The organism is Luteibacter sp. Sphag1AF (assembly GCF_014192715.1).
Classification (GTDB): domain Bacteria; phylum Pseudomonadota; class Gammaproteobacteria; order Xanthomonadales; family Rhodanobacteraceae; genus Luteibacter.
The window spans coordinates 230,686-288,356 of sequence record NZ_JACHYH010000005.1 but is presented as its reverse complement, the minus strand read 5'-3'; the positions used below and the strand labels follow the sequence as shown (position 1 = coordinate 288,356).

Here is a 57,671-nt window from a genome sequence, read left to right as displayed (position 1 = left end):
GATGCGCATGTCGCGCACCGCATCCATTTTCATCAGCGACTCGCCGGTAACCAGAGCGAGCCGGGGAAGCCATTGCGCGGTGCGGTCAAGAATGCGCGCGGTGTATTCCAGGCGCTGGCCGGGAAGCACGCGCTCGGCCAGTCGGGCCTGTCCGCGCCAGTTGGCGCGCGCCAGCCGTCGTGCAGCGATTTCTGCGCCAAACGGGCGCGTGATCAGCGTCCACACCAGCGCGAACACCAGGCCGAGGATCATGGCGAGGCTGGAGTTGGCGAAGTCATCGAAGTTGGGCGCGGCGTTGTTGCGGAATGCGATGTCGCTGATGGTCTGCGAGGTGAGCAGCAGCACGCCCATGTTCAGATGAGGCCGGCCGGTGAATGCGCCCACGACCAGCAACGGAATGGCCATAGACGCTGCCACGCCGGCAAAGCTGGTGATATGCGGCAGGATGCAGAACAGATAGATGCCGGCCGTGAGGATGCTCAGCGTCTCCCAGATCAGGAAGCGACCGACCTGCGCGGCGGGATTATCCGAGGCGGCAAAGAAGGCCGTGGACACGGCGACCATCACCACGCCGCTCGCACCACCTGGCCAGCTGGTAGCCAGCCATACCCAGCCCGCGACCACCACGGCCATGGCCGGTGACAGCGCGGCAATCAGCATCATGCCGTGATCGTAGTAACGCGCGTGATGACCGAGCGCATGCGCGCGATACGACAGTGGCGGGGCTACCGGTTCGCTGGCATTGAATGCGTCGTGCAGCACGAGGCAGTCTTGCCAGAGGTCGATCAGGTCCCCCAGGCGATCCAGCGCGTTGGTGATGAGCGCATGGTCCAGCAGCGGAAGAGTGACCGCGTCGCGTGCATCCTGCACTTTCGTGCGCAGGAGGGCGGCGGTGTGGCTGTCTGCGGTGGTGCCTTCACGCATCCATGCAAGGGTGTTTTCCAGCGCATCCCTCAGGCCGTCGCCGCGCGGCACACGGCGGCTGTCGATGGCGGCCAGCGCGTCGGACAGCGCAGCCACCTGCGGAATCAGCATGGTCATGCGCACGCGGATTTGCCGCGCCTCGTCTTCCTGGCCGCGCCGGGCGGAGTCGTACGAAAGCTGGGTGATGAGCGCGTCCAGCGACACCACATCGCTGAGCAGGCGGGCGCGTAAGGCCGGAGGCGCACGGTGAGTAGGGTCGGCGAGTCGGGTGGTGGTCCAGTTTGCGGCATCTCGCAGCACGGCTTCCACGCGCGCATGGAATAAGGGCGACACGCGGCTGGGAAACAGCAGGGCGCTGACGACGCTCGCGCATACGATGCCCAGCAGGATTTCTTCGCTTCGCGCGAGCGCGATGTCGAAGATGGAGCCGGGAGCGAGGATGGCCGGTATCGCGACGAGCGGCGTGGTGTAGGACGCCAGCAGAAAACAGTAGGCACTGGGCCGGTTGTTGCGCAGCGACAGGTACAGCGAAAGGGTGGCCCAGCAGCCAATCGCGAACACGAGCATCAGCGGGGATTCGGCGAAGGTCGGCACGAGCACCACTGCCATTGCCGCACCGATCAGTGTGCCCAGTGCCCGGTACACGGCTTTGGAGCGGGTGGCACCGGACAACGGGTGCGACACGATGTAGACGGTAGCGAATGACCAGTACGGATTGGGTAGTTGCAACACCAGCGCCAGGTAGAACGCCAGCATCGCGGCAATAAAGGCTTTTCCGGAGTACAGCCACTCCGAAGCACTGGGCGCGCCCATCGGGACGAATTCCTTGCGAACTTACGGTTGCGAGATGGGGATGGCCGGAAACGGAACAGGCAGCGCGTCGATCAGTGCCTGGTGCACACGCAGGGCGGCGGCGATGTCTTCGGCACTGATGCCGGCGAAGACTTCGTGGCGCAGGGCGGTAAGCCGCACTTCAAGTTCCGCTGCCAGCGCGCGACCGGTGTCGGTGAGCCAGAGGGTTTTTGCACGACGGTCACAGGGGTCGTTCTCACGTCGAACCAGCCCCTGCTCATCGAGCTTGTCGAGGGTTCTGACCAGCGATGGGCCGACCACGCCGAGTTGCTCGGCAAGGGTGACCTGATGAATGCCGCCGCCGGAGCGCCCGATGAGAATCACGGGCACCACACAGGCCGAACTGACCCCGCAGTCCCCGAGGCGCGTATCGAGCAGCCGCTGCCAGCGCCGACTGGTCGATGGAAGCAGCGTCGTGAAACGCGTCTGTAGCAGGGTGAGGGGGTCCATTCGCATAGGCTAGCACCCTATTAGTTGCCGTGACAATTAGGCGGATGCTATGTATTTATTCTTCGTGCACGAACGTGTCGCCCACCCCCTGAGGTAGTGAGCCTGCTTGCGATTCGGGCAAGGCGTTACGCCCTTGAATTCAACGACGAACCGCCAGCACGCCATCGAGCGCCAGTTCGGCGCGAAAGCCAGCTTTCTCCAGTCTCGCGGCCACTTCACGTGGCACATCACGTCCGCTGGTCAGTTTGTTGGGCGAGCCGGTGTAGTGGAACATCTTGCCGCCGCGGCGCAGGACGCGCGCCAGATGGTTGTAGAACACCTGGGAATAGAGTTCGCCCGCGATGCCGAAGCGCGGTGGATCGTGGAGCAGGGCGTCGATGGAGGCGTCGGCCACCCGGGCCATGGCCTCGGACACATCGCCGTGAGTGAGGCTCAGGCGGCCGCCATACTCCGGAGCATCCGGGTCCGGTGACCACGGGTTGAGGGTGCGCAGCCAGAGAACGTCTTCGTTTTTCTCGAACGAGCGAATCTGGCCGACGCCCGCTTCCAGGCAGCACGCCGCGAAGTAGCCGAGGCCACCGCAGGTGTCGAGCACCACCTTGCCGCGCGGTTCGATCAGGGCGACTTTCCGGCGGGCATCGTCCACGGGTGACTCTTTCGAGGTGGGCAGCATCTTGATGCCGTCGATCTCGAAGGTTGGCGCGCCCCACTGTGTGGGCACGAGCTTGATGAGCGAGCCTGAAAACCGCGACACGGGCTCGAAGTCGCTGCCATCGAAGTAGTAGATCGTCCGGTCCCTGATGCGCGACGGATACGGGAAATCGTCGCCATTCCACGACCAGTGGTCTGCACCGAGCGCGGCGGTGCCGCTGCTGCGATCAAGGTCTGCGGACCCCGTCCATTCGGTGGCGCCGCCATCACGTGCAGCAAGCAATGCCTGGGCGGTGGGGGCGGTGAGAAGGGGGCCGGTGTAGTGGGGCACGTGCGCACTCGAAAGGACGATTAACCGGCCATGGTAAGGGAAAGCGGCCCGGCGATCCCGGGGCCGCCCGTCAACTGGCGTGTGAAGGAGGGACGACGTCGCGCACCAGCCGGCCCTGGAGCATGCCGGCGCGCTCCAGCGGCAGGTACGCCAGCGCTGCCAGATGGGAATGGATGCGTTTGAGATCGCGAAGGATACGCAGATACACGTCGCCGCCACCGCCCCCATCGCGACGTTCGCGCAGCGCGCGGATATGCCTCTCGGACGCTTCGTTTTCCAGTCGCCACAGCACTTCCTTCCGTGCGACCAGATTCTGCGCCGCACGCAGGTCTCCACGCAGGAACACGGTGAGGCCGAGTCGCAGGCTTTCCATTACCTGCGCATGCATGGCGGCCAGGTCAATGATGTCTTCAGCGGAGAAGTCCTGCCCGCGCGCCGCTTTCTTGGCCGCAAATTCCATGAGGTTGTTGGCGGTGATATCGCCGATGTGTTCGATGTTGATGACGAACGCATGGATTTCCTGGCTGCGCTCGCCGTCTTCTTCGTTCAGTGCCTCGCTGCCCAGGTCCGCAAGATACGCGCGGATAGCCAGGCCGAGGCGATCCAGCCACGGGTCCATCTGGCCGATGGCGGTGGCGCGGGCGCGGTCATCCTTGCCGAAAACCTCGACCAGTCCCTTGAGCATGCTTTCGACCATGTCGGCCATGCGCATGGCTTCGCGGGCGGCATTGGCCAGGGCAACGTTGGCCGAATCGAGCGCGACCTCGTCCAGGTACAGCGGCACCCCCGGATCGTTCGGCTGCGGCGGCTCGGGCAGCAGGCGTACCAGCAGCCGGGCGAGGCTTTCCACGGGAAGAATGAAGAGCGCCGCCAGGCCCAGGTTGAATGCCGTGTGGAAGTTCACGGCGATGCGCGCGGGCGATGCACCCAGGGGAGCCAGCCAGTCAGCCAGCGGATGAAGGATGGGCAGGCACAGCACGCATCCGGTCGCCCGCACGATGAGGTTTCCCATCGGCAACCGACGCGCGGTGGGACGTTGCGCATCCAGAAGGGCGGGAATGGTGCCGCCAAGATTGGCGCCCAGCACGAGGGCCAGCGCACCGGGTGCATCGACCATGCCGGCGCTGGCGAAAGACACGATCAGCAGGACGATGGCAACGCTGGAATGACACAGCCAGGTGAGCACGGCGGCGACCAGCATCGCCAGCACGGGCTCGCTGGCCAGCGCCTGCAACACCGAGCGCAGCACCTGCGCGTTTTCCATCGGCGCCAGAGATGTCACCAGCAGGTGCAGCGACAGCAGCATGAGGCCCAGCCCGATGGCGACACGGCCCACGTTTTCCAGGCGCGCATCGTCACTGCGCCTGTGGACGACAAAACCGAGAAGGATGAGGACAGGCGCGATGAGGGAAATGTCGAACGACATGACCTGCACGATCAGCGACGTACCCACGTTCGCGCCCAGCATCACGGCCAGGCCCGGCGCGAGGCCCAGCGCGCCATCGGCTGCGAAGGAGGTGGCCATCAGGCCGGTGGCGGTACTGCTCTGCAACAGTGCAGTCAGGCACAGGCCGAACGCGAAGGCGGTGGGTCGAAACCCAAGGTATCGGCCCAGCCAGCGGCGCACCGCGCTGCCGTATCCGCGCAGCACACCACTGGTGACCATGTGGGTTCCCCAAAGCAAAAGGGCCACATAGCCTGCGATGTCCAGAAGAACGAAGGTTCCATTCATGTCACGCTCCTGCCATCCACAGATTCGTCTGACGCGGTCGCCCATGCGGGACCGCGCACGAAAAGTTCAGCGCGCCGACGGGCGCACCTCATCAGTGCAGGGAGCACGGACTGGGAGGACGGCATCCTCCGCCATGCAGGTGTGCAAGGCGGTTTGAATCAAAACAGAAGGTGAGCTTCATGGCCCAGTCCTCGCAACGGTGCATGCGGCAGCCGGGAAGAAAGGCGTGGGATGCGCCCGTCGTGGCGCATTGTCTTGCCCGGTTCGGAAGGTGTCAATCAGCAGCGTCACGCGGCAACAGCGTGGGTACAGGCAGCGCGTGGCTCAGCCGCGATGGCGCTGCCAGTCGGGGTCCAGCACCGGCGATGGAGCAGTCACCACGCCATCGACCATGGTCACCACATCGTCCACAAGTTCCTGCAATGCTCCGGGCTTGTGCGTGATGATGAGCATCGTCCGGCCGTCGGCTTGCGCCGCAAGCGACGCATAAAGAGCCCGGGACGTATGTGCATCCAGCCCTTCGGTCGGCTCGTCCAGCAGCAGGATGGGCGCGGAGCTCAGCAACGCGCGGGCTATCGCGATGCGACGGCCTTCACCGCCGGAAACGCCCACGCCGTTCTCGCCGATCCATGTGTTGAGACCGCGGGGCAGCGCCTGCAGATAGTCGCCAAGCTGGGCGTGATGCAGTGCCTCGATCAGCCGATCGTCGTTTGCGTCGGGACAGGCCAGCAGCAAGTTGTCGCGCAGGCTGCCGTCGAACAGATACGGCTTCTGCTCCACCACGGCAAAGTACGTGCGCGCCACGTCGCCGGGTAGCGCATCCAGCGGCACGCCGCCCAGGTTGATACGACCCTGCCACGGAGCAAACCGGCATAACGCTGCGACGAGGCTGCTCTTGCCCGCGCCGGATGCCCCGACAAGCGCCACGCGCCGTCCGTAAGGAATGGACAGATTCACGCCCTTGAGCGCCCAGTGCGCTTCGCCGTAGTTCAGCCACACCTCGCGCAGATGCAGGTCGGGATGCGCTTGCGGAATGGGTACATCCGGTGTGTCCGGTGGATCGCTGACGACCGGTGTGCGATCAGCCAGTTCAAACACGCGCAACGCGGCAGCACGCACGGCGCCCAGTCGGGCCCACGCAGAAGGCAGCGGTGCCACGGCGTCGAAACCGGCCACGCCCAGCAACACCAGCATGGTCAGTTCCGCAGGCTGAAGGCGGTGCTGATGGACGGCGAGCATGCCAATGGCCAGGGCTGATGCGGCGGCCAGTGGTACCAGCAGGGCAAGCGCTGCGTCGGCCAGTGCCTGAAGACGCTGCACGCGACGCAGCGCCGACTGGCGCAGCTTCAGCGTTTCGGCGAGACGACGGGCATGTTCGTCTTCAACGCCGAACAGGGCCAGCTCCGCGCGTCCACGCAGACCATCGGCAATCTGCCAGCGCATGGCTTCGGCCCATTCGTCGGCCGTTGCGGCAGGCAGGCTTCCACGCCGGGCGGCCCACCAGGGAAGCACCACCCCGGCCAGCAGGTAGAGTGCGGCCAGTACGAGTGCCAGCGGCACCGAATAGCACCCTGTGAGCACAACCACGCCACCGGAGGTCAGCAGCGCCACCGCCGCCGGCGTCAGGACGCCTAGATACGCGTGCTCCAGCGTGTCGATGTCGGCGCGTATGCGGGAATACACTTGCGCACTGCCCAGTTTGCCCAGCGCGCCGGGCGCCAGCGGAATCACCCGGGCAAACAGCCATACGCGCAGCCGGGCAAGGATGGACAGTGTGGCGTCGTGGGTAATCAGTCGCTCGGCATAGCGGCCGCCCGTGCGCACGATGGCAAACAGCCGGATAAGTGCAGCCGGTGTGTAGTAGTTGATGGCCAGGCCGCCGACGCCCGCCAGCGCCATGCTGGTGATGAAATGGCCAGACAGGGCGAGCAGGGCGATACCTGCCACCGTACTCAGAAGCGCAGCGCCCGCGCCAGCGAGCATGCGCAGGCGATCATCGCGAAGCAGCGAGAAGAGGCGCTTCCACGGGCTGCGATTCATGCGCTGCGATCCGCAGCCACAAGGGAGGAGAAAAAGCCGGCCTGAGTACGCAGGTGAGCTGCCACGCCGTACTCCACGATGCGGCCGTGAGACATCACGGCAACCATTTCGTCGTCGGCTATGGCGTCCAGTCGATGCGCCACGCGGATGACGGTGCGTCCCGTGGCGAAGGTCTCAAGCGCCTCGTCGATGGAACGGGCCGTGGCGGCGTCCAGATGCTGAGTCGGTTCGTCCAGCAGCAGGACTGGCGCGTTGCGCAACCATGCGCGCGCCAGTGCCAGGCGCTGAAACTGGCCGCCGGAGAGGCCGGTGCCGTGTTCGCCAAGGAGCGTTGCCATGCCATCGGGCAAGCCCGCAATCACAGTTTCCAGCGACGCAAACTGGATGGCTCGGCGCAGCGAAAGTTCGTCGGCATCCGGTCGGGCGATCATCAGGTTGTCCCGTACGCTACCGTGAAATACGTAAGGCCGCTGCGATACCCACGAAATGCGGTCACGCCATGCGCTCATGTCCAGGTCGGCCATGTCGATGCCATCAATAAGCACGCGGCCACGCTGCGGCGATACGAATCCCATCAGCAGATTGAGAAGCGTGCTTTTCCCACTGCCGCTTTCACCCACGAGGGTAAGGCGACTGCCGGCAGGTATGTGCAGGGAAACGTGATCGAGCACATCGCGTCCGGCGTCGTGGGCGAAGGTCACCTCGTCGAAGAGGATGGCCGGTGCCTGACGACCGGGAACGTGCGTGCCTGTGTGCGGCTGGATGAGGTTGTCGTCGCCGGAACCGCCCAGCACCTCCAGCACGCCTTCTGCGGCGGCTACCGCTTCCATGCGCTGATGACGCTGCGTGCCCAGAGCGCGCAGAGGTGCAAAAAATTCGGGCGCCAGCAACAGCACGAACATACCCGGCTCGAAGGCCAGTTTGCCGCCCAGCAGACGGAAGCCGATCAGCACGGCGATCACCGCAATGCTGACGGTGGCGAAAAATTCCAGCACCAGTGCCGAGAGAAACGCGATGCGAAGCACGCCCATGGTGTCGCGCCGGTAGGCATCACCCGTGGCGGCAAGCACTTGCTGCTCGCGTTCAGCCGCGCCATAAAGCCTCAGTGTGGTGAGGCCCGATAGCGCATCCATGAAGCGTGCACCCAGACGGCGCAGGCGCATCCAGCGCCGCTCGCTCGCGGCTGCGGCGGCCTTGCCTGCCAGAATCATGAAGACGGGAAGCAGAGGCGTGCACCCCAGAAGCACCAGTGCCGACCACGGCTCGGCGGTCAGGATGCACACCAGAACCACGGCGGGAATGATCAGCGACAGATACATCTGCGGCAGATAACCGGAGTAGTAGGGCGCGAGCGCATCCACGCCATCCACCAGTCGGGTGACCACATCGCCGCTGGCCTGTTGCGCGGCCCATTTGGGACCGCGTGCCTTGAGGCTGGCGTCCAGTTCGTGGTGCACCTGCTCCACGATCCGCGCCCCCGCGTCGAATTGCACAGCCCGCTGCACCACGACCAGCCACGCCCGCAACGCCCCGGTCACCACCAGCGCCACGAGTTCCGGCCACAGCGTGGCCAAAGCGCGATCCGCAAAGATGGCCTGCGCCAGCACGTGGGCAATCAGCCACGCGCCGGCGCATACCAGAAGGGCATGCGCCGTGCCTGCTGCGATGCCCCGGGTGAGCAGGCTTCGCAGCGGGCGTGCACGGGCACGTAGCCAGGAGGGCGCGTTGGTCGACATGACGTGTGCCCGGACCCTCAGTTGTTTTTCAGTCGTTCGGCGCGCTCGTCCTGGGCATCCAGGAGCGCGCCGCCTGCTGCGGCAATCAGCACGATCATCGCTGTGCCGATCAGCCAGGCGAAGTACCACGCCCCCGAATCGCCAAGCATGATCGCCATGACGATCACCAGAGCCGCAATCATCATGAAGATGATGAACTGGAAAAAGGTTTTCATCGTGACTCCTTAGTAGGCGTGTTCGTCAGCGGCGATGTGTTCCGGATGCACCTTGCCGCGCATCACGTAGAAGGCCCAGCTGGTGTACCAGACCACCAGCGGCACGAACACGACAGTGAAGCCCAGCATCCAGCCAAGCGTCACAGAGCTGGAACTGGCATTCCAGATGGTAAGGCTCTGCGACGGCTGGCTGATCGAGGGCAGCATGAAGGGAAACAATGCAGCGCCCACGGTGCCGATGACGCCGGTCCATGCGAGTGCGCCCAGCCACCAGGCAAGATGCGAGCGGCGTGCGCTGCTGGCCACAAAGCTCAGAAGCATGCCCGCGAAGCCGAGGGCAGGCACCAGCCAGAGGAGCGGATGCGCATTGAAGTTCGCCAGCCATGCGCCGTCGTGCAGCGAGACCTGCTGAAGCAGCGGCGTCTGCGGGACACCGGCTCCCGGCGAACGGTCAAGAACAAAGCCCTGCATGTTGCGAATCCAGAAGCCGCCGATGGCGAACAGGATCACCGATATCAGTGCACTGGCCCGGGCCAGACCGCGGCCGCGTTCGTACATCACGCCTTCGGCACCGTTCATCACGGTGATGGCGCCCATCATCACGGCCATGCACAGCGACAGCACGCCGCACAGTACCGCAAACGGGTTGAGCAGGCTGAGGAACGAGCCGGTATACGTCGAGGTGATGGTCCAGTCGAAATGGAATGGCACGCCGCGGAACAGGTTGCCGATGGCCGCACCGAAAATCACCATGGGCAGCACGCCGCTGGCCACCAGCGTCCAGTCCCATGCGCTGCGCCACGTGGGCGAGGGCATCTTGCTGCGATATTCAAAGCCCAGCGGGCGCAGGATCATGCTCCACAGAAGCAGGAGCATCACCACGTAGAAGCCCGAGAAGGCGGTGGCGTAGATCAGCGGGAAGGCAGCGAACACGGCACCGCCGCCGAGGATGAACCACACCTGGTTACCTTCCCAGTGAGGGCCCACGATGTTGAGCGCGACGCGGCGCTCCAGGTCGGTGCGGCCCACGTAGCGCAGGATGGCACCGACGCCCATGTCCATGCCCATCATCACGGCGAGCGCGAGCAGCAGCACTCCCAGAAGTCCCCACCATACACATTGCAGGATGGCATACATTTCCATGACTCAGGCCTCGGTAAAGCTGGTGGGAAGTTCGGCGGGACGCTTGCTTGCGTGCCTTACGGCGTCATGCGGCGCATGGTCTTCGTCCGGTCCCTTGCGGATGGCGCGAACCATCAGATACATCTCGATCACGATGAAGATGGTGTAGAGCGTCACGAAGCCGATCAGCGAGAACACCATGTAGCCAACGCTGTGCGTCGAGGCAGACATCCAGGTGGGCAGCATGCCGTAGACCGTCCAGGGCTGGCGGCCCACCTCGGCCACCAGCCAGCCGGCTTCACAGGCAAGGAACGGCACGGGAATCATCCACACCGCCACGCGCAGGAACCAGCGTTGATGCTGCACGTTGTTCTTCATCGTGTAGATGAGGCCAAGGACGAAGAAGGCGAGCATCGCCAGGCCCATCACCACCATCACGCGGAACGACCAGAACATGGGAGCCACCTGCGGAATCGCATCCTGCGACGCCTTCGTGATCTGCGCTTCGGTGGCCGTCGTTACGTCGTCGGCATAGCGCTTGACCAGAAAACCGTAGCCCAGGTCCTTCTCGTGCTCGCGGAACTGAGCCAGGGCCGCCGCGTTGCCCGGATCGCCGGACAACGTGCGCAAGGCATCCACGGCCGGAATGCCGCCGCGAATGCGTTCAGCAGCCTGTTGTTCCAGCGTGTCGATGCCGGGCACCGTACCGGTGAGCGAGTGGGTGACCAGCAGCGACAGTGCGTAAGGAATCTGTACCGCGCCGTGATTGGTGCGATCGGTCTGCGACGGGAAGGCCATCAGGTTGAATGGCATGGGAGCTGACTCGGTCTTCCACAGGCCTTCCATGGCGGCCAGCTTGGTCGGCTGCGCCTGCGCGCCCACGAAACCCAGCGCATCGCCGAGGGTGATGACACCCGCAGTGGCCAGCACACCGAACAGCATGGCCATGCGGAACGAGCGGCGGGCCAGTTCCATGTGCCGGTTTTTCAGCATGTACCAGGCGCTGACGCCAGCGACGAACACGGCAGCGGTCACGTAGCCGGCAATGCTGGTGTGCACGAACTTCGCCTGAGCATCGTGGCTGAAGATCAGTGCGGCAAAGTCGGTCAGCTCCATGCGCATGGTGGTGGGGTTGAACGTGGCGCCGACCGGGTCCTGCATGAAGCTGTTGGCGACCAGAATCCACAGCGCCGACAGGTTCGAGCCCAGCGCCACCAGGAAGGTCACCGCCAGATGCTGGCCCGGGCGCAGGCGATCCCAGCCAAACACCATCAGGCCGATGAAGGTCGATTCGAGGAAGAACGCCATCAGGCCTTCGATGGCCAGCGGGGCACCGAAGATGTCGCCCACGAAGCTGGAATAGAACGACCAGTTGGTGCCGAACTCGAACTCCATGGTGAGGCCGGTGGCCACGCCAAGCGCGAAGTTGATGAGGAACAGCTTGCTCCAGAACTGGGTGATCTTCTTGTAGATCTCCTTGCCCGTGATGACGTACACGGTCTCCATGGCGGCCAGCATGAAGGTGAGGCCCAGCGTCATCGGGATGAACAGGAAGTGATAAAGCGCGGTCGCGGCGAATTGCAGACGTGATAAGTCGACAACCGAGATGTCGTGCATGGCGATAGCGTCCTTGGAGCTTGGCTCGTGTGACAGGTGACGTGACCCCGGGGTGAGCATCACGCAAAGCAGAAATGGCGTCCCCGTTCGGGCCGTCACGTGGCAGCCGGGCGGTTATCCCGCGCGTCTGGGTACGTGGCATGAATTATTTTTGATGGACCGTTTTAGAAATTGACTACGGTCAATAAGTGGCGATCGGACCCGCCTGGCGCGGCGGTTCGCCACATGTCAGGGCGCCTGCAATGGAATTGTCTAACACGCAGTCCATCACCTAACATGCCCGGCATGTCATCGTCCGCTCCCTCGCTGCTTGCCCGCATCCGTCGCCTTCGTGGCGCGTGGATGCTTTGCATGGCGGCGCTGGTGATCAAGATCGTGGCCGGCACGTGTTGCCTGCTTGACGGTCCTGCCGTGGTCTCTCTCGCGGATGCGCGGGGCAGCACAGCCGTGATGCAGGCCGTTGACGACGTGGGCGCAGAAGCAGACGCCTGTGTGCTGGGCGAAGCGGGTGGCTGCCACTGCGCGTGTGCCCATGCGGTGTCGATGCCTTCCACCGCTCCTGTGTTGAATGCACTGTTGACCTTGCCCCAGGTGGATCGCGGCATGCCCGCAGCGCCTGCGTTGCATCCCACCGGTTCGCAATTCCGCCCTCCCATCGCCTGAAACCTCTCGTGTCCGATGCCTGACCGCGTCCTGCGGCGGCATTGATCGTTGCTGGTTTTCAGGAGATTTTCTTCATGTTTTCATGGCGTATTGCGCCGTGGAGTGTTGCGTGCGCGCTCTTTGCCGCCGCGGCCTCTGCATCCACCGATCACGGCGATATCCCGCTGTCGATGGCCTCACCTCCCGCGCTGCGACAGGCGATTGTCGAGCTATGGGCTGGCAGTCCTGATGTGCAGGCGGCCGGCGCGGAGCTTCGCGCGGCGCAGGCCAGCGCCAGCGCGGCGGCCCAGCCCCTGTACAACCCGTCACTGCAACTGGAGGGCGAGAACGCGGACGTCAATCGGCGTACCGTGGGCGCCAGTCTTTCGCTGGATCTCTCAGGCAAGCGCCGGGCACGCATGGCGGAAGCCGATGCGAGCGTGCGTTCCCGCGAAGCCGCCTATGCACTGGCCCGCCGCGATGTGGCGGCCGCATGGCTGAAGGCGTGGTCAGCGGCCACGCTCGCTCGTCAGCAGACCGAACTCGGTCGTCGCAGGCTTGCGCTGATGCGCCAGTTCGACGAACTGGCCGCACAGCGCCTGCGGGTGGGAGATATCAGCAGTCCCGAGCGCGACCTGGGCGCGCTGGCACTGAGCGAAGCACAGATGCAGCAGGCCACGCTCGAGGGTGAAGAGGCCAGCGCGCTGTCCGCACTGGCCGCCATGGGTGCACAGACCAGCAAGGGATTGCCTGATCTTCCGCGTTCTTTGCCACCCGAATCGGGCACATGGCGTGCGCTGGCGCGCGATGAGCGTCCGGAGTTGATTCAGGCCCGGGCCGAAGGGGATCGGGCCGATGCCGCCGTCATCACGGCACAGCGCGCACGCCGTCCCGACCCGACCATCAGCCTGACGGGTGGTCGCGTGCAGAGCGGCAATCGTACTGACCGCGTGGTGGGAGTCAGCCTTTCCATTCCCTTGCCGGTGTTCAACAGCGGCCGTTACGAGGTGGTGGCGGCGCAGGCGCAGGCCGATGCGGTCAATGCGGCACGCCTCGCTACGGCGCTTCGCGCGGATGCGGGCGTGACCCGGGCGATGGCCACTTACGGCGCGCTGCGGAACGCATTGGATGCGTTCCGACAGAGCCGTGCCAACGCGCTGGATGAGCGCACCGCCACGCTGGGCCGTCTATGGGAAGCCGGGGAAATCAGTACCGCGGACTATCTGGTCCAGCTGAAGCAAAGCCTGGATACATCGCTGGCGGGCGTCGCCCTGGAAAACCAGACCTGGCAGGCGTGGTTCGACTACCTGGTGGCCGCCGGCCGCCTTAACGACTGGATTGACGGCACAACGAAGGACAGCAACCCATGATCAGGCATTCCTTGCGCAAGACCCTTCTGTGCGCGGCGCTGAGCCTGCTGCTCAGCCCGGTGGCGGCGACGGAGGTGGGCAGCCCCCTGACCCTGGACGCCGCCGCCATCGCCACGGCTGGCATCACGGTCGACACGCTGCGCTACCGGGCCGTCACCGATGAGATCAAGGCGCCCGGTGAAGTCCGGGTCGATGCGTATTCCACGGTACTGGTATCGCCACGCGTGGCTTCGCAGGTCGTGGCGCGCAAAGCCAAACTCGGCGACATCGTTCAGGCCGGCGCGCCACTGGTGGTGCTGTCCAGCGTGGAGGTTGCTGAAACGCAGGGACAACTGATCGTGGCCAGCCAGGATTGGCAGCGCGTGGCCGCACTCGGTCCACAGGCGGTATCGGCGCGCCGCTATGGCGAGGCGCAGGTCCAGCGCGATCAGGCGATGGCAAAACTCAAGGCATACGGCTTGTCCGATGGCCAGATTGCCCGACTGGTGAAGCGCGGATCCGCAGCGGCCGATGGCAGCTTCGAGCTGCTTGCGCCGCACGCAGGCCGCGTGACCACCGACGCTTTCCTGGTCGGCGAGCGCGTGGAACCCGGCCGCACGCTGTTCACGCTGGTGGCCGAATCATCGGTGTGGGTGGAAGCCCGGGTGTCGCCCGAGGGGGCAACGCGCATCCGGGAAGGCGATGCGGTGACTGTCGTCGCGCACGGCAGCGAGCTGAAGGGCAAGGTGATCCAGCGTTCGCACCAGACCGACGAGAAGACCCGGCTGGTCGACGTGCGCATCCAGGTCACCAACCTGGACGATCTTCTGCATCCCGGTGAATTGGTGGAAAGCCGCATCGCGACGCGCTCTACGGCACAGCAACTCGCCGTGCCCGCCGAGGCCATCGTGCTGTTGCAGAATCAGACCACGGTCTTTGTGCGCGGCGCCAAAGCGGGGCAGTTCGAGCCCGTGGCCGTCGAGGTAGGCGACACGCGCGACGGATGGACGCAGATTCGCCAGGGGCTGAAGGAAGGCGCGCCGTTTGTCAGCAAGGGCGCTTTTGCCCTTAAGGCACGCATCCTGCGTTCGCAGTTGGGAGACGACTGATGCTTCAGCGTCTGGTGGAAGTGTCCCTGAAGTACAAGGTGCTGGTCGTGATCGCGTTTGCGGTGGTGGCGTTCCTGGGTGTGCGCGCGCTCGGCGTGCTGCCACTGGATGCCTTTCCGGACGTCACGCCGGTTCAGGTGAATGTCTACACCGAGGCCTCGGGCCTCGCTGCGGAAGATGTGGAGCGGCTGCTGACAACGCCTGTGGAATCCGCGCTGGCAGGCTTGCCGAAGGTGGAGCAGATCCGTTCGGTGAGCCTGTTCGGGCTGTCGTATGTATCGGTGTATTTCACCGACGACATGGACATCTACTTTGCGCGGCAGCTGGTGAATGAGCGCCTGCAACAGGTGGGTGACCGTCTGCCGCCCGGCTACGGCAAGCCTGAAATGGGCCCCAATACGTCGGGCCTGGGACAGGTGTTCTGGTACACCGTGGAGCGCGCCGACGAGACGCTGAAAAATGCACCTTCGGACATGGACCTGCGCACGCTGCAGGACTGGAGCGTGCGCGTGATCCTGCGCACGGCGGCCGGCGTCGACGACGTCACGTCGTGGGGCGGCCAGCAGAAGCAATATCAGGTGAAGGTCGATCCACTCCGTCTCATCGCCCATCAGCTGGGTTTCAGGGAGGTGATGCAGGCGCTGGAGGCGAACAACGCGCAGGTCGGCGGCAACTTCATCGACGTGGGGCGCGAGCAGTATCTGGTGCGTGGCCTTGGATTAGTGAAGAACGCGAGCGACATCGGCAACATCGTTTTGAAGACCGAAGACGGCACGCCGTTGCGCATTCGCGACGTAGCCACCGTGACCCAAGCCGGCGCGCCACGTACTGGCGCAGTCACGCGGGACGGTCGCGAGGTTGTGATGGGACAGGCGCTTGCCCGCATTGGCGAGAACGCGAAGAGCGTGGTCGATGCGGTAAAGGCCAAGCTGGATGTCGTGAAGCAAGCGCTGCCCGATGGCACGACCATCCGGCCGGTGTATGAGCGCACCGATCTGGTCAACGCCGCTGTGGGCACGGCGGTGCGCGCGCTGATCGAAGGCTCGATCCTCGTCGCCATCGTGCTGTTCCTGTTTCTGGGCGAGTTGCGTAGCGCGGTCATCGTGGTGGTGACGCTACCGCTGGCGATGCTGATCGCCTTTGTCTGCATGGAAAAGGCAGGCATGTCTGCCAACCTCATGTCGCTGGCCGGCCTGGCCATCGGCATCGGCATGATGGTCGACGGCGCCGTGGTGATGGTGGAGAACGCATTCCGCATCATGGCCGAGCGCCGCGCCCCTGACGGCACCGTAGACAAGACCGCAGCCGTGCTTGAGGCGGCGCGCGAAGTGGCCAGCCCCATGGCCTTCGCCATCCTCATCATCATCGTGGTCTTCCTGCCGCTTTTCAGTCTTGAAGGACTGGAGGGCAAGATGTTCAAGCCGATGGCTTTCAACATCAGCTTTGCGATGGCCGGATCGCTGCTTCTCGCCCTCACGCTGGTGCCCGTGCTGGCAGCGCTTATCCTCAAGCCGGGCGTTGAGCGCGACACACGCATGATGGCCTGGTTGAAGCGCGGTTATGGGCGAGTGCTGGGCTGGTCGCTGTCACATCGCCGGGCCGTGATCGGCATGGCGGCGGCTGCGCTGCTGGGCAGCGTGGCGCTGTTCCCGTTTCTCGGCAAGGAGTTCATGCCAAACCTTCGGGAAGGCGCCATCATGTGGCGGATTACTTCCATTCCATCGGCGTCACTGGATGAGTCGATCAACCTGTCGCATCAGGTTGCCCGCCGGATCAAGGAGACTTTCCCGGAAGTGGAAACCACGCTGGCCATGATCGGACGCGCGGAAAAGGGCGAGACGGCCGATGTGAACTACATGGAGGTCTACACGCCGCTGAAGCCTTCCGACCAGTGGCGCAAGGGCGTCACGCTGGAAAGCATCGAAGAGCAGATGCAGACGACGCTGAGCGACATGCTGCCGACGGCCGTGGTGAGCTATACCCAGCCCATCCAGATGCGCATCGAAGAACTGATTTCCGGTGTGCGCGCCACCCTGGCCCTGAAGATTTACGGCGAGGATCTGGGCGAACTGGACCGGCTGAGTGCGCGCATGAAGGACGCGCTTGCCGGCGTGCCCGGCGTGGCGGACCTGTCGCTGGAAGCGAATATCGGCAAGCCACAGATTCGCATCGAGGTGGATCGCGATGCCATCGCCCGCTACGGCCTCAACGCTGACGACATCCTCACCGTGGTGCGCAACGGCATCGGTGGTGAGCCGGTCGGTACGCTGCTCGATGGCGTAAGGCGCTTCGATATCACCGTACGGCTTGATGACGCCAGCAAGGCATCCCTGGCCGCCATTGCGCGCATTCCGGTCACCACGCCGACCGGTGCCCTGGTTCAACTGGATCAGGTGGCGAAGGTGAGCGTGGCCGATGGCTACTCGTTTATCCGGCGCGAGCAGTTGCAACGCTATGCGGTGATCCAGATGGACGTCCGCGACCGCGACATTGACGGCTTCGTGCGCGAGGCCAACGCGAAGATCGCCCAGGCGGTGCCACTGCCGTCAGGGTATTACGTGGAATGGGGTGGTGCGTTCGAGAACCAGCAGCGCGCCCTGAAGCGGCTGGCCGTGATCGTGCCGGTCACCATCTTCTTCATCTTCCTGCTGCTTTACACAGCGTTCCATTCGGTGCGTTACGCCGTGCTGATTCTGGCCAATGTGCCTTTTGCGGTGATCGGCGGCATCGTGGCGCTGTTCGTTACCGGACAGTATCTGTCGGTGCCATCGGCCATCGGTTTCATTGCCGTATTTGGCGTGGCAATGTTGAACGGCATCGTGCTGGTCAGTGTGCTCAATGAGCAGCAACGAGCCGGGCAGGGCGTGCGGGATGCGGTGGTCCGAGGAACGGCGCTGCGCCTGCGGCCGGTGCTGATGACGGCCAGCGTGGCGATTCTGGGGTTGCTGCCGATGTTGCTTTCATCGGGCGTGGGTGCGGAAACTCAGCGTCCGCTGGCGACAGTGGTGGTGGGAGGCCTCATCACGTCCACGCTGCTGACGCTGGTGCTCTTGCCGGTGCTTTACGAGTGGATGGAGCGGCGCCGCAGGCCACGCGGGTAAGAATGTTGCCGGGTGAGAGCGTGGCTCTCACCCGGCGCATGCCGATCTTCAGCGGTGCAGGTCACCTGCGGCTTCCGGCTGATAGTGGATTTGAAGAACGCGCAGATCGCGCACTGTGCCATCAGGCGTCGGCCAATGGATGTGGCCGCCCACTTGCAGACCCAGCAAGGCGGAGCCGACCGGCGTCAGGATCGACAGATGGTCCGGGCGTCCGTCCGTACGCGGATACACCAGCGTGCGCGTGTGCTTCTCGCCGGTGGCGACTTCTTCAAAGGTGACCGTCGAATTCATCGTCACGACATCGGCAGGCATGTCCTCCGTGGGCACGAGCGTGGCACGCTCGATTTCCTGGCGCAGGCGGTCGTGGCGCGCGGCATCCGCTGCGGACATGTTTTCCAGAAGCGCATCAATGCGACCGTAGTCCAGGTCGGAGATGATCAGCGCAGGTTGCTTGTCCATGTTGACTCCTTGTGCGAAGCACGTGCCCGGTGAGTGGGCGCGTGCCTTGTCGCCAGCGCGGGGCGCCGGCGTGAATGATGTGAGGGGGAATCGGAGCAGGCGCATCGCGTGTCCGTCCTGCCATCGTACGGCGCCCCTCAGGGCTTGGCATGCTGCGTCGCAGCAATGGCGCTATGCCTGCCAGAGAACACTGGTGAGGACGGCATCCTCGTCGATGAATTCAAACGCGGCGACGAAACGACGGTCTTTGGGAATCGCAGGAGCAAGCGTGCGATCTACCGTCAGCTCCAGCGTGCCAGCGGAGGGGTTCAGGGCGGTCAGTGTTACGGCATGAAAGTCGAAATAGCTGCCCACGGTGGCGAAGGTCGCCTTGTAGAAACTTTCTTTGGCCGAGAAAGCGACGGTGAGCAACGTGTTGTAGGGGAGCGTGCTTCCCCAGCCATCAAGAAGTGCGCGTTCGGAGGTGTTGAGCACGGTGCTTTCGATGGACTGCGCCGCATCGGGCGTGACCAGATGTTCGATGTCCATGCCGATACCGGTGCATTGACTGCTGGCCACGGCGATGGCAGCTGCGAAACGGTGCGTGTGCGTGATGCTGCCGATGACGCCTGGCGGCCAGAGCGGTTCACGCGCAGGACCGGAGCCGATGTCGGCCGGTGGCACGTCGAGTATGGCCAGTGCCTGCGCAGCAGCGACGCGGCCGTACAGATATTCCGCCTGCCGCTTGCTGACGGCGCGTTTCAGGCTTTCGGGCATGGCGATATTGTGCTGCCCGAATTCGGCGAGGGAGAAGGTGTCGTAGCCGAACTCGAACAGGATGGCCGGTGGCAAATCGACATCGGGCCACGGGAGAAAGCGCTTCCACTGCCGGGTTATAGCCACGTGGGTGAACCCGGTGCGGCAAACGAGATGTTGATGGCGCGCGACATGGCCGGACATCCAGTGAAAGGACCGGCGTCATTGTCTCCCATCTTTCTGCTGCATGGGGGCTTGCCTCAAGACAAGCCCCCGCCCGCAGCATCCCGGCACTGCTCAGGTCACGTTGGTGAAAATTCCGGTCACCGGTTCAACATTGCCGCCATAGGGCACAGACGTGCCAGCCATCTTGGCCACCGTGGCCCAGATGCGCTGCATGTCGACAAACTTGTTGCCGATCACCGGATTGCCGGTATGGTGCGTCCGGTCGGCCTGGGAGACGACATTGAGATAGCGCCCTTTCCCATCGCCGCTTTGCAGCAGACCCGATGCGCCCCCCAGCATCACCAACGGCATGTCGATGGTGTGCTCCGGTGCGCCGTCTGCCATTTCGCTGGTCACGATTACCAGGGTGTGCTTCAACAGATTGTCGCCAGGAACGTCCGGGTCAGGATGGCGCGCCAGTTCATCCAGAAAGTTTTTCACCTGACGTACGTACCATTGACGCGTTCCACGCCACGCCTCCTCGCCGGCAGTACGGTGTGCGCACTCGTGGGGATTCTTGAGGTCTGTGACGTCGAGAATGTTGAGCGATTCAGCCGAGCGGCCAACCTGGATGGTGGCGACGCGACTGATGCGGCATGCGAGGATCGTGGCGACGACCGTGTGGTGATTCGCCTGAGTCTGGGTGCGATATTTTGCGGCTTTATAGTCCAGCTGTTCAGGCCGCCCCTCGCCGCATTCGGGCGGTGGCGGTTTGACTTGCCCGAGGTCGTCATGCGTCTTCTTGATGGAGTCCAGTGTGGTGAGCAGCCGCTCGCGCTGCGCGCCACGTGTCACGTCCACAAGCTGCTGGATGTCCACCAAGGACTGGTCAAGCAGATTCCCACTTCGGGTCGATCTGCCGCCAGCCGTGGCAGCTTTGCCGAACACCGACTCAAACAGCGCATACGGGTCCTGCTGCGGCATGCGCATGATGTTGTCGTTCCAGGACACATTCCAATGAGTGTCGTCGGTGCCAGCGTGCGGACCTGAATAGATGGCGCGATGTGCAGGATTGTCGCCGACCATCGCCTGGCTGAGAATCATGTCGATGGACGACATCGAGGCAGCGTTATCGCGAAGGACGCGATGCCATTCGTCGTGTCCGACATTTCCCGCACCCACCATCGTGCCTCGGATATACAGGGACTGATTGCGATAGACCTCCAGTTCCTTGCTCACGTCCTGGAGTATGAAATCGGTCGTGTCCACACCTTGCGCCAGAGGATGCCACAAGCCCTTTCCGTCGCCGAACCCGCCTCCGTTGAATGAATCTACGGCGACGCCATCGGGGACCACGAACAGAACGATCTTGAGCAGAGCTTGTTCGCGCTCTGGCGCCATCACCATGCGAGCCAGCGCACTGGCACTCAGCGGAGCGAGAACGCCGGCAGCGGCAAGGCCTGCAAGGAATCGCCGGCGACTTTTCAGGATGTCCATGATCATTGCCCCTCTTTCTTGTAGAGAAGTGCATGGGTGGTAGCGAGGCTGCGCAGCATCTCGCGAATGGAGCCGTTGGTTTTCAGGATTTCGGCTGCATCCTTCACGGTCGCCGCCGAGTTGGCGTCTGCGCGGGTGCCGAAGGCATAGCGGAAATAGCTGTCCGCCAGGCAACGGAGCGCGGTCTCATTGGTGGGAATGAGCGCGGAGATGCCACGCACGTCCTGTATCTGCGCCCAGTCGCCCATGCCGGTGTCGTCGCGGAGAGGACCGGCCGAATTCACGGGAAGCATTTCCGGGTGCGTGTCGTAGTTGTACGCTTTCGCTTCGGTGCGATAGCGCCCGGCGGCGTCGTAATGCTCCATGGAACTGCCGGTGTCATTCATGAACTGATGGCACCTCCAGCACCTTCCTCCGGACGCATGTTCGCCGTTGACCAGATCCCAGTACTCACGCGCTGAGAACGCCCGCTCCGGGAAATTCGGGGGCTCCGGCGAGGCTTCGACAGGCGCCCCGAATTCGTGACAGAAGAACTGCTCGCGAATCATGATGCCGCGCTTGACGAGCGAGGTGGCTACCACGTCTGACGTGGCCGCCAGGGTAAGGCCCTGGTGCAGCAGACCGCCACGCTTGTCGTCCACGGGAACCAGGCGCATTTCGGGGCCCGTGATACCCGCGATGCCGTAGTGCTGTGCGAGGACCTGATTCAGGTACGTGTAGCCGGGGTTGAACAGCTCATTGACGGTGTCCTTGTCGTCCAGCAGCACATGACGGGCAAACTGGTACTGCTCTTCGGCCATGGCGTCGATGATCGGCTGCGTCAGATCCACCTGTGGCTTGACCTGCACACCCTTCATCGTCCTTGTATAGAACTCGATGAACTGGTGGAACTGCTCGATGCCGCGTTCCGTGCGAACCATCGCCATGGCTTCGTCGCCCACCTGCTGCGGCGTGTCCAGCAAGCCCTGTTCTGCTTTGTGCAGCAGTTCGACACTGGGCGTGGTACCCAGGAACGTATACGAAAGCGCGGTAGCCAGTTCGTAAGGCGTCAGCTTGTAGATCTCGCCCGCCTTTGGCGCGGTTCCCGTGTTGGCGCCAAGCTCCGACCGGTACAGGAAGTGCGGCGAGAGAAGCATGCTGGCCACAAGATCGTGCAAGCCCTCTGAGCCATCTTCATTGAGGATCGCGCGATACCTGGTCTGCTCCTCTGCCGTCAGCGGCCGCCGGAACACTTTGAAGCCGAGGTCAGCCACGACTTTGTCCGCATCGGCACGCGTGTGGTAGCCCAGCCTGGCCGGCTTGACCTGTTCGGCGATGGCGCGCGCCGTGTTGTAGTAGCTCACGACGTCTTCGGGCAACAGGATGCCCAGCTCCGCCTCACCGGGATATTTGAACGTCTTGTCCAGCTTGTCGGCGGGCAAGGTACCCACGTCGATCTTGATGCCGAACAGGTCGTTGATGGTGTTGGCGTACTCCAGCCGGGTGAGTTGACGCAGCTGACGCTTGCCGAACGCCTCGCCAGGATTGAGATAGGCATCCCAGACGTGAGTCTTCAGGTACGACCCCACGGCAGCGGAGCAGGTTGCATCGCAGTGCGTACCGGAGAACGGCATGGTCTGGATCTGAGTGAACCAGGCTTCCGGCGTCGCGTTACCCCAGGTGTGTGCCTTGGTCGGCGTGTCGAAGAATGCGCGTGTATGGCACTGCGCGCAGACTTCCGACAACACGGCCTGCCCGAGGTCATCGGTGTGACTGTAGGCCATGGGGGCGAGCGCGAAGTCTTCGGTTTCCTCGTTGACGTTCACGTCGTTCAACGCCGGACGGGGCATGTCGTTCTTGAAGTACGGATACACGATCTGGTATTTGCCGTAGTCCAGCGTATGCACCGCGTTGCCGCCCCACGGCACGGACACGGTCTGCTTCGCACCCGTGGCCACGGTCTTGACCGTTACCACCCAGGCCGCGTCGGTGACGGTGGCCGGCTTCGGCGGCGCGTGAATCGTCATCTTCACCGCGATGTGTTCGGGGCGCTCGTGGTAGGCGAGGGCGACCGTCTGGGCTTTGCCTTCCGCCGATAGCGTGACTTTCGTCGTGCGCTTTACCGGGATCCAGTTGCCCACGTCGTTGAGACGAACCTCGTAATCGCCGTACGGCAGGCCCTTCAGTTCCAGCGCGGGGGCATCCCACGCAACATGGAAATTGCGCGCATGGCCCCTGGCATCGACCAGCACGCCACTGATCATGGCATCGGCAACATCCGGCGCAGGCGCTGGCACTGACGTCAGTGACAGCGTGGAATCGGCAACGCCTGCCGCGTCATAGGTGATGCGATAGATCAGGCCGGCCACATCGTCGCTGACCAGCAGGCTCTTGTCCGGAAGCACCAGGAGGTCAGTGGGTCGGCCGGTGCAACCATGCAGGCAGAACGCATCGGTCTGTGCACGATCATGCAGCCAGCCATCGACCAGTGCGATCTCCTGGATGACCTTGTTGTCCTTGATGGTCAGCATGCTGAGCTTGAGCCCCGGATCTTCCGTGCTGCCGAAGGCATGCAGCGCCACGATCAGGTGCTCGGCACCCGCCGGTGTGGGATAGCCATCCCAGAAGGCAACACCGATAGGCGCTGCATTGCTGGCCGCCTCGTAAGCCGGCGGCGTGTACTTGCTGGGATCAATTTTGTCGCGAGGGATGTCCGACAGGATCATGTCGGGCAGGAACAGGCCACCGTTGGCCGTCTTGGGGTCTGCGTACTCGGCATCCGTGAAGCCGATCACGTTGCGTGCGAACACATACGGGGCACCAAAATGCGCTCCCTGTACGGCAAGGCGATTGACCTCTTCGGAATTGGCGAACCCCTGGCGATTGTTGTCGTCAAACCAGATTTCGTGCGTCCGCGGATTCCAGTCAAAGCCCGATGCATTGCGCACGCCACTGGCGAGGATGGTCGCTTTTTTCGTGTCCAGGTCGTAGCGCAGAAGCGTGCCGTAGTCTGGGTCCTTCGGCATCATGCAGACGTTGCAGGGCCTGCCAACGGCGATGTAAAGCCCCTTGTCCGCCGGGTCGTACGGATTGAAATGGATCGGATGCTTCTGATGCCAGTAGTGCCAGTCGATGTCTTCACCGACCGGTGGCGGAAGGGGCGAAAGCGTGCCGCCGGGTGGCAGCGTCAGCACCTTTTCCGCCTTCGCGCTGTCGAGAGACGATTCGGCGTCGTTCACGCGCCACACGTCTGTGGACGTGGTGAAATACAGCGCGCCATCATGAAACGCCACGCCATGCGGTTCCAGCTGATCATGTGCCACCACGTGCGCGGCGGTCGGCTTGTGTGAAGCATCCAGCGGCAGCGCGTACACCATGTTGGCGATGGGGGTCGCGTAAACCGACAGCCAGCTCGATCCCACAAACAGCGTGTTCTTGCCCAGCGCCATTTGCCTGGGCTGCAACAGGCCCTGCGCATAGAGTTCCACCTTCACGCCGGGCAACGGGCTCAGCGTGGCCAGGTCAAACGACCGGCGATACGTCACGGCCTGCTTGATTTCCTGCGCAGCGTCGTCGGTGAACGGCACCATGACGGGCGTGTTCATCGGCGTGTAGCCCTCGCCGGCGTTCATCACCAGCGAGTAGTTGCACTTCTTCAGCTTGTCGATATGGATCGGATCACCCCACTTGGCAGTGAAGGGGTGCTCTTCGCCTTCGCAGCGAAGCACGCCACTCACGTTTTCAGGGTGGCCCGTTTCGCGGGGCGCGCTCAGGTTTTCCGACTGGATCGAGCCGGCCTCGATGGTGAGCCGGTTGCCTTCGAACGTGGGGCCGCATTCGCCCAGATCCTTCCATGCGTCCGGCCAGATAATGGCTCCGGAGGGAGACGGAACGCCCGGCACATACGACGGCTGCGAGCACCATGCCCAGCTGCCTGGCCCCAGCGGCGCCTCTTCGTCCTTCCAGCACTGGAAGAGCTTGCCGACGTTCTGCGCCTCCTGGCCGGCCTGATAGTGCGTGGTGGGGTCGTATTCGGGAGCCGTACAAGCCAGACGGGGTGACTTCCCGCCTGCTTTTGCCGAGGGTGCTGCGGCGGTCGGCGACGATCCGCTTTCGTTGCGCGAGCACGATGCCATGCCGGCAAGTGCGCCGACAGCCAGAACGACCCACGCAACAACGATAGGCGCTTTCATGTCCCCTTGGCTCCCCGCAGGATGGCTATGGAGTGACGCGCAGCACAGTGCCTTGCGGGTCCGATGTTGCAAGAGGAATGCTCGGGAGTCTGTAGGATTCCGCCTACCTCAATGGACGTAGGCGAGGCCGCAAACGCGCATGTTCTTGTGTGCGAGAGCCATGCGCGAAATCGCTAGCAATGTTTCGGCCATAAAGGCATTTTTCTCCTACGCCCAATGGCTGACTGGCCGGCCCTGGCGAGGATGAGGACAGTGACACCCTGACCACGTGTGAGGGTGCGACATGATCGACGCGAGAACACGTGAATTGATCCGGTCGCGCATCGTGGATCTTGTGGCTATTGCGCTGGATGTGTCCCCGATGCGTGTGGCAGGGAATGTTCCGGTCAACAGCCTTCGACTGGACGCGGCATGCATCGAGACGTTGACCCGGGACCTGTCGGGCTGGCTCGACTTTGAGGTCGATCCGCTGCTGTGGCTGGAGTACTCCACCATTGACGACATGGCGAATCATCTGGCGGGTGAAATCAGGATTGTGGGCTCGCCACCGGCATACACATCATAAGCAGCGCACCCTCACATCGTGAGAGCGAGCTGACCTCCCTCGGCGCTGATCTGTACCGTGGCCCCCTGGCTCTGGATGACCACGACATCATCTGCCAGGTACGTGACCCCTGGGGCAACTGCATCGGACTGCGCCAGCGCGCCCTGGTCGATCAGCCTCCCTGACTCTTCGCGCTTAGCCGCAGCTGCCGGTTCCGGCAGACGTCGACGGCGGGGAAAACGTAGGTTTTCCCATTGCGGAACGTGGCACGCACATCGCGCATGCAAGCGCCCACGGGAACCTCCACAGCTGCCGAGGTCAGGCCGCCGTGCAATGGCTCGCCTAGCGCCACCTCCTCGAATGCCTCGCTTCCAGCCGGGGCGAAGGCAAGCGCAACCACGCTGTCGAAACTGGTGTTGACCACGGTGAAGATGCGCGCGGGTTCACGGCTGTCCGTCTGGGCGGCAAAGGCATGGGCAGCCGGCGTCACGGCGACGAAGGCGAGGCAGGCAAAAACGGCGCGATACATGGCGGAGCTCCTGTGTGAGGTAGCTCATGGAGCGTCATGTCACCGTGCGCAGCCACGGTTTTGGGATGAATCGTCGTGCGGGCGTGATGAATCGTCATCCCCACAGGTCATGCTTCAACACTGCCGCCGCAGACCCTAAGATGAGGCTGAATTTCCTGCCCGGTGGCTGCTATGAAGGTTCGACTCGGCTCCACGGACATTGGCCTCGCCCGTTACATCGGCCTGTGGACGCTGGTGGTCGTGGTCTTTGCGTTTCAGCGCCACCTTCAGGACAAGCTGACGGGCATGGGTTGGCACGCCGTCGATTATCTGCGCTGGTCGATGATCCAGTGGTACACGTGGGCGGCACTCGCACCCCTGGTTTTCCGCCTTGCAGCGCGCTATCCCCTCCAGTCTGGCGTCACGTTCCGGCAGCTGCGGGCACCGCTTGCTGCCGGCGTCGCAATAACCTTGCTTTCTATCTTCATCGGCGCGGTGGTGTCGACGATCTTCGAACCGTCGTCGCTTGCTGAACAACTTCGGCAGTTCATGGGCCAGCATTTTGCGACAGGCATGCTCACGTACGGTTCGCTCTTCGCCATTGCGCAGGCGCTTCAGTTCCATGCGGAGAAAACCCGCAGGGAGATAGAGGCCAGCCGCATGGCGACGGAGCTTGTGCAATCGCGATTGCAGGCGCTGAAATCGCAGCTTCAGCCGCATTTTCTCTTCAACACCCTGCATGCCATTGCCACGCTTCTGAAGGAGGATGCGCTGTCCGCAGAAGACATGCTGCTTCGCCTCAGCGACCTTCTGCGCGCGTTTCTGGAAGACTACGACGGCCAGGAGATTCCACTCAGGCGTGAGCTCGTGCTGCTGGATCTGTATCTGGGCATTCAGCAGATGCGCTTCAAGGATCGGCTGACAACGCGCATCTATATCGCGCCGGACGTGCTCGATTGCGCGGTGCCCAGCCTGATTCTTCAGCCCATCGTGGAGAATGCGATCCAGCATGGCATCAGCGAGCGGGTAGGGCCGGACTGCGTGGAAGTGGAGGCGCGCCGCGACGGCGACAGCCTGTGTATCGAGGTGCGCAACCGCAATAGTTCACTGGAAGGCGAAGGCTCCGGCCGCAGAGGCCATCGTGTGGGCCTGACCAACACGCGTCTTCGATTGCAGGAGCTGTACGGCGATCTGGGGCAGGTGCGCCTTGACGTCACCTGGCCCGAAGGCGTGGCTTGCCGCATCCGCCTGCCGTTGCGAAACATGAGCGAACTGGACGATTCACCGGAGATCGTCAACACATGACTATTCCTGTTCTCGTCGTGGACGACGAGCCCCTGGCACGGCGCGCGATTGTCCGCCTGCTGCGCGACCAGCCCGACATGGAACTGATCGGTGAGTGCGGCGACGGCCAGTCCGCTGTGGAAGCCATTCGCGCCCAGTCGCCGGCCCTCGTGTTTCTGGATATCCAGATGCCGGCCATGAACGGTATGGACGTCGTGGCGACCATTGGCGCAGCCAGGATGCCCGCGACTGTATTCGTTACAGCATTCGAGCAATATGCCGTTCGCGCCTTCGAGGCCAACGCCGTTGACTATCTGGTCAAACCGTTCAGTCAGAACCGTTTTGTCGAAACCCTGGCACGGGTCCGCAAGCGGCTCAGTGTCGCCAGCACCCCGTCACACGACATCGCCGCCATCCAGCAGGTGCTGGAATCGCTTCGCCGGCGCGAGGACTATGTGTCCCGCTTGCCTGTGCGCACGAACGAACAGATCACCTTTGTGGACGTGACCGACATCGTCTGGATCAAGGCCAACGGAAACAGCGTCGACATTCATACCGAAAAACAGGTGCACTCGCTGCGCGAGACCATGACCGCTCTGGGAGAGCGGCTGGACCCGAAGCGGTTTGCGCGCGTCCACCGCTCGGCCATCGTCAACATCGCTCGCGTGAAAACCATCCATCCGTGGTTCAACGGCTACCACGTCATCACCATGGACACCGGCCAGCAACTTCGCATGAGCCGCTATCAGCACGAAGCGCTCCTGAAGCTGGTATCGCCCCGGAGTGGCCCGGCGGCGTAGAGCGCGCTTCTCACAGGGCTAGTTGAATCGAATGGGAAGCCGCTCCAGACGGCGAAATGTCATGCTGTTACGCCAGGCAATCCCTCCAGGAACCAGCGAAAAGTCTTGACGAACAAGCGCGGAGATGGCGCTTTGAATTTCCATCTTTGCCAGGGACGCTCCCACGCAATAGTGGATGCCGTGCGCAAACGCGACGTGATGTTTCGCATTGCGGGTCACGTCAAGCCTGTCTGGGTCGGGAAAAGCTTCCGGGTCCCTGTTGGCCGCCGACACCACGAAAAATACGCTGTCGCCGCGCTGGATGCGCGCTCCGCGCATATCTACGTCCTCCAATGCCGTACGTACGATAAGCCGGAATGAACCTTCGTAACGAAGGAACTCATCCACGGCATTTTCTGCAAGCTCGGGGTGTTCGCGCAAAAGTTGCCATTGGTCCGGATGACGCAACAGTGCAAGAACACCGCTGCTTATAACGCTTGCCGTCGTCTCAAAAGCGGCTATGAACAAAAATATGCAATTGGCTACAAATTCATCCGTGGAAAGGGATGAGGTCTTATGGGCTTCGAGCAAAATTCCCAACACGTCATCCTGAGGCGGTTTCTGTCGCCGCTTGTCAATGTGGTCATGCATATATCGCATGAAATCCACGGCGGACTCGTCGCAATGCTGGGCCGTAAAGATGGATAGCGTAGGGTCAAGAGACAGAACCAGCTGCTCTCCCCATGCCTGGAGAATGAACGTATCCTGCGGTGGGATGCCCAGCAGTTCCGAGACGACACCCAGCGGCAACTTCAGCGCAAAGTCCCGCACAATATCCGGATCACGACGCAGGCGAAGATCCGCAACCAGGGCATCGACGCGCCGGTCTATGCCGTCCTTCATTCGGGACAGATTCGACGGCTCGAATGCCACGGAGAAGAATCGCCGCAATTTTTGATGTTTGGGTGGATCGTTAAGAACCATGAATTCATTCAGAAGCGAAATCAACGGCCGCTCCATCTGGCGAGTCCATGCACTCATCAGCGATCGCTTGGTGGCTGTATGTGCCAATTCCCAGCTATTGTGCTCCGCATCAGCGGCAAGTCGGCTGTCCGGGGAAAACCGCTTGTCGCGCAGGCCCGCAGAAACATCGTCATATCGGGTTACCCACCAGGCCAGCGTGGCATCGCGATAAAGCGGCGCATGCTTTCTGAGCTGATGAAGAATCGGATAAGGGTCATCCAGCATCATGGGGTGTAGCGGGTCAAAACGTATGCCATTACGTGAAACCGTGATCGGCCGACCGAACGGCTTAACCGGCTTTCCCGCAATCAGATGATCTAATGAAATGCCAAGTTGCGCCGGATGCTTCAGTTGTTCCTTCATCGCAGAAGCAAGCCTGGCAGCATGGGGGTGCAAGACGATGGAAAAATGATCGCCAGGGATCGGAATGACCTGAAGCGCCGGGCAAAGTCGTTGCCAGCCAAGCGAAGGCTCGCCGAAATGCGTGCGTAATTTTCGGGAAGGATGAAGTGACTCTTCGGGAAAGCCACCTTCCGCGCGAAGCAAGGTGACGCTCCCCCTATAAGGGCGCGGTCGATACTGCGTCATCGCCGCAAAGCCGCAGGTATAAACGTCCATGAGATGGGTTATCACGGATGACGGCGCATTGCCCGCCTCGTTACCCAGTGTCACAGATAACCAGTTGTGCTGGTCTGTCTCACTCATGGAGACGTATCGCTCCCGCGTACCGCTCTGGCTACTCTTCCCTGTTACTCGGCTGTATGTGTGACCGAGTTCATACATCGCCAGAGATCGCTCGGAAGGGGCGTTGTCGGGCGCTGGATCTGATACATCGTTCTCCACTGTGCTGGTGTCGATGAGAAACAGGTGCTCCACCTGCTCACCGTTCTCAGCAAGGTGCTGCGCCATGTCATAAGCGACCAGACCACCAAAGGAGTGGCCCATCAATACGTAGGGTCCGTGAGGCTGGATGGCCTTGATTTCGCCAAGATAGCGGCGCGCCATTTCTTCGACCGAGCCCAACGCCGGCTCTGCGCCATCAATGCCTACGGCCTGGAAAGCGACGAAGGGGCGCGTATCGCCCCATGCACTGACCAGATCCGCCAGATACGTCACGATGCCTCCGAGGCCGCCCACAAAAAACACAGGCCTGGGAATCGCTATGTCACGAAAGACGACGGCTTGCGTCAGTCCTGCACTTGCCAATGGCGACCGGTCTGGCCACGCACCGGGTGTTCCTGCTGGAACAGTGGGCTCGATGGCGATGTCCGTGGCCGCCTGATTCAGATCCATCAGTTCAAGCAACCGCTCCACCAGTACGCCGAGGGTAGGGGAGGTAAAAAATGTGCTGGTGGAAACCTTTATTCCCAGGTTGCGCTCGACATGCCCGATCAACTCCATCGCCCTGAGCGAATCAAGTCCTAGCTCATCGAGCTTGAAATCGGGTGTTAGCTCTCTTCCTGGCGTTGTATTTGTGATGTGAGCTATCTCCTTTTCAAGGTAGGCAATCAGCAGTTGCCGACGTTGCGAAGATGCCGCGCCACGTATTGCGTCAGCGGCAGGCGGGGTGGCAACGGAGGCGTCCCGCGAGGATCTTCGCGTTTCTGTCGCGACAACCGGCAGCGAGTCCTCGTACTGCTGAGTTAGCGCGGTATCGAGTGCCTTGCCAAGGTATCGTTTCTTACAAACCTGACGTGCCAGTTTTCCACTGGATGTTTTGTCAATGGTTTTTACTTCCAGAAGCACAACATCGTGTAGTGAAATCCCGTGCGTAGCGCTTACTGCGTTACGAATGGCGCTTACCACCGTGTCATGCGTTTCTTGCTGATCGCCTGAGAGATAGCGTGTATCCATTTCAGCCACGATCACAACGCATTCCGTATCATGTTGCTCAACACCAAAGGCAATCACGGCACCCTGACGCAGGCGCGGGTGACTTGATTCAACGGTCGCTTCGATATCCTGTGGATAATAATTGCGACCCCGCACAATGATGACGTCCTTCATTCTTCCTGTGACGTAAAGGTATCCGTCCTTTATAAAGCCAAGGTCGCCCGTGCGCAGCCAGTCTTCATCATTGCTCTTTGCCAGATGTGCCTTGAATGCATAAGTGCTTTCTTCCTCGCGCCGCCAATATCCTGGCGACACCTGGGGACCCCTGATCCATAGTTCCCCAATTTCGTCTTCGCTGCACAGTTCACAGGTGGCAGGGTTGACGATGCTCAACGAGACGGCCTTCATCGGTTTACCGCAGGCTATCAACGGTTGAGCATTGGTATGTTTTTGATCGACGAAAACGACGCGTTTTTGCGCAAGTGCCGCGGTATCGACAAAAGCGGTTTGCCACAGATCATCCGACGATCTGCAAGTGACCCCCACGACGGCTTCAGCAAGACCATACCCGGACATCAGGCATTCCCTGGACAGGCCGTATGGCTCATAGGCATGCAGAAAACGTTCGATAGTGGCGTATCGCAGAGGCTCGGCCCCTATAAGGCAGACCTTGAGGCAATGCAGATCCAGATCTCTACGGTTTCTGTCGTCAACCTTCTGAACACACAGATCGAGTGCAAAGTTGGGTGCGGCTGTGTCGGTGGCACGGTAACGATGGACTGACGAGAGCCACAAGGAAGGATCTTTCAAAAAAACGAGGGGCGACATCACAATGGAACGGGCACCTGCGGCGACGGGCAGCACTACGTTGCACATCAGTCCAAGATCGTGATACGCCGGCAGCCAGGATAAGATAATTCGATTTGCGTCCTGTTTGGCAGTACGCTGCATCATCTGCGCATTGATCATGATATTGCGGTGGCTGATAACCACGCCCTTCGGCGCAGACGTCGAGCCGGAGGTGTATTGGATAAGCGCAATATCTTCAGCTGACACCGAATAGTGCCCATGCATCCCAGAGTCGTCTTGCGCCAGGATGTCTTCCACAGCAAGCCACGTGAGGTTCGCAAGATCAGGAGCAACGGCAGGCAGTTGCTGGGCGAACGACAAAATCGTTGCACTGGTTAACACCAGCGCTGGTGATGAATCGGCAACGATGGTCTGCAAGCGTGGCAATGTCCGCTCAAGACGAGCAGGGTCCGGAGGGTAGGCCGGTACCGCCACCGTACCGGCGTACAGACATCCATAAAAAGCGTCGTTGAAATGAAGGCCCGGTTCAAATAACAGCAATATCCGCTGCCCTTTTTGGGCGTAGGTCTGGATGGCGGCAGCTATCGCACACGCTCGCCCATGCAGATCGGCATAATTTCGTTGCTCGGCCAGTTCACCGTGATCATCAAGAAAAGCGAACACTTCTTCCTGGTGCAGCTCTCTGGCGCGAGCATGCAGGCAATCAACCAGCGTGGCGTAATCGGAAGATGTAATGACTTCTGCGCGCTTATACGTGCTTTGCGCCGATGCATGACCCCTCTCGCGCTCGCTGGCCTGAGTGTTTTTTTGTGGAGGCGCATCCAGTTGTTCAACCAGAGCGATGTAGCGCTTTTTGGCAACGGCTTGGGGTGTCCCGGCTAACGCCAGCCACGCTTGCCATTTGGCCTTTCCGACCATGTCGAACGCACCGGGCTTCCCGGCCCGGTTGTCGCCCAGCGTTGCCTGCTTATATAACGCGTAAAGATTCAGCTTGTCGGCCTGGCTTGGTGTACGGGTCAGGGCCAGAGCTCTTTGCGCGGCATGACTGAACTGGATATCCGAATCATTCATGGCACCCTCCAGGCCACAACTTTCAGCAGCAAATAGCAGATGCGGCGACGCTCGACCATCGTCGGCATCGCTCACATGAAACCCGTCCATTCCCGGTTAAACCGCTTCCTGCGGCGTAGATCGCGCGGTGTTTCGTGGTATTTCACGCAACAATCTTGTCAATGTAAAAATAAACGTTGACAACGGCTTGCCGTCTGCCCAAGCTATCTGGACAACGTAAAGATTGCCTCGGGAGCCCCCTGGCGCTGCCCGCTATCTCCCTGTCAACGCCTCCGTGAGGGCTGAAAGATGATTCGCAACGTACTGATCTCTGGCGCCGGCGTGGCCGGCCTTGCGCTGGCTTACTGGCTGGATAAGGCCGGCATGTCCGTGACCGTGGTGGAGCTGGCTCCTGAGTTTCGCCGGGGCGGCCAGGCGATCGACGTGCGTGGCGTCGCGCTGGATGTGATCCGGTCGATGGGCCTGTACGACCAGGTGTACGCGTTGCGTACCCGGCTCAAGGGAATGTCTACTCTGGATGCCAACGGTGTCGAACTGGAGCGCACCGAGGAGCGCACGCACAGCGCTGGCCGTCTGGACAGCGACGATATCGAGATATTCCGCGACGATCTGTGCGAACTGCTGATCGGCGCATTGAGCGAGCGGGTGGAAATCCACTATGGGCAGAGCATCAGCGCACTGCGCGAAGAAGGCGACGAAGTCAGGGTCACTTTTGCCAGCGGTGAAGAGCAGTCATTTGACCTGGTGGCCGGCGCGGATGGCGTTTATTCACGGACGCGCAAGCTGTGGTTCGACCACGAGGCCGAGGTCATCAGGAGTCTCGGCGTGGTGCTGGCCATCTTCACGACACCGAACTTCATCGGCCTGAAAGACTGGCAGCTGATTCATCGTGAAGAAGGTTTGGGCTATGTGATCTATCCGAACCTTGACCAGACCGAATTGCGCATTTCGGTCGGCTTCGCACCGGGCGATGCACCGATGGCGCGGGGTGATGTGCAGGCCCAGAAGGAAATGATTGCGGCCCGTTGCGCCGGCCTCGGTGGCCACTTTCCCGAGTTCATCAAGGCGCTGCAAAACGGTTCACAGCTGTACTACAACGAACTGGCCCAGATTCGCGCGCCCACCTGGTCACGCGGACGCGTCGTGCTTGCCGGTGATGCGGCGCATTGCGCGTCGCCGTTCTCGGGGCAGGGCACGAGCCTGGCGCTGGTAGGCGCACTCGTGCTTGCCCGCGCACTGGTGCACAACAGCGACCAACTGCCGGATGCCATGGCCGAATACGAACAACGCATGCGCCCGTTTGTGCTGATGAACCAGGATATGGTCGACATGACCCGGCGGACGCACATCCCCGACGAGGTGCTCACCCGCTCGAAGAACGGCATCGACATCCGTGATCTTCTGGCCGAAGTGGCCTGAATCACGTCTTGAAAAGGTGCTCGCACAGGTAGTCGACGAATGCACGGATCTTCGGCACGGGATGGCGGCCCGAGGGCCACATGATGCGGTACAGCCCCGTGCTCGAACATTCCGGCAGCACCTGGACCAGCTTTCCCTCATCCAGCCAGCGCCTTGCGGCAAACTCCGGAAGGCAGGCGATGCCGACATCCGCCACGGCCAGTGTGATGCGCGCCTCGAAACTGTTGCACACCACCGAGGGCGGAAGGTGCACCACTTCGTCCTGACCCAGGGGCCACTCCTGCAGCTTGCCCGTGTTCGGAAAGCGGAACTGGATGCAGGAGTGGCTACTCAATTCCTGCACGCGCGTCGGCGCCGGATGCCGGGCAAAGTAGCCCGGTGAGCCGACCAGGATCATGCGGTACTCACCGAGGGTGCGCGCGGTCAGCCGCGAATCGGGTACGTCGCCGGCCCGGATGACCGCGTCGTAGCCTTCTTCGATAACGTCCACGCGGCGATCTTCAAAGTTGAGCTCAAGCTCGACCTCCGGGTACGCGGTCCTGAAAGCTGCGAGCACGGGCAGGAACGGATCGCCCACCAGCGGCATGCTGACCTTCAGGGTGCCTCGCGGCGAGCCCATGGTCTCGGAAAACGCCTCTTCTGCCGATTCAATTTCGTGGAGGATGCGCTCGCAACGTTCCAGAAAGTACGTGCCTTCCTCGGTCAGCGTGACGCTGCGCGTGCTCCGGTTGAACAGTCGCACGCCCAGTCGCTGCTCAAGCCGGGCAACAGCCTTGCCAACGGCGGAGGCGGAAACACCCAGTTGCCGGCTTGCCGCAACCATGCTGCGCGCCCGGGCCACCTGCACAAAGACATTAAGGTTGCTGATGGTGTCCAAGCGGCGTTCCCCGGTCGTGGGTTTCAAGCGGCGTTGCCCGCGGCACTCACCCGCAACGGGCCCGGGCCTGCGCCATAGAGTACGGCCTTTGCAGCGATGGCGGCGAGTGACAGGACGGCAAAAACAAGACCGCACCCGATCATGCCCGGCAAGCCGTTCGCCTCGATGAATACGCCGCCGATCCACGCACCCAGCGCAATACCGGCGTTGGCGAACGACACATACAGGCTGGTCGCAAAAGCATGCGCTTCCGGAGCGGCACGGGTCAGCCACATCTGCGTGATGATCATGCCGCTGGTGTGTATGCCGCCCCAGACGAACACGATGGCAGCCAGCACGGGGAAGGAGCAGCCATCCAGGACATACAGGGTTGCGTACACGGCGCTCAGCAGTACCGGAAAGGCGAGCACGGTCGCCACCGGGCGCAGGCTGAGCATGCGGCCGGCCAGCAGGTTGCCCAGCACGCCGCCCACGCCAAAGATCAGCAGCAACGCACTGATAGCGGCTGCGCCAAGGTCGCCGCTGCTCTTCAGAAGCTGGGCGGCGTAGCTGTACACCGCAAACTTCGTGGTGAACACCAGCACGGTGGCCGCGATGGCCAGCCAGACGGCTGGGCGGCGCAGGATATTGAGCTGATGGCCGAACGACAGCGGCCGCACGTTCGTCTGTGCCGGCAGGCGCAGCAGCAAGCCCAGGCCCGCCAGAACGGTGGCAAAGCCGCTCAGCAACATGGCTGCCTGATAGGACAGCACATCCGCCACCAGCGTGGTGAGCGGCACGCCGAAAACGAGGCCCAGCGTGGTGCCCACGAATGCCACCGTGGTCGCGTGCGCGGCGCGCTCGGCCGGATAAAGCGATACCGCCGCTGCAAAGGCCGCGGAGAAAAACACCGGATGTAGCATTGCCGGGAGTACGCGCAGTGCCATCAGCGACGTGTAGTTGGGTGCGAATGCGGAAAGCATGCTGCACAGGGTGAAGCAGAGCAACGACCCGGTCAGGATGCGGCGGCGCTCAATGCGCGAGGAAAGCAGCACCAGAAACGGCCCGGACAGGGCAACGATAAGCGCAAACACGCTCATCAGCAGGCCGGCCTGAGCCAGGGTCACGCCAAAGCGCTCGACGATCAGCGGCAGGATGCCGACGACACCCAGCTCCAGCGTGTACAGGCCGAAAAGCCCAAGAATGATGAAGGGCATGACGGTGAACGGCTTGATGGAATGATTCATGAGACGTCCGGATAAATGATGTGCACGGACGCGCTGGCGGTCGGAACCGCCAGCGTCCATGCAACAGGGGGAGAGTTTTTTGCGGTTGCGGCTTAGCTGCCGTGGCCACTCACGTCGATCACGATCTTGCCGACGGCGCCACGCACGAGATGGGCGAACGCGGCCGGTGCATCGTCAAATGCATAGACCTTGTCGATGACCGGCTTGATGGCGTGCAGTTCGACCATGCGCACCATGTCTTCCAGCGCCCGTCGCGGGCCAACCGCGACGGCAGTGAGCGTGGCGCGGCTGGCCAGCAGCGCCATGATCGGTGCACTGAGTTCTTCGGACTCAAGCAGGCCGATGATCGAGATGCGACCACCGGGCTTCACCGCGCGCAGCGTGCGCTGAAGATCGCCACCGGCAAGTTCCAGAATGTGGTCGGCGCCACGGTTGCCGGTGAGTGCTTTTACGGCCACGTCCCACTCCGGCTCAATCAGGCGATTGATGCCATGGCGTGCGCCCAGCGCCTTGGCGCGGTTGATCTTCTCGTCGCTGGTGCTGGTCACGATCACATTGGCGCCGTGTGCAGCAGCAATCTGCACCGCGAACAGGGCCACACCACCTGTGCCTTGCACGAGGACGGTTTCGCCTGCCTTCAGGCCGCCGGTTTCCACCAGCGCCATCCATGCAGTGAGCCCCGCGATGGGAAGCGTTGCGGCTTGGGCCGGGCTCAACGACGAAGGTGCAGGAACGCACCAGTCGGCCGGCGTGGCCACGTATTCGGCGAGCATGCCCGGAATGGGGCCACCCTGCGTCGGCATTTGCGCCCACGTGCCCGGCACGCCGTCGATCCAGTTGGTGATGTAGGTGGAGATGACCTTGTCACCCACGGCAAAGCGCGTGACGTCGTCACCCACTTCCACCACGGTGCCCGCCATGTCGGATGTCGGCACAAACGGGAACTGAAGCTTGGCCGTCATGCCGTGGTCCATCACTTCCTTGTCGCGGAAATTCAGCGACACGGCATCCACCTTGACCAGGATTTCGCCGCGCTTGGGCTGGGGGCGGGGAGCCGTTGCCAGGGCGAGGTTTTCCATGCCGTGCGCGGAGATTTCCCAGCATTTCATCGACGTGTTCATGAGCGGATACCAGGGAGAAAAAAGGGTGAGGCAATGATAGGAAGCGCCGTGCGGCGGATCGACTGGGGTGCGATTCCGTTACTTGCGGAGATGAAGTTCCGTAATCGACACCGACCAATGGCACGGTACACAGCGCCGCAAGCGGGCTACCGTGAGCGTCAAGGAGTCCGCACTGAACAGCGCAGACTTGAGGGGGGCCAGGGACAGACATGAACGTTTTCGCTGCATGGATCCGGCGTCCAGCCGGTGCATCATTGCTCGGAGCGGGGCTGCTTCTGGCAGGTCTGTGGGCATACCTGCAAATGGGCGTGGCGGCGCTCCCGGCAATGGATTTGCCTGCGATTGCCGTGGTCGCACAGATGCCGGGCGCCAACGCAGAGACCATGGCGAACCGCGTCATGGCACCGCTTGAACGGCATCTCGGGCGAATTCCCGGCATCAAGCAGATGAGTGGCGTTGCTGACGAGGGATCGGCACAGGTGCAGTTGTTGTTCGAGTTCGGAGTGAACACGGATGCGGCATCGCGCGATGTGCAGGCAGCGATCAATGCAGCCGCCGTCGACCTTCCGTCAGCCATGCCCTCACCGCCGGAGTCGTTCAAGTTCGACACGGCACAGATTCCGATCCTGCTTATCACACTGACCTCGGCGAGCGTTCCACCCGAACAGCTTTACGATCTGGCAGACACGCTGGCAAAGCCCGCCGTGGCGCAGGTGAGCGGTGTCGCCAATGTTGGCCTCTCCGGCGGATCGCCGCGCGCCGTGCGCATCGAGCTGGACAACATGGCCCTGGCGGCGAAGAAGCTGACGACCAACGACGTGAGCAACGCGCTGATCGCGGCCAATGTCACCACGGCGCTGGGTTCAGTCAGCACGGCACACACACAGATGACCGTGACGTCCGGCGATGGTCCGCACACGGCCTCCGAGTTCTCGCGGCTGCTGGTGTCCGTGCGCAACGGCGTTCCGGTGCGGCTGGGCGATGTCGCGGTCGTGACCAGCGGACAGGAAGATGCTTATCAGGGTGCCTGGTACAACGGCGAACGCACCATCGTCATGCAGGTGAGCAAGCGTCCTGAAGCCAATGCGGTTGCGACGGTGGAGGCCATTGTGAAGCGGCTTCCCGAAGTGCGCGGGCTACTTCCGGCGGACGTGCACATCAATCCCATCTTTGATCTGACCCAGACCACCCGAACAGGCCTGCACGAAGTGGAACTGGCGCTGGCCATCAGCGTCTTGATGGTTGCTCTGGTGATGTTCCTGTTTCTGCGGCGGATCGGACCCACGCTGATCGCCATGGCCAGCGTGCCACTGTCGCTGGCAGGTGCATTCGTGGCGATGTGGATGTTCGGCTACTCGTTGAATACGCTGTCGTTGATTGCTCTGGTGCTGGCTATCGGATTTGTGGTGGACGATGCCATCGTCGTGATCGAAAACATCGTGCGCCACCTGGAACTGGGTGTTGAACCGCTGGAAGCCGCCGTGACCGGAACACGCGAAATCGGCTTCACGGTCATCTCCATCACGCTTTCGCTCATTGCCGTGTTTGCTCCCATGGTCTTTGGCGACAACTTTTTCGTGTCGCTGGTCCACGAGTTCTCGGTCACCCTGGTGGCGGCCATCGTCGTCAGTGCCGTGGTGTCGCTGACCATCACGCCAGCGCTGTGCGGCCGCTACCTGACGCACGCGCCGGATGACCCGCCATCACGCCTTTCTCGCGTTCTGGCTCACTGGGATGAGTGCATGCTGCATCACTACGAGCGCATGCTGACCTGGGCCATGCGGCATCGCCGGTTGATGCGCTGGCAGCCCGCAATCCTGCTGCTGATGACCGGCGGTCTCGCTGCGGCGGTGGCGATGACGGCAGGTGGTGGCCTTATGCCCGACGAAGACCTTGGCATGTTGCAGGCAACGATCCGCGCCGATACGAACGTGTCACCGGGGCGGCTGGCCGAGCGCACACGGGAGGTGGCGGCGATGGCGCTGGCCGATCCGGCTGTGGCGGATGTCACGGCCATTCTTGGCGGTAGCCAGACTTCGGGCGGGGCTGTGGGCAATACGAGCACGCTTTATGTTGACCTCAAGCCCATCGCGAGGCGTGCGAAGAGCGTGCAGGAAGTGATTGATGGACTTGCTGCGACGTACAAGGTGTTTGCGGATGTGACGGTGACCATGTCGCCTGTTCAGTTCTTTGGCGGCGGCGGGGATACGCGCTCCGGCGGCGCGCAGTATCAGCTGCAACTGACCAGTTCGTCCGGGGGCAGCTTGCAGGACACGACGCTGCAATTGGCGAAGAAGATGGGGCAGCTTTCGCAGGTGCGCGACATCCACACCAGCTTCGATGGCATCGGCATGCAACAGAAGGTGACCGTTGATCGCGATGCGGCCGCTCGCCTGGGTGTCAGCATGGCGCAGGTTGATGACGCGCTGTACAACGCATTCGGACAGCGCCCCGTATCGACCATTTACTCGGACATCAATCCGTATCGCGTGATCCTGACGGCGTCGGGTGCCAACTCGTTACAACCCGGCGCGCTGATGAATACCTATGTGGCGGGGCAGCGCGGCAACATGCTGCCACTATCGGCTTTCGCGACCATCGCGCCCACGATCACGCCGGCGGTCATCATGCATTACAACCAGCTGCAATCCTCGTCGATCAGTTACAACCTGGCCTCGGGCGTCAGCCAGGTGGACGGCATCCGCATCGTCGACCATCTGGTGGACAACACGCGGCTGCCACCCGGTGTTCAGAAGGAGTATGCGGGGACCAATCAGAAGCTCATCGATGCACTGGTGGGAGTCAGCGTCATGATCGTCTCGGTGATCCTCATCATGTACGTGCTTCTGGGCATGCTTTATGAAAGCCTGATCCATCCGCTGACCATTCTCTCCACGCTGCCGGCCGCCGGCATGGGTGCCTACCTGGCCATGCTGGTGACGCAGACGCCCCTGACTATGATGTCCATCATTGCCGTGCTGATGCTCATCGGCATTGTGAAGAAGAACGCGATCATGATGGTCGACTTCGCGCTGGTCGCCGAACGCGAGCGCGGCTATTCATCCATCCAGGCCATTGTGGAAGCGGCCCGCGTGCGCTTCCGTCCCATCACGATGACGACGCTGGCTGCCATGGGCGCCGCTTTACCTCTGGCAATCGGCTTTGGCGTGGGATCGGAAATGCGTCGCCCGCTGGGCATCGCCATCCTCGGCGGCCTGCTCGTGTCGCAGTTGCTGACGTTGCTCAGCACGCCGGCGATTTATCTGTGGTCTCACGACAGAGCCGAGGCCAGGGCGCGCCGCCGCCTGCGGAAGTTGGGTGCCGTTGCGACGGCTTGAGGCCGCCCGCGACGTTACGGGAAAAATCAATCTCCGCTCGTTACGCCGTGTCGCCCTGAATCGTGCGCGCGGGCGCACAACACCACGCCGGCCAGCATGCACACGATAGCCAGTCCTTCGATCAAGGTTGGCCAGCGCAATTGCCAGACGAAGGTGTAGATCAGCGCAAAGATCGTTTCAAAGACGATCATCTGTCCGGCAAGCGACATCGGCAGCAGACGGCTGGTCTTGTTCCAGAAGGCATTGCCCAGAATGGACGCCATGATGGCCAGGCCGGCAGATACGGCGGCGAACGCCATCCATCGCCCCGCTGGATGCGTCTGGGTCGATGCCATGTAGGAGACAGGCACGAGCACCAGCGACACCAGTCCGGTCATCACGCCGATAAGCAGCGACCATTCGTATCCGCTGATATCAGGGCGACGCGCCAGCCAGCGACTGTTGCGGATGGAATACGCCGACCACGACAGCAGGGCACCAAAGGCGCAAAGCAGCCCCAGCAACCGCATCGTCCACGTGGTGCTGACCTGTTCGCTGGCGAGCGCCTGCCAGCCCACGAGCGTCACGCCCGAAATACTCAGTGCAAGGGCAGGGAGCAGATGGCGCAATGGAATGGATGCCGGATCGCGCAGCGCAACAAGCGTCACGACCACGGGCACCAACCCCACGATCAGCGAGCTGGCCGCGCCTCCCGCTGTCTGCACGGCAAAGGCCAGCAGCACGAAATAAACGAGGTTGCCCGTGAGGCTCAGCTCGAACAGTCCACTCCACTCACGCCTGCCCAGCCGGGGCCGCAACGACTTCCAGCGGGAAGCAAGCATGATGGCCGACAGCACGCCATACGCCAGATAGCGTCCCACGGAGAGTTCAAGCGGTGAAAAGTCGGGCAGGACCGCAGGCGCCAGAAAGATGATGCCCCACAGCGCACCGGCGGCCGCGGCGTTGGCCACACCCCACAGAATCGAAGTTCGCATGATCACTTACGAAAAGAAGACTTGCCGCCAGCATAAGGAGCAGCCGGGACGCCGGTCTTGACCCAGCCTACTGGTTGAGCCGGCGCCATGCCGCTGGCGACACGCCGTGTTCACGGCGGAACGCGCGGGTCAGCGCGCTTTGCTCCGAATAACCGAGCGAGTGCGCAATATCGACCAGCGGCCTCTGCGTGGTTTGCATGGCGTGCCTCGCGTGACGCAGTCGGGTGGCCGAAAGCCAGGCCTGCGGCGAGCAATCAAAATACGCGCGGAACAGGGCGTGCGTTCGACTGATGCTCGCGCCCAGCGCATGCGCCATCCTCTCCACAGGCCACGGCGCGCCGGGGTCGGCATTGATGGACGCGCACAGCGCATGCAGCCGGGCGTGTTTTGCTTCCGGAGCGAAGTGCGCGAGCAGCATCGGCCAGAGGGCGGCAGCATCGTGCGTCGAGCGGACGGCGTTCACCTGTCTACGGATCTGTGCAGGCAGCGCCAGCCAGCGCTGTCTGCACAATGCTTCGTGGGTCTGGTCATCCATCAGGCCAGCCGGGCAGTCGATGATCAGCCATTGATTGTCTGCAAGCGCCAGCTGATCGTGCCGTTCGTCTGCTGCGACAAAAGCGCCATGCGTGCCGCCAAGACGCCCGACTGTGCCGGACAGCTCGAACTCAAGCTCGCCGCAGATCGGCAACACCCATTGCGCGTGATCGTGACGGTCCAGTCCTGTAGACGGACCATACGTGCGCAGATGAAATGCCGGGACATGCATGGGCGTTATTGTGCCGGTGAGTGCGCGCTGACGACAGTACGCATGAATCCTCAGGCGCCGTCGGGCGGGGCGATCCGGCGCTTGTCGGCGGCGGACAGCACGGCTTCCAGCAGGTTTTCCGGCGTGGTGCCTTCCGGCGCGATGCCAAGCACGGGTGTCAGCCGTCCATCCAGAAGCAGCAGGGTGTAGCCGTGAATCAGAGACCAGCCGCTCAGCATGGCGCCAAGCTGTTCAAGGCTCGGCTGCATGACGGGGGCCTGATGCACATCGGCCAGGACGCTCAGTGCTTTCACGCGCGCCTCCCTGAAAATCGGGTTGCTGCCATCCAGGCGGTCGGAGCGGAACATCAGCTGGAACAAGGCCGGGTTTTCCTGCGCAAAGGCCATATAGGCCCGCGCGCCGTCCCAGCGTTTGCTGTCTGCTGCGGCCCTGGCAGTGCGCAGCTGGTCTCCAAATCGCTGGAAGCCGCTGGCAGCAAGCTCGGTCAGCAGGCCCGTGAGGTCGCCAAAGTGATGGGACGGGGCGGCGTGCGAGACGCCCGCTTCGCGTGCCGCCGCCCGCAGCGTGAGCGCGTTCAGGCCGTCGCGTCGCAGGATGGCCTCGGCGGCGGCGATCAGCGCTTCCTTCAGGGCGCCATGGTGGTACGGGGTGGTCTTCATGAATTCATCTTACCACCGTAAAAATACCTATTGACAGGGACCTGTGGTCGGCCCAATGTATCTTTACAGCGTAAAGATATAGGCGAACATCGACGCAGGGTCGTTTTCAGCCGGAACTCATAACGACCATCCTGTCCGGCTGCCTGCATGCCGGGGGAGTAACGACATGCTCAGTGTTCCTGCGCCGGCCCGGCCGGTGCCTGTGGCCTCCACCCATCCCGGATGGGCGGAGGCCGCCGACCTCACGATGCTTCGGACGCGCCTCACCGCGACAGTGTCCATGCGGCGCGCGGGCGACCTTGGCGCCCCGGTTCTCACCCCCAGCGATGCGGTGGTGCTGCGCTTTCCATTTGGACGGTGCCGCATCGCACTGAAAGCAGACACGGACTGGAGGCATTGCGGCGAGGCCGCCGCCGGATTCGTCTTCGCCAGTGCGCCCAACGATGTGGTTCGCACCGAATGGGTCAACGACGGCGAAGAGCTGATTCTCACGGTGCCCACAAGTTACTGGCAGGGGCGCATCAGCGACCGCATGCTTGCCATCCTCTCGCGCAAGAAGCCGTGCAGGCATGGCGATGCGATGCTTCAGCAACTGGTGAAACTGCTGATGCAGTCGGCGCACGAAGACATTCAAAGTGCGTTTGCCAGACCGCTGGTTCAGGCGATTGTGGAGCGGCTGATCGTTGCCGGTGCAGACGACCGCATCCGCAGGGCACCGGCCCGGCATCCTCAGGCTCTGGCCTCTTACCGGATGGCGCACGTGATCCGCTATGTGCGCGAGCATCTGGCTGAACCAGTCACGCTGGAAAACATGGCGCACGCCGCAGGCATCTCGCCGATGCATTTCGCCGCGCAGTTTCGCGCTGCCACCGGCAAGCGTCCGCATCATTACCTGCTGGAAGAGCGGGTGGCGCGGGCAATGGAATTGATGCGCCATACGTCGTGGACGCTTTGCCAGATTGCCCTGGCGACAGGATTCGGCACGCAGGCGCACTTCTGCACCGTGTTCAAACGCTACGCGGGCATGACGCCGCGCGAGTGGCGCATAAGTGTTGCGGTACACGTGGCCTGACACGCCCAACGACTTCTATATCTGATACGCAGAGTCCTCCCATGAAAATTCTTCTCGCTTTCCTTCCTTTCATCGTCTTCGCCATAGCCAGTACGCTTGGCTATTCCACACTTGGCCTGATCGGCGGCTCGCTGACGGCGGCATGCTTCCTGATTCGCGATCTGTCCGGAGCCAGCCATCGACTGAAACTGCTGGATGCAGGCACGTTCGTGCTGTTCGGTGCGCTGGCCATCATTGTCTGGATATCCGGCGCCACAATGTCCATTGCGATGGTGCGCACCTGCGTGGACAGCGGCTTGTTGCTGCTGATACTCATCACCATCGCGATGGGAAGGCCCTTCACCATCGACTATGCGAAAGAACAGGTCGCGCCCGAGCTTTGGTCGTCACCACGGTTCCTGCGCACTAACCGAATCATTTCGCTGGCCTGGGCTGCCGCGTTTGCCGCAATCATCGCTGCGGACGTGGCGATGCTCCATAACCTGGTGCCCACACGCACGATAGCCTTCATCATCATCGGCTCGCTCTACGGTGCCTACCGCTTCACGTTGTGGTATCCGCGCAGCTTGCGCAATGCGGCCGACCCGAACTGATTTTTTGCAGACAAAGCCCGGTTGCTGGACACCGCGCCGGACAGCGAGTGGCACGCGCAGTACGTGCAGATGACGAAAGCCCGCGTTCGAGCAGGCGCTTGCGGCATATGAAAGGGACAAGTCGCCGGGCCATCTGACGGCGCTGGTTGTGGCCTCTGCCGAATGGAGCCTCACCCCGTCCGCAAGCATGGTGGTTCCGCACAGACGAAAACACCCGGCCAGAGGACTCTGGGTCGGGTGTTTTCGTGTGGAATGCATTTCAAAAACGCACGGTGTCAGGGCGTACCCGGGGCTTGAGCCCGCCCGGCCAACAGGCGACATCAGGGGGTGGCCATCTGTCCGAAGAGAATGCGTGAGCTGGTTTCCGCTGCGCTTAAACCGTTTGGGTCAATAACCCAGACTGCATGGAGCTCAAGGCATCCCGCCGCCCCATCTCGAATGCGCGTGTCACATCTGTTTTAGCCGTGCAGTCCCACGTCGAAACGGGCACCTTCGCGCTCGGCTGCAAGTACGTTCTGTCGTCCAAGGTGAATAACGTTGGCAAACCCGGATAATGGCGCGTCAATAGCACTAACGTTCTGCGACGCTGCTCAAGCGTTTGCTCTTCCACGGGCACGTTGTCTACGAAACCACCGTCTAAGGCGAAATCTCCATTGACCCGCCGCGCCGGCATGATTGGCGGTGCCGTAGCAGACGCCACTAGCAACGTCTGGGCAGCGTCCATTGATGTGTCAGCGCAAATCGTGAGGAAATCCTGACGGAGCCCCAGCCGCTTGGGCAGCTTTGGGTGCAGGCTCTTGGAGCAGTACTTTTCGACAAGGTATGCGAGCGTTCCCGCGAGGACGCTGCCACCGACGCCAAGCAGTTTTGTTGGCCGTGTCACCGCAACCGTAAGGGTTGTCGTGGATGCGCGGAACCTGGAGAACGATTCAGCGTTGAGGAAAGACGCAATCCACGCGGGATAGATCGTCGTGTGCGCAAATCGTAGTTCGGGCCGCCGAGAAAAGTCGAAGATGCTCGGGTTGGCGGCATATGCCGCAATGCATGTGTCCAGCGCATGTTGCGCGCCATGCGTCAAAAGCGATGCGGCTACCGCCGCGCCACCACTGGTTCCGACGAATCTTTGCGGGCGTTCGAAGCCCGAGTCGAACAGCTGGGTTAGAAGTCCCGCCTGCCACCAGCAACGATTGCCGCCGCCAGCAAAGACCAAGGTCTCCACCTGGTCGAATTTGTAGTTGGCCATCCGCGCCATAGCAGACATCGTGTCCATCCGATCGATCTGTAATCCCTACGACTGTACGCGCATGCTTTTGCATACGCTACTGTATGGCGCGCAGCATTGTGTGACGCGTTGTGCATGAAGGTGCCTGGAACCTATCTCAGAATTGCCTTAGCAGCAGAATAGCCGCAGAAACCTGCACAAAACCGAGGAAATTCTCAGGTTGAAACTCCCAGCGGTTCAGCAATCGGAGCTTGTGCTTGATCCATGCGAAGAACCGCTCCACGATCCAGCGTTGTTTGTATCGGCGAAGCTACCGGCCGTCTTGTGCCTTGGGCTTCTTCCGGTTCTTGCGATGCGGCGACATCAACTTGATGACCTTGCCGCGTAGACCGTCATCCAGATCCTCGCTATCGTAGGCACGGTCGCCGATCAGGACATCCGGTCGGGAGTTCGCCGGGAAGGTGACAGCGTCGCGTTGATCGTGCGAAGCACGGTCGTTCCGCACAACGACAACACCCGGCCAGAGGACTCTGGGCCGGGTGTTGTCGTCTGGGGCGTTGTTCAGCGCTCGTGCTCGTTGGCAACGTCGGCCGCCAGGCGAAGTTCTTCGTTGGCTTCGTTGAGCAATTCCTTCGCGCGGGCCGCGTGGCCGCCGAGCCGCGAATCGTTGTCGTACTGCGCCGTGCTGATCAGCTGCCATGCCTGCACGATGTGCTGCTGCGCATCGCGCAGATTGCCGTGGCGCGAACCGATGTCGACGCGCGGCGGCTGCTGGGCCATGGTGGCGCAGCCGAAGGTGCTGGTGGCCACGAGGATGATGCCAGTGAACAGTGTTTTCTTCATGGTGATGTGCCTTGTTGAGAGGTGGAAAGGGTGGGGCAGGTGTCGGGTGGCTTCTGGTTGTTGAAGCGGTCGGTCATCCATTGCACCGCTTGCAGCGCGCTGTAGCTGGCCGCCAAGCCGTGACCCACGCCCGGGAGATCCACGTACTGAACGGGGCTGCCTGCGTCACATAGCTTCAGCGCATAAGCGCGCGTCACGCGCGGAAGCACCAGCCGGTCGGCGGTGCCTTGCGCGATGAATACGGGGATGGCGGAGGGGAGGGCCCCTGCGATGTTGGCTTCCAGCAGCGACTTCCACGGCTCGATGGTCGTGATGTCCGGGGCGCTGAGGAACTGTGTTTGCAGAGGGCGCTGGGAGTAGTGCCGTTCGACCATGTCGATGGGCGACTCGATGCACTCGTTGGATAGCGCGTCGACCGCAGGCCGGGCTGACGTCGCCACCAGGCGATCCATCGGCGCGCCGTAAACGCGCTGCCAGGACCAGAGCGTCATGGCGGTTACATTGCGACCCCCATCGGTGTCGGCATCGTCGCGCAGCAGCGCTTTCAGATCGGTCGCCGGAGCTGCAACGGCCACACCCAGCAAGTGCAGTTCAGGTGCATAGGACGAAGCAAGCATGCCGGTGAACAGCGCCGCCTGGCCACCTTGCGAGTGTCCCCACACGGTAAAGCGGTCACCGGCCCCCGCATCCGGAATCTGCCTTGCCGCACGCACCGCATCGAGCACGGCGCGTGCCTCGCTGGCTCCCACCAGGTATGGATGCGGCCCCTGCGTCCCCAGGCCCGCATAATCCGTGGCGGCCACGATATAGCCATGCCGGACCATGGTGCGCAGCCCCATCATGGACTGGAAGACGAAGCGCGCTTCGGAGGGGGCGCAGCGTGAGATCACGCCCGTGGTGGGATGCGCCCAGGCCACGATGGGACGCCCGCCTGCCGGTGCGGTATCTGGCGGTATCACTACAACGCCGGAGACGGCAATGGGCTCACCATGTATGCCCGTGGACCGGTACAGCACCCGGTATGCCGTGGCACCCAGTGGAGCACCAGTCAGGTACTCATAGCGGATCAGTGTGCCTGGCACGCCCGACAGGTTGATGGTTTGGCCAGAGTAAAAGGAGTCGGCGGCCCGGACGTTGTTGCCGTATGCCCCCCAGCCGGCAACACAGAGAACGGAGGCGGTGAGGGCGACTCCAGCAAGTCGCCGTCTGAGATGATGATAAATACCCATGACCCAAATTCTGGGCCTCGGATGATTGCCGGTATTTTCGTATCGCAGGATGCGTTTCAAAAACGCACGGTGACAGGGCGGCCCCGCAGTTCGATCCCGCGGGGCCAACAGGCGACATCAACGCGCGGCGATCTGCCCGAACAGCATGCGTGAGCTGGTTTCCGAGGCTTCCAGCGCGTGCGTGGCGTAGCGACGCATGCTTGCTTCGTACATGGCTGTGGCGCCGGGTACGGTCGATGGTGTTGCCAAGGCCAGACACTCGGTCAACACCTGCGCATCGCGCAGCGCCGTGTTGGCCCCCAGGCCGCCCGCCGGGCTCATTACGTGGACAGCATCTCCCATTACGGTAACCCGGCTGCTTTCCCAGACCGGAACACCGCCGGCGCTGTGAATGGCGGCCATGGCCAGCGTAGAGCTGTCGCCGTGGGTAAACACGCCGTGCACGGAAGGCGCCCATGACGCGGTCGCTTCGTGGACTAGCGCGGCGAGCTGGTCTTTGCGCAGTGACACAGGGGTGCCTTCGGGCAAGCCGAACGCTTCGCGGGTTCCGATGATGGCCCAGTAAAGGTAATCATCGACGCGGCTCAGGTCATTATCGCGAACCGACGCATCGAAGCGCATGGCATCCAGGATGACCGACATGCCATCGGCGAAAACAATGGAAGTGCTGTTTTTCAATGTCGCAGGGCAGCCGGAGTACGCATCGGGCCAGGTCTTGCCGTAGATGCAGACCGAATCGGTGTCCACGGGATCATGGCCGGGAAGGCGCTGGCGACGTACGGCGGACTGCACGCCGTCGGCACCCACCAGCACATCGACGTCAACGTGGGTGCCGTCGGTGAAGTGCACGGTCACGCCTTCGGCGTGTTCCTCGTAGCGCGCGAATGCCTTCGCAAAATGCATGTGATCGTCGATGCCACGCATCAGCACCTCGCGCATGGTCTGTCGATGCGCGCTGCGATCTGCGTCGTCGGCATCGGCCGGCTCCTTCCGCCATGCGTCCACCCAGCGGTCGGTGACATCGTTCCCTTGCGTATCCAGCACGCGGGTGCCCGCCACCGGCAGCGCGCATGTGCGCTGAAACAGGTCATGGTCGGCCTCTGACTGGCATGCTCGCAGCGCTTCCTGGCCAGTGTGGTCAATACGGATGCGGTAGCCCTGTGTACGGCTGTCCGGTGCAGCATCGCGTTCGTACACATCAAACAGCATGCCGTGCTTGCGCAAACCCTGCGCAAGACACAGGCCGCCTGGTCCTGCGCCCACGATAGCCACGCGCAATACGCCCGCCTCTCGCAGCAGCTGTTTTGCGATGTCGCAAGCCTCTTCGCGCGTCGCCGTTACATGGGCCGGAATGCCAAATGCCTTGACTGCCATGATGGCCATGGCTTTGGCTGCCTGGCGTTTGATCGGATCGGGCTCGACACTGACGATGCCCGGGCAGCAACGCGCGAGGGCGTCCTTGTTTCGCTTCAACCAGATGCCGCGCTCCTTCCGGTCCTCATGCTGCTCGTCGCCATGGCCCGCACCATGCAGCACCACGAACGGCCGCCCGCACTGGATCAACGCATCCATTTCCTCTTTCCACTGTGCAGCGTAGCCGGCTGTTACCTGGTCGGCCGACAGCCATACGAGGGGGAAGGATGCAACGTCATGGACAGAGAAGGATTCGGCAAGGGGCAGCATGGGGAGCCTCAGGGTGTGGATGGCGGATGCTGGCCATGCTGGGCCAGAGGCGGAAAACACGATAACGTTATATAGACAAGAAATAATGCGATTCGGCCATGACGAAACGACGGGTTTCAACCAAACCCATTGACCACAGCGAGCGTACAGAAGGCCCCGGGCTGATCGCGGTTCGCGGCGACGCGGCCGACGGCGGTGATTTTCGGCTGGGCACCCGCGAGATCGACTGGCACCACCATGTGCGCGGGCAAGTGTTCTGCGTTGAAAGCGGTCTGATGCACGTGCGCACAAGGCAGGGGTCGTGGTTGCTGCCGCCGCATCGCGCCGGCTGGATACCACCCGGCGAGCCGCACAAGATCAGCGTCACGGGCGTGATGGGCGGATGGAGCCTGCTGATTGCTCCGCGTGCCTGCCGTCCCTTGCCGAAGCGGCCATGCGTGATCGGCGTCAACGAACTCATGCTTGCGCTGGTCCGCAGAGCAGTGTCCTGGTCGGATCTGGATGAATTGAGCACGGCACAGAAACGCATGGCTGCGGTGTTGTTGGAAGAAATCCGCCATGCACCGCACGAGGCGCTGCATCTGCCCATGCCTGTGGACCGCCGCCTGTTGCGTATCGCCAACGCGGTGCTGAGACAGCCGAATGACTCGCGCACGCTGGAGCAATGGGCCGAGTGGGCGGGGCTTTCGTCGCGCACGTTGAGCCGCCTGTTCGCGGCGGAAACGGCGCTGAGTTTCGCCCAGTGGCGCCAGCAGGCCCGCCTGACCCACGCGCTGGAGATGCTTGCGCAAGGCGTGCCCGTCGCCGAGATCGCCGACGCCCTGGGCTATGCCACGCCGAGTAATTTCATTGCGATGTTCCGGCGCGGCTTCGGCAGTACGCCGGGGCGATTTTTTGTTGAGCGGGGCGGGTGACTATGCTTGCCCCCATCGCGACCGAGCCCGCTCCCACACTGCCCTGTGGAAGCGGGCTCGGTCGCGATATCAGTGATGCCTCAGGCGTTGGCTCCGCCGTCCACCTGAAGCACCGTGCCCGTGGTAAAGCCGTTGGTCATGAGGAAGAACGCCGCCTGGGCAAGTTCCTCTGCGGTGCCCACGCGACCGCGCGGCAGCGACGAACCGATAGAACCCAGCACTGCCGCGCGATCATTCGTGGGCAGGAAGTCCCAGGCCGGCGTATCGACCACGCCGGGCGACAGCGTATTCACGCGAATGGGCGCGAGTTCCAGCGCAAGCGTGCGTGCAAGTCCGTCCATGCTGGCATTGAGCGCGGCCACAATGGATGCACCCGGCGACCCCTTCAGCGCAGCCGCGCCACCAAACAGCGTGATCGACCCTTCGGGCGAGATGCGTTTGGCAAAGTGACGGATGAGATAGATGGCGCCCCACAGCTTCGTGGTCAGCATGGCCTCGATGTCCTCATTGGACAACTCGACGAACGGCTTGAAGATGTTGTCGGCGGCCGTGGTCACCAGGTGGTCGACACGCGCCACCGTGCGCGCAAGGGCAACCACTTCCGATTCATTGCGCAGGTCCACGGCGTGAATGGTCACGTTGCCGGTGATGGAGTACTTCGCCTCGGTGAGGCGGGCCACTGAGCGGCCGACGATGTGAACGTTGGCGCCTGCGGCGGCTGCTTTTTCGGCGAGGGCATAGCCCATGCCCGACGTGCCTCCGACAACAAGGACGGTTTTGCCAGCAAGTGAAGCGGTCATGGATGACTCCGGGTGATCGTTGATATGAAGGGGGCGGTCACCGGATATATCGCGTCACACCGGCTGTCCGTCGCGGTGAAACGTTAGGCCGGGGGCGGGGCCCCAACAATCGCCTGTGCCGTACATGCCTTCTGAAGCGCTGGGTACACAATGGGGAAAAAAGTGAGGCCGCATGCGGTCTGCGAGCGCTTTTGGCCGCAAGTCCGCCGCTGCCCATCCGACGATTTGAATATACCGTGCGGTATTCAAATACTGTAAGGTATGCGAAATCAGAAGGCTGCAGGTCCGCTTCCCATGCGCGTCAATCCGTTTGTCCGCTTCCTTTCTCTGGTCGCCTCGGTCAGCCTTTTTGGCTGCACATTGGGCCCGGATTTCGTACGTCCCGCCGTCACGCCGCCCGTTGATACCTTCGCGAGCGCCGCCGGTCTGCCCAGCGCACGCGTTGGAGACGACGTGACAGCCGACTGGTGGGACATGTTCGGCGACCCGTTGCTCAGTTCGCTGGAACACCGCGCCTACAGTCAGAACCTCGACTTGCAGATGGCCGTCGCGCGTGTCGCGCAGGGCAGGGCACGATTGACCGTGGCGGGTGCTGATGGATTGCCGCGCATCAGTGCGGGTGCGTCGAAGTTGCGCGAACGTTCCAGCCCCAACGGCATCATGAAGCTGAGCGGCACGGCATCCACTCCGGACGCAAACGCGGCCAGTGGCAACGATCCGTTCGGCACGGCAAGCATGCCCGGCAAGAGCGGTTCTGCGCCGTTTGATGTGTGGCAAGCGGGCATGGATGCAAGCTGGGAGCTTGATCTGTGGGGGCGTGCCCGCCGCAGCAAGGAGGCCGCCCGGGCCAGCTACCAGGCCAATCAGTACGATGTGGAGGCCGCGCGGGTTTCGCTCGCGGCGGAAATCGCCCGCACGTACCTCACCATGCGCGGCGTGCAGTCGTTGCTGGAAGTGACCCGGCAGAATCGCGATGTGGCTGCGCACACGCTCGTTCTTGCGAAGAGCCGCGAAGCACATGGCGTCAGTACGCGCTTCGATGCAGCCAGCGCCGCGGCGCAACTGGCGTCCATTGAAGCAACATTGCCCGCGCTGGATGCACAACTTGCGGAGCAGATGAACGCACTGGCGTTGCTGCTGGGACAGGCACCTGGCAGCCTCAATGACGAGTTGCGCGCGGAGCACGATATCCCTGCCCCCCCTGCACGCGTGCCCGTCGGCCTCCCGTCCACGCTGGCTCATCGCCGCCCGGACATTCTTGCTGCTGAGGCGAATCTGCATGCGGCGACAGCAGCCATCGGCATGGCCGAGGCAGACTTCTATCCGAGCCTCACGCTCACCGGCAGCTTCGGCTTTCAGTCGCTGAATTTCAGTGGTGCCGATCAATGGGGATCGCGCCAGTTCGCGCTGGGTCCAGTCATGAATATCCCGCTGTTTCAGGGCGGGAGGCTGAAGGGCACTCTGGCGCTGACGAAGGCGCACCAGCAGGAAGCGGCGGTTGTATTCCAGCTCACGGTGCTTCGCGCCTGGCACGAAGTGGACGACGCGATGACCCGTTTCGACACAACGCAACGACAGGAAGCGTACCTGCGCGAGGCCGTGACCCAGAGCCGCGTGGCATACAACACCGCGCAGCGTCGTTACCAGGAAGGCGCGGCTGACTACCTGACCGTACTGGTAGCGCAGCGTGACCTTCTGAACAATCAACGCGCCCTGACTCAGGGCAGCGTCGACATGGCGCTGTCGATGGTCGGGCTGTACAAGTCACTGGGCGGCGGCTGGGAATCACCCGCAAGCACTCAGGCGGCGCTGTGATGCAAGCCCTGACGATGCAGGCATCGGCTCCGCCCGTAAGCGCGCCGGTCGCACACGCGTTCAATCTGCGGCTGCTCGTGGGGATTCTGGGCGTGCTGCTCGCGGCCATCACGTCCGGCATCAACGGACGCGTAGGTGCCATTGCGCTGATCGACGTGCGTGGCTCGCTGGGCCTGAGCGTGGACGATGGCTCATGGCTAACCGTTATCTATTCGGCGTTCGAGCTTGCGGCCATGCCGCTGTCGGCGTGGTTCGCCGGCACGTTTTCGTTCCGTCGTTTTCATCTGGTGGTGATGGGGGTGTTTGCCGGCATCGCGCTGATGCTTCCTGCCGTGCAGAGCTGGCCGTGGCTGCTTGCGCTGCGTGGCCTGCAGGGCTTCTTCGGCGGCTTGCTGATTCCCGTGCTGATGGCTGCGGCACTGCGTTTCTTTCCGTTGTCGTTGCGTCTGTACGGGCTGAGCCTTTACGCCCTGACGGCGACATTTTCGCCGAACCTCGCGGCGTGGCTGTCTGCCCTGTGGATCGACACCTTGCACATGCCGTCGCTGATCTATCTGCAAGTGGTGCCGTTGGCCGTGTTGTCGATGATTGGCGTGGCATGGGGCATTCCGCAGGACCCCGTGCGCCTCGAACGCTTCGGCCAGATCAACCTGCTGGGCCTGGTCACCGGTACGGTGGGGCTCGTGCTGGCCGCCATCGTCCTGGGTCAGGGCGAACGGCTTGACTGGTGGCACAGCCCGTTCATCCGCACGGCGGCGTGTGTTGCCGTGCCGATGCTTGCCGTGTTCCTGGTCAGCGAATGGTTCCACCCATTGCCCTTCATGCGACTTCAGTTGCTGAGGCGGCGCAACCTGGGGCTGGGATTCGCCATTTTCGTATGCCTGCTGATCGTGCTTCTGTCCGGCTCGCTATTGCCTTCGGACTACCTCATCGAGCGCTGGCATTTTCGTGCGCAGTACATCGACGCCATCGGTTTGCAGCTTGCCCTGCCGCAGCTGATTCTGGGACCGGCGGTATCGTTCCTGCTCTACAAGCAGTGGGTCGATGCGCGCAAGGTGTTCGCGCTGGGTTTGGCCGCCATCGCCATGGCCTGCTTCCTTGGAAGCCAGATCACATCCGAATGGATGGTTGCGGAATTTACCTTCGTGCAGGCACTTCACGCCATCGGCCAGCCCATGGCAGTCGTCTCGATGCTGTTTCTGGCAACCAGCGTGGTACAGCCCATGGAAGGGCCATTTGTCTCCGGCATCATCAACATGTTGCGCGCGCTGGGCACGTTGATCGGAAGCACGCTGGTCACACGCCTCCTGATTTCCCGCGAGCACTTCCACAACCATGCGCTGGTCGATCAACTGGGACGCTCTGCGGCCCCCGTCGATGAGCCGATGGCGCATCTTGCGCACGCCATCGGTGAGCAGGCGCTCGTGCTGTCCATCGCCGACCTTTTTCGCCTGCTGGGCGCTGCGGCGCTTGTCCTCATTCCTGCCGTGCTCTGTCTTCAGAGAATGCGGCCGCCCGTCATTTTGAAATCCAACTCTTAAGGTGTCCCCGTGTCCATTCCCCGCCACGTCATGATCGGCAGCGCCGTCGCCCTGGCTGCGGCCATTGCCGGTGTTCTTTATTTCTGGTCGCACGACGAAAGTCGTGCATCATCGCAAACCACGGACGATGCTTACGTCACCGCCGACTGGACGCGTCTTTCGCCGCGCGTTGCCGGCGTGATCGACGAGGTGCTGGTCGAGGACAATGAGCGCGTGGCGCAGGGCGAACTGCTTGCCACCATTGACGACCGCGACTTCAAGGTCGCAGTGAATGAAGCGCGTGCGCGTGTTGCTTCGGCCAGTGCCGCGCTGCTCAGCGTCGATGCCCAGCGCGAGCAGCAGGAAAACATCATTGCGCAGGCCGCCGCCACGGTCAGCGCGGATGGCGCTGCGCTTCGGCTTGCGGAGGAAAATGCGAAGCGCTACAAGAATCTGGCCAGTGACGGCTCGGGCACGGCGCAGGAAGAGCAGGCGGCGGATGCGCACCGACAGATTCAGAGCGCCACGCAGAGCAAGGATAGCGCCGCACTGGGTGCTGCCACCAAGCAGCAACTGATCCTCACCGCCCAGCGTGCCCAGGCCGCCGCCGAACTGGAACGCGCTCAGGCAAATCTGGATCAGGCCGAACTGCGGCTGTCGTACACGCGCATTGTTGCACCTGTGGATGGAACAGTCGGCCAGCGCGATATCCGGGTGGGCCAGTACGTCAACGTGGGAAGTCCCGTGTTGACCCTGGTGCCGTTGCACCAGACTTATGTAGAAGCGCACTTTCGCGAAACCCAGCTTGCGCGCATTCGCCCCAAGCAGGCCGTGGATATCCGCATCGACTCGCTGCCCGGTGTCAGTCTGCGTGGTCATGTGGCCAGCATCGCGCCGGCCACGGGCGTGAGCTTCGCGCCGTTTGCGCCTGACAACGCCACCGGCAACTTCACCAAGGTCGTCCAGCGTCTGACCGTGAAGATCGCGCTGGAGCCGGAGCAGGCGGCCACCGCGCAGCTTCGCGTGGGCATGTCGGCCATCCCCACGGTGAGCACGCCTTCCGGGCAATCGCTATGATTGCCGGTCCCGACAATCCGAGAAGGAACGCCTGATGGCCCGGATGACCCGCGAAGAAAGCCGCACGCTGACGCGATCCAAACTCCTGGCGTCTGCGCGCGCGGTTTTTGCGCGGGAAGGATACGGTGGCGCCTCCGTGGACCGGATTGCCGAGCATGCCGGGTTTACCAAGGGCGCGTTCTACTCCAACTTCGAAAGCAAGGAAGATGTCTTCCTGCAACTGCTTGAGAACACGGGCGTGGAAGAGGCCGAAGATCTCGGCCATGCACTGAGTGGCATTGCCGATCCGGACGCCATCATCAAGGCGGTGGCCAGCTGGGCCAATCACCATCGCAAAGATCCGGATACCCCCCTGATCCTTTACGAAATGATCCGCCGCGCGCGCGCTGACGCCACGTTCGGCAAGCGCCACGAGGTGCTTTTTCATCAGAACTGGCTGGCCGTGGGCACACTGCTGATGCCCATCTTCGAGGGACGTCAGGCACCCACCGATCCGCTGTCGCTTGGCGCGCTGGTGATGGAGCTGACCTATGGCAACGCGCTGCATTTCCACAGCCATCCCACGGCCGGCGACCTGGTCAGCCTCGCGCTGAAAGCGCTGCGATCAAGCGCCCCGCAGCAGGCCTGAGCGGGATTATGTATGTCGCGCTTCATTGCCCCTGAAGACGCCGGCCGATAGTTCCGCGCGGGGTCACCCTCCAGACTGAACGTCCGAATCGCAGCTATTTCGACTGCGTCCTGACGAGCTGAAGGCACCCCATGAAACTCACCCGCCGTTCGTTCCTGAGCAGCAGCATCGCCGCTGCTGCCACCATGGCCACCGGTAACGCGCTGTCTTTCTTCAAGGACACGGGCGCCGACCATCGGGGCATCTCCACGCCCTCCGTGCCCACCGATGGACGCCCCATCCTGATTCAGGGCGCCACGATTCTCAGCATGGACTCGAAAACCGGGGACTTCGAAAGCGGCGACATCCTCATTGAAGGTTCGAAGATTTCCCGCATTTCCCGGTCTATTACCGCGCCGGGCGCGCATGTGATCGACGGGCGTGGCCGCATTGCCATCCCGGGCTTTGTCGATACACACCGTCACGCATGGGAAGGGCAGCTGCGACGGATCAACCCCAACTCCGCCGACCTGATGAACTACATCGCAGGCACGCACGGTTCGTTCGCCACGAAGTACCGGCCGGGCGACATGTACGTGGGCAACCTCATCACCGCACTCGGCGCGATTGATGCGGGCATCACCACCATCATCGACAACTCCCACAACAGCCGCTCGCTGGACCACGCCCGTTCGGCGGTTGATGCGTTGACTGATGCAGGCATCCGCGCGGTGCACGCACCGGGTGCACCCCTGGCAGGCAGCTGGGACAAGGATCGCTGGTACGACGATCTGGCAAAGCTGAAAGCCGAACGCTTCAGCGGAAAAGATGGCTTGCTGACGATGGCCATGATGACGTCACCAGACCGCGACCAGTGGGCCGTTGGCCGCAAGCTGGGCTTGCCGCTGGTGACGGAGTTCTTCGGCAAGGAAATGTCCGCCATGCTGCCCGCCTTCCTGCGCGATGGCCTGCTGGGCCCGGACAACATTTTCAATCATTGCACCGACCTTACCGAAGAGGCCTGGCAGATCATCCGCAAGGCAGGCGTCCAGGTAGACGTATGCCCGCGCTCGGATACCCACTGGGCGCTGGGCGGCGGCATGTTCGGCTATCAGGCGGCCATTGATCACGGCATCAAACCCGGCTTCAGTGTGGACAATGAAAG

At 62.6% G+C, this 57,671-nt stretch carries 44 protein-coding genes (2 of these 44 only partly in view); 17 read left to right on the top strand and 27 right to left on the bottom strand.

Features of this window, described 5'->3' with window-relative positions:
• The 9 genes from FHW69_RS14225 to FHW69_RS14185 form a co-directional block, all read right to left on the bottom strand.
• On the bottom strand, window positions 1–1,737 hold the 5' portion of the coding sequence (locus tag FHW69_RS14225) for an FUSC family protein (RefSeq protein WP_183423744.1). 306 nt of this gene lie to the left of the window's left edge; 1,737 of the gene's 2,043 nt are visible here — the first part of the coding sequence; it begins with the start codon at window positions 1,735–1,737; its stop codon lies off the left edge, out of view.
• A gap of 21 nt (window positions 1,738–1,758) precedes the next feature.
• Window positions 1,759–2,226, bottom strand: coding sequence for a MarR family transcriptional regulator (locus FHW69_RS14220; protein ID WP_183423763.1), 468 nt, complete (start codon window positions 2,224–2,226; stop codon window positions 1,759–1,761).
• 139 nt (window positions 2,227–2,365) lie between these two features.
• Window positions 2,366–3,208 (bottom strand): SAM-dependent methyltransferase, encoded by an 843-nt coding sequence (locus tag FHW69_RS14215; RefSeq protein ID WP_183423743.1) that lies wholly within the window; start codon window positions 3,206–3,208, stop codon window positions 2,366–2,368.
• A gap of 70 nt (window positions 3,209–3,278) precedes the next feature.
• On the bottom strand, window positions 3,279–4,940 hold the full coding sequence (locus FHW69_RS14210; protein WP_183423742.1) for a Na/Pi cotransporter family protein: 1,662 nt from the start codon (window positions 4,938–4,940) through the stop codon (window positions 3,279–3,281).
• Between the two features lie 324 nt (window positions 4,941–5,264).
• Window positions 5,265–6,980: a thiol reductant ABC exporter subunit CydC gene (cydC, locus tag FHW69_RS14205; RefSeq protein ID WP_183423741.1), complete on the bottom strand. Its 1,716-nt coding sequence runs from the start codon at window positions 6,978–6,980 to the stop codon at window positions 5,265–5,267.
• Window positions 6,977–8,716: a thiol reductant ABC exporter subunit CydD gene (gene cydD / locus FHW69_RS14200; RefSeq protein ID WP_183423740.1), complete on the bottom strand. Its 1,740-nt coding sequence runs from the start codon at window positions 8,714–8,716 to the stop codon at window positions 6,977–6,979. The genes cydC and cydD overlap by 4 nt, the downstream gene beginning before the upstream one ends.
• 17 nt (window positions 8,717–8,733) lie before the next feature.
• Complete coding sequence (locus tag FHW69_RS14195; RefSeq protein WP_183423739.1) at window positions 8,734–8,931, bottom strand: hypothetical protein; 198 nt, start codon at window positions 8,929–8,931, stop codon at window positions 8,734–8,736.
• Window positions 8,932–8,940: 9 nt separating this feature from the next.
• Complete coding sequence (gene cydB / locus FHW69_RS14190; RefSeq protein ID WP_183423738.1) at window positions 8,941–10,074, bottom strand: cytochrome d ubiquinol oxidase subunit II; 1,134 nt, start codon at window positions 10,072–10,074, stop codon at window positions 8,941–8,943.
• 3 nt (window positions 10,075–10,077) lie between these two features.
• Window positions 10,078–11,670: a cytochrome ubiquinol oxidase subunit I gene (locus tag FHW69_RS14185; protein WP_183423737.1), complete on the bottom strand. Its 1,593-nt coding sequence runs from the start codon at window positions 11,668–11,670 to the stop codon at window positions 10,078–10,080.
• A 285-nt stretch (window positions 11,671–11,955) separates the two neighbouring features.
• Here FHW69_RS14185 and FHW69_RS14180 point away from each other — a divergent pair, with 285 nt between their 5' ends.
• The 4 genes from FHW69_RS14180 to FHW69_RS14165 all read left to right on the top strand — a co-directional run bounded on the left by FHW69_RS14180 (window position 11,956) and on the right by FHW69_RS14165 (window position 17,871).
• Window positions 11,956–12,333, top strand: coding sequence for a hypothetical protein (locus FHW69_RS14180; protein ID WP_183423736.1), 378 nt, complete (start codon window positions 11,956–11,958; stop codon window positions 12,331–12,333).
• Between the two features lie 74 nt (window positions 12,334–12,407).
• Window positions 12,408–13,682, top strand: a complete 1,275-nt coding sequence (locus tag FHW69_RS14175) for a TolC family protein (RefSeq protein WP_255494810.1) — start codon at window positions 12,408–12,410, stop codon at window positions 13,680–13,682.
• Window positions 13,679–14,770: an efflux RND transporter periplasmic adaptor subunit gene (locus FHW69_RS14170; protein WP_183423735.1), complete on the top strand. Its 1,092-nt coding sequence runs from the start codon at window positions 13,679–13,681 to the stop codon at window positions 14,768–14,770. Before FHW69_RS14175 ends, FHW69_RS14170 begins: the two co-directional genes overlap by 4 nt.
• Complete coding sequence (locus FHW69_RS14165; protein ID WP_183423734.1) at window positions 14,770–17,871, top strand: CusA/CzcA family heavy metal efflux RND transporter; 3,102 nt, start codon at window positions 14,770–14,772, stop codon at window positions 17,869–17,871. Before FHW69_RS14170 ends, FHW69_RS14165 begins: the two co-directional genes overlap by 1 nt.
• Window positions 17,872–17,919: 48 nt before the next feature.
• Here FHW69_RS14165 and rnk read toward each other — a convergent pair whose 3' ends face one another.
• From rnk to FHW69_RS14145, 4 genes are all read right to left on the bottom strand, one after another.
• The gene (gene rnk / locus FHW69_RS14160) at window positions 17,920–18,330 is read right to left on the bottom strand and encodes a nucleoside diphosphate kinase regulator (protein ID WP_183423733.1); all 411 of its coding nucleotides are present in this window, start codon (window positions 18,328–18,330) and stop codon (window positions 17,920–17,922) included.
• Window positions 18,331–18,501: 171 nt separating this feature from the next.
• Window positions 18,502–19,212, bottom strand: a complete 711-nt coding sequence (locus FHW69_RS14155) for a 4'-phosphopantetheinyl transferase superfamily protein (protein WP_183423732.1) — start codon at window positions 19,210–19,212, stop codon at window positions 18,502–18,504.
• A gap of 150 nt (window positions 19,213–19,362) precedes the next feature.
• Window positions 19,363–20,727 carry a DUF1552 domain-containing protein gene (locus FHW69_RS14150; RefSeq protein WP_183423731.1) on the bottom strand — a complete coding sequence of 455 codons (1,365 nt, stop codon included), beginning with the start codon at window positions 20,725–20,727 and terminating at the stop codon, window positions 19,363–19,365.
• A gap of 2 nt (window positions 20,728–20,729) precedes the next feature.
• Window positions 20,730–24,899 (bottom strand): DUF1592 domain-containing protein, encoded by a 4,170-nt coding sequence (locus tag FHW69_RS14145; RefSeq protein ID WP_183423730.1) that lies wholly within the window; start codon window positions 24,897–24,899, stop codon window positions 20,730–20,732.
• A gap of 283 nt (window positions 24,900–25,182) precedes the next feature.
• Between FHW69_RS14145 and FHW69_RS14140 the strand changes: the two genes are divergently transcribed.
• A complete protein-coding gene (locus FHW69_RS14140) occupies window positions 25,183–25,464 on the top strand; it encodes a hypothetical protein (protein ID WP_183423729.1) in 282 nt (93 codons plus the stop codon).
• A gap of 151 nt (window positions 25,465–25,615) precedes the next feature.
• Here FHW69_RS14140 and FHW69_RS14135 read toward each other — a convergent pair whose 3' ends face one another.
• A complete protein-coding gene (locus FHW69_RS14135; protein WP_183423728.1) occupies window positions 25,616–25,972 on the bottom strand; it encodes a hypothetical protein in 357 nt (118 codons plus the stop codon).
• Between the two features lie 171 nt (window positions 25,973–26,143).
• On the opposite strand from FHW69_RS14135, the gene FHW69_RS14130 reads away from it, so the two are divergent.
• Window positions 26,144–27,256, top strand: coding sequence for a histidine kinase (locus FHW69_RS14130; protein ID WP_183423727.1), 1,113 nt, complete (start codon window positions 26,144–26,146; stop codon window positions 27,254–27,256).
• A complete protein-coding gene (locus FHW69_RS14125; RefSeq protein WP_183423726.1) occupies window positions 27,253–28,035 on the top strand; it encodes a LytTR family DNA-binding domain-containing protein in 783 nt (260 codons plus the stop codon). The genes FHW69_RS14130 and FHW69_RS14125 overlap by 4 nt, the downstream gene beginning before the upstream one ends.
• 18 nt (window positions 28,036–28,053) lie before the next feature.
• Here FHW69_RS14125 and FHW69_RS14120 read toward each other — a convergent pair whose 3' ends face one another.
• Window positions 28,054–32,826 (bottom strand): acyl-CoA-binding protein, encoded by a 4,773-nt coding sequence (locus FHW69_RS14120; protein WP_183423725.1) that lies wholly within the window; start codon window positions 32,824–32,826, stop codon window positions 28,054–28,056.
• A 213-nt stretch (window positions 32,827–33,039) separates the two neighbouring features.
• Between FHW69_RS14120 and FHW69_RS14115 the strand changes: the two genes are divergently transcribed.
• Window positions 33,040–34,170, top strand: a complete 1,131-nt coding sequence (locus FHW69_RS14115; protein ID WP_183423724.1) for an FAD-dependent monooxygenase — start codon at window positions 33,040–33,042, stop codon at window positions 34,168–34,170.
• 1 nt (window position 34,171) lies between these two features.
• On the opposite strand, the gene FHW69_RS14110 is transcribed toward FHW69_RS14115, so the two are convergent.
• The 3 genes from FHW69_RS14110 to FHW69_RS14100 all read right to left on the bottom strand — a co-directional run bounded on the left by FHW69_RS14110 (window position 34,172) and on the right by FHW69_RS14100 (window position 37,394).
• Window positions 34,172–35,047, bottom strand: a complete 876-nt coding sequence (locus FHW69_RS14110) for a LysR family transcriptional regulator (protein ID WP_183423723.1) — start codon at window positions 35,045–35,047, stop codon at window positions 34,172–34,174.
• Between the two features lie 23 nt (window positions 35,048–35,070).
• Entirely contained in the window at window positions 35,071–36,273 is a 1,203-nt protein-coding gene (locus FHW69_RS14105) for an MFS transporter (RefSeq protein ID WP_183423722.1), read from the bottom strand.
• Between the two features lie 92 nt (window positions 36,274–36,365).
• Window positions 36,366–37,394, bottom strand: a complete 1,029-nt coding sequence (locus FHW69_RS14100; RefSeq protein ID WP_183423721.1) for an NAD(P)-dependent alcohol dehydrogenase — start codon at window positions 37,392–37,394, stop codon at window positions 36,366–36,368.
• Window positions 37,395–37,603: 209 nt separating this feature from the next.
• Between FHW69_RS14100 and FHW69_RS14095 the strand changes: the two genes are divergently transcribed.
• A complete protein-coding gene (locus FHW69_RS14095) occupies window positions 37,604–40,732 on the top strand; it encodes an efflux RND transporter permease subunit (protein ID WP_183423720.1) in 3,129 nt (1,042 codons plus the stop codon).
• 26 nt (window positions 40,733–40,758) lie between these two features.
• On the opposite strand, the gene FHW69_RS14090 is transcribed toward FHW69_RS14095, so the two are convergent.
• From FHW69_RS14090 to FHW69_RS14080, 3 genes are all read right to left on the bottom strand, one after another.
• Complete coding sequence (locus FHW69_RS14090) at window positions 40,759–41,706, bottom strand: DMT family transporter (protein WP_183423719.1); 948 nt, start codon at window positions 41,704–41,706, stop codon at window positions 40,759–40,761.
• Between the two features lie 67 nt (window positions 41,707–41,773).
• The gene (locus FHW69_RS14085; RefSeq protein WP_183423718.1) at window positions 41,774–42,472 is read right to left on the bottom strand and encodes an AraC family transcriptional regulator; all 699 of its coding nucleotides are present in this window, start codon (window positions 42,470–42,472) and stop codon (window positions 41,774–41,776) included.
• A 50-nt stretch (window positions 42,473–42,522) separates the two neighbouring features.
• Complete coding sequence (locus FHW69_RS14080; RefSeq protein WP_183423717.1) at window positions 42,523–43,131, bottom strand: TetR/AcrR family transcriptional regulator; 609 nt, start codon at window positions 43,129–43,131, stop codon at window positions 42,523–42,525.
• A gap of 166 nt (window positions 43,132–43,297) precedes the next feature.
• Between FHW69_RS14080 and FHW69_RS14075 the strand changes: the two genes are divergently transcribed.
• Window positions 43,298–44,203, top strand: a complete 906-nt coding sequence (locus FHW69_RS14075) for an AraC family transcriptional regulator (protein ID WP_183423716.1) — start codon at window positions 43,298–43,300, stop codon at window positions 44,201–44,203.
• Between the two features lie 41 nt (window positions 44,204–44,244).
• Entirely contained in the window at window positions 44,245–44,796 is a 552-nt protein-coding gene (locus FHW69_RS14070) for a hypothetical protein (RefSeq protein WP_183423715.1), read from the top strand.
• 373 nt (window positions 44,797–45,169) lie between these two features.
• On the opposite strand, the gene FHW69_RS14065 is transcribed toward FHW69_RS14070, so the two are convergent.
• The 5 genes from FHW69_RS14065 to FHW69_RS14040 form a co-directional block, all read right to left on the bottom strand.
• Window positions 45,170–46,066 (bottom strand): patatin-like phospholipase family protein, encoded by an 897-nt coding sequence (locus tag FHW69_RS14065; RefSeq protein ID WP_221195552.1) that lies wholly within the window; start codon window positions 46,064–46,066, stop codon window positions 45,170–45,172.
• Between the two features lie 262 nt (window positions 46,067–46,328).
• Complete coding sequence (locus FHW69_RS14055) at window positions 46,329–46,523, bottom strand: hypothetical protein (protein ID WP_183423713.1); 195 nt, start codon at window positions 46,521–46,523, stop codon at window positions 46,329–46,331.
• Window positions 46,524–46,579: 56 nt separating this feature from the next.
• The gene (locus FHW69_RS14050; protein ID WP_183423712.1) at window positions 46,580–46,861 is read right to left on the bottom strand and encodes a hypothetical protein; all 282 of its coding nucleotides are present in this window, start codon (window positions 46,859–46,861) and stop codon (window positions 46,580–46,582) included.
• A complete protein-coding gene (locus FHW69_RS14045) occupies window positions 46,858–47,943 on the bottom strand; it encodes an alpha/beta fold hydrolase (protein WP_221195551.1) in 1,086 nt (361 codons plus the stop codon). The genes FHW69_RS14050 and FHW69_RS14045 overlap by 4 nt, the downstream gene beginning before the upstream one ends.
• A gap of 264 nt (window positions 47,944–48,207) precedes the next feature.
• Complete coding sequence (locus FHW69_RS14040; protein WP_183423710.1) at window positions 48,208–49,773, bottom strand: NAD(P)/FAD-dependent oxidoreductase; 1,566 nt, start codon at window positions 49,771–49,773, stop codon at window positions 48,208–48,210.
• A 98-nt stretch (window positions 49,774–49,871) separates the two neighbouring features.
• On the opposite strand from FHW69_RS14040, the gene FHW69_RS14035 reads away from it, so the two are divergent.
• The gene (locus FHW69_RS14035) at window positions 49,872–50,687 is read left to right on the top strand and encodes a helix-turn-helix transcriptional regulator (RefSeq protein WP_183423709.1); all 816 of its coding nucleotides are present in this window, start codon (window positions 49,872–49,874) and stop codon (window positions 50,685–50,687) included.
• A gap of 80 nt (window positions 50,688–50,767) precedes the next feature.
• Here the strand turns inward: FHW69_RS14035 and FHW69_RS14030 are convergent, their stop codons facing one another.
• Window positions 50,768–51,487: an SDR family oxidoreductase gene (locus FHW69_RS14030; protein WP_183423708.1), complete on the bottom strand. Its 720-nt coding sequence runs from the start codon at window positions 51,485–51,487 to the stop codon at window positions 50,768–50,770.
• Window positions 51,488–51,781: 294 nt separating this feature from the next.
• Between FHW69_RS14030 and FHW69_RS14025 the strand changes: the two genes are divergently transcribed.
• The 5 genes from FHW69_RS14025 to FHW69_RS14005 form a co-directional block, all read left to right on the top strand.
• Window positions 51,782–53,302: an efflux transporter outer membrane subunit gene (locus FHW69_RS14025; protein WP_183423707.1), complete on the top strand. Its 1,521-nt coding sequence runs from the start codon at window positions 51,782–51,784 to the stop codon at window positions 53,300–53,302.
• On the top strand, window positions 53,302–54,843 hold the full coding sequence (locus FHW69_RS14020; RefSeq protein WP_221195550.1) for an MFS transporter: 1,542 nt from the start codon (window positions 53,302–53,304) through the stop codon (window positions 54,841–54,843). Before FHW69_RS14025 ends, FHW69_RS14020 begins: the two co-directional genes overlap by 1 nt.
• Before the next feature lie 9 nt (window positions 54,844–54,852).
• Window positions 54,853–55,899, top strand: a complete 1,047-nt coding sequence (locus FHW69_RS14015) for an HlyD family secretion protein (protein ID WP_183423706.1) — start codon at window positions 54,853–54,855, stop codon at window positions 55,897–55,899.
• 34 nt (window positions 55,900–55,933) lie between these two features.
• A complete protein-coding gene (locus FHW69_RS14010) occupies window positions 55,934–56,527 on the top strand; it encodes a TetR/AcrR family transcriptional regulator (RefSeq protein ID WP_183423705.1) in 594 nt (197 codons plus the stop codon).
• Between the two features lie 131 nt (window positions 56,528–56,658).
• Window positions 56,659–57,671, top strand: the 5' portion of a protein-coding gene (locus tag FHW69_RS14005) for an amidohydrolase family protein (protein ID WP_255494809.1). 463 nt of this gene lie beyond the right edge of the window; the window shows 1,013 of its 1,476 coding nt (coding positions 1–1,013); its start codon is at window positions 56,659–56,661; the stop codon falls past the right edge of the window.

Coding starts and splice junctions, on each gene's coding strand:
- FHW69_RS14075 (WP_183423716.1), top strand. CDS start 43,298: ATGCTCAGTGTTCCTGCGCCGGCCCGGCCGGTGCCTGTGGCCTCCACC.
- FHW69_RS14040 (WP_183423710.1), bottom strand. CDS start 49,773: ATGCTGCCCCTTGCCGAATCCTTCTCTGTCCATGACGTTGCATCCTTC.
- FHW69_RS14165 (WP_183423734.1), top strand. CDS start 14,770: ATGCTTCAGCGTCTGGTGGAAGTGTCCCTGAAGTACAAGGTGCTGGTC.
- FHW69_RS14090 (WP_183423719.1), bottom strand. CDS start 41,706: ATGCGAACTTCGATTCTGTGGGGTGTGGCCAACGCCGCGGCCGCCGGT.
- FHW69_RS14095 (WP_183423720.1), top strand. CDS start 37,604: ATGAACGTTTTCGCTGCATGGATCCGGCGTCCAGCCGGTGCATCATTG.
- FHW69_RS14010 (WP_183423705.1), top strand. CDS start 55,934: ATGGCCCGGATGACCCGCGAAGAAAGCCGCACGCTGACGCGATCCAAA.
- FHW69_RS14035 (WP_183423709.1), top strand. CDS start 49,872: ATGACGAAACGACGGGTTTCAACCAAACCCATTGACCACAGCGAGCGT.
- FHW69_RS14025 (WP_183423707.1), top strand. CDS start 51,782: ATGCGCGTCAATCCGTTTGTCCGCTTCCTTTCTCTGGTCGCCTCGGTC.
- FHW69_RS14195 (WP_183423739.1), bottom strand. CDS start 8,931: ATGAAAACCTTTTTCCAGTTCATCATCTTCATGATGATTGCGGCTCTG.
- FHW69_RS14105 (WP_183423722.1), bottom strand. CDS start 36,273: ATGAATCATTCCATCAAGCCGTTCACCGTCATGCCCTTCATCATTCTT.
- FHW69_RS14050 (WP_183423712.1), bottom strand. CDS start 46,861: ATGAAGAAAACACTGTTCACTGGCATCATCCTCGTGGCCACCAGCACC.
- FHW69_RS14115 (WP_183423724.1), top strand. CDS start 33,040: ATGATTCGCAACGTACTGATCTCTGGCGCCGGCGTGGCCGGCCTTGCG.
- FHW69_RS14150 (WP_183423731.1), bottom strand. CDS start 20,727: ATGGACATCCTGAAAAGTCGCCGGCGATTCCTTGCAGGCCTTGCCGCT.
- FHW69_RS14210 (WP_183423742.1), bottom strand. CDS start 4,940: ATGAATGGAACCTTCGTTCTTCTGGACATCGCAGGCTATGTGGCCCTT.
- FHW69_RS14070 (WP_183423715.1), top strand. CDS start 44,245: ATGAAAATTCTTCTCGCTTTCCTTCCTTTCATCGTCTTCGCCATAGCC.
- FHW69_RS14030 (WP_183423708.1), bottom strand. CDS start 51,487: ATGACCGCTTCACTTGCTGGCAAAACCGTCCTTGTTGTCGGAGGCACG.
- FHW69_RS14135 (WP_183423728.1), bottom strand. CDS start 25,972: ATGTATCGCGCCGTTTTTGCCTGCCTCGCCTTCGTCGCCGTGACGCCG.
- FHW69_RS14125 (WP_183423726.1), top strand. CDS start 27,253: ATGACTATTCCTGTTCTCGTCGTGGACGACGAGCCCCTGGCACGGCGC.
- FHW69_RS14080 (WP_183423717.1), bottom strand. CDS start 43,131: ATGAAGACCACCCCGTACCACCATGGCGCCCTGAAGGAAGCGCTGATC.
- cydC (WP_183423741.1), bottom strand. CDS start 6,980: ATGAATCGCAGCCCGTGGAAGCGCCTCTTCTCGCTGCTTCGCGATGAT.
- rnk (WP_183423733.1), bottom strand. CDS start 18,330: ATGGACAAGCAACCTGCGCTGATCATCTCCGACCTGGACTACGGTCGC.
- FHW69_RS14145 (WP_183423730.1), bottom strand. CDS start 24,899: ATGAAAGCGCCTATCGTTGTTGCGTGGGTCGTTCTGGCTGTCGGCGCA.
- FHW69_RS14085 (WP_183423718.1), bottom strand. CDS start 42,472: ATGCATGTCCCGGCATTTCATCTGCGCACGTATGGTCCGTCTACAGGA.
- FHW69_RS14180 (WP_183423736.1), top strand. CDS start 11,956: ATGTCATCGTCCGCTCCCTCGCTGCTTGCCCGCATCCGTCGCCTTCGT.
- cydB (WP_183423738.1), bottom strand. CDS start 10,074: ATGGAAATGTATGCCATCCTGCAATGTGTATGGTGGGGACTTCTGGGA.
- cydD (WP_183423740.1), bottom strand. CDS start 8,716: ATGTCGACCAACGCGCCCTCCTGGCTACGTGCCCGTGCACGCCCGCTG.
- FHW69_RS14020 (WP_221195550.1), top strand. CDS start 53,302: ATGCAAGCCCTGACGATGCAGGCATCGGCTCCGCCCGTAAGCGCGCCG.
- FHW69_RS14065 (WP_221195552.1), bottom strand. CDS start 46,066: ATGGACACGATGTCTGCTATGGCGCGGATGGCCAACTACAAATTCGAC.
- FHW69_RS14140 (WP_183423729.1), top strand. CDS start 25,183: ATGATCGACGCGAGAACACGTGAATTGATCCGGTCGCGCATCGTGGAT.
- FHW69_RS14175 (WP_255494810.1), top strand. CDS start 12,408: ATGTTTTCATGGCGTATTGCGCCGTGGAGTGTTGCGTGCGCGCTCTTT.
- FHW69_RS14220 (WP_183423763.1), bottom strand. CDS start 2,226: ATGGACCCCCTCACCCTGCTACAGACGCGTTTCACGACGCTGCTTCCA.
- FHW69_RS14185 (WP_183423737.1), bottom strand. CDS start 11,670: ATGCACGACATCTCGGTTGTCGACTTATCACGTCTGCAATTCGCCGCG.
- FHW69_RS14100 (WP_183423721.1), bottom strand. CDS start 37,394: ATGAACACGTCGATGAAATGCTGGGAAATCTCCGCGCACGGCATGGAA.
- FHW69_RS14170 (WP_183423735.1), top strand. CDS start 13,679: ATGATCAGGCATTCCTTGCGCAAGACCCTTCTGTGCGCGGCGCTGAGC.
- FHW69_RS14130 (WP_183423727.1), top strand. CDS start 26,144: ATGAAGGTTCGACTCGGCTCCACGGACATTGGCCTCGCCCGTTACATC.